At 68.2% G+C, this 57,671-nt stretch carries 46 protein-coding genes, 3 tRNA genes and 2 pseudogenes (2 of these 51 running past the window's edge); 23 read left to right on the top strand and 28 right to left on the bottom strand.

The window, feature by feature from the left end; genetic code table 11:
* Positions 1-1,250, bottom strand: the 5' end (the start) of a protein-coding gene (locus tag ACT89H_RS26835; RefSeq protein ID WP_445111442.1) for an MFS transporter. Its footprint begins 1,333 nt before the window's first position; only the first 1,250 of its 2,583 coding nucleotides appear in the window; it begins with the start codon at positions 1,248-1,250; the stop codon falls past the left edge of the window.
* Between the two features lie 9 nt (positions 1,251-1,259).
* Entirely contained in the window at positions 1,260-1,757 is a 498-nt protein-coding gene (locus ACT89H_RS26830; RefSeq protein ID WP_445111441.1) for a MarR family winged helix-turn-helix transcriptional regulator, read from the bottom strand.
* Positions 1,758-2,402: 645 nt separating this feature from the next.
* Here ACT89H_RS26830 and ACT89H_RS26825 point away from each other — a divergent pair.
* Positions 2,403-3,074, top strand: coding sequence for a DUF8176 domain-containing protein (locus ACT89H_RS26825; protein ID WP_445111440.1), 672 nt, complete (start codon positions 2,403-2,405; stop codon positions 3,072-3,074).
* Positions 3,075-3,206: 132 nt separating this feature from the next.
* Here ACT89H_RS26825 and ACT89H_RS26820 read toward each other — a convergent pair whose 3' ends face one another.
* Complete coding sequence (locus tag ACT89H_RS26820; RefSeq protein ID WP_445111439.1) at positions 3,207-4,415, bottom strand: acyl-CoA dehydrogenase family protein; 1,209 nt, start codon at positions 4,413-4,415, stop codon at positions 3,207-3,209.
* A gap of 538 nt (positions 4,416-4,953) precedes the next feature.
* Between ACT89H_RS26820 and ACT89H_RS26815 the strand changes: the two genes are divergently transcribed.
* The 3 genes from ACT89H_RS26815 to ACT89H_RS26805 all read left to right on the top strand — a co-directional run bounded on the left by ACT89H_RS26815 (position 4,954) and on the right by ACT89H_RS26805 (position 8,122).
* Complete coding sequence (locus ACT89H_RS26815; protein ID WP_445111438.1) at positions 4,954-6,528, top strand: hypothetical protein; 1,575 nt, start codon at positions 4,954-4,956, stop codon at positions 6,526-6,528.
* 303 nt (positions 6,529-6,831) lie between these two features.
* A complete protein-coding gene (locus ACT89H_RS26810; RefSeq protein ID WP_445111437.1) occupies positions 6,832-7,437 on the top strand; it encodes a ClpP family protease in 606 nt (201 codons plus the stop codon).
* A gap of 91 nt (positions 7,438-7,528) precedes the next feature.
* Positions 7,529-8,122: a ClpP family protease gene (locus ACT89H_RS26805; RefSeq protein ID WP_445111436.1), complete on the top strand. Its 594-nt coding sequence runs from the start codon at positions 7,529-7,531 to the stop codon at positions 8,120-8,122.
* Here the strand turns inward: ACT89H_RS26805 and ACT89H_RS26800 are convergent, their stop codons facing one another.
* Positions 8,123-8,509 carry a helix-turn-helix domain-containing protein gene (locus ACT89H_RS26800; RefSeq protein WP_445111435.1) on the bottom strand — a complete coding sequence of 129 codons (387 nt, stop codon included), beginning with the start codon at positions 8,507-8,509 and terminating at the stop codon, positions 8,123-8,125.
* 128 nt (positions 8,510-8,637) lie between these two features.
* Between ACT89H_RS26800 and ilvD the strand changes: the two genes are divergently transcribed.
* On the top strand, positions 8,638-10,338 hold the full coding sequence (ilvD, locus tag ACT89H_RS26795) for a dihydroxy-acid dehydratase (protein WP_445111434.1): 1,701 nt from the start codon (positions 8,638-8,640) through the stop codon (positions 10,336-10,338).
* Positions 10,339-10,536: 198 nt separating this feature from the next.
* Here the strand turns inward: ilvD and ACT89H_RS26790 are convergent, their stop codons facing one another.
* Positions 10,537-10,959: a hypothetical protein gene (locus tag ACT89H_RS26790; protein ID WP_445111433.1), complete on the bottom strand. Its 423-nt coding sequence runs from the start codon at positions 10,957-10,959 to the stop codon at positions 10,537-10,539.
* A 337-nt stretch (positions 10,960-11,296) separates the two neighbouring features.
* Here ACT89H_RS26790 and ACT89H_RS26785 point away from each other — a divergent pair.
* Positions 11,297-12,033 (top strand): annotated as a pseudogene (locus ACT89H_RS26785) (Ppx/GppA phosphatase family protein).
* A gap of 102 nt (positions 12,034-12,135) precedes the next feature.
* Here ACT89H_RS26785 and ACT89H_RS26780 read toward each other — a convergent pair.
* From ACT89H_RS26780 to ACT89H_RS26765, 4 genes are all read right to left on the bottom strand, one after another.
* Complete coding sequence (locus ACT89H_RS26780; protein ID WP_445111432.1) at positions 12,136-12,552, bottom strand: hypothetical protein; 417 nt, start codon at positions 12,550-12,552, stop codon at positions 12,136-12,138.
* Between the two features lie 440 nt (positions 12,553-12,992).
* Positions 12,993-13,613 (bottom strand): site-specific integrase, encoded by a 621-nt coding sequence (locus tag ACT89H_RS26775; RefSeq protein WP_445111431.1) that lies wholly within the window; start codon positions 13,611-13,613, stop codon positions 12,993-12,995.
* 4 nt (positions 13,614-13,617) lie between these two features.
* Positions 13,618-14,082, bottom strand: a complete 465-nt coding sequence (locus tag ACT89H_RS26770; RefSeq protein ID WP_445111430.1) for a hypothetical protein — start codon at positions 14,080-14,082, stop codon at positions 13,618-13,620.
* A gap of 182 nt (positions 14,083-14,264) precedes the next feature.
* Positions 14,265-14,346: transfer RNA gene (locus tag ACT89H_RS26765), tRNA-Leu, on the bottom strand.
* Between the two features lie 386 nt (positions 14,347-14,732).
* Here ACT89H_RS26765 and ACT89H_RS26760 point away from each other — a divergent pair.
* On the top strand, positions 14,733-24,044 hold the full coding sequence (locus ACT89H_RS26760; protein ID WP_445111429.1) for a fatty acid synthase subunit beta domain-containing protein: 9,312 nt from the start codon (positions 14,733-14,735) through the stop codon (positions 24,042-24,044).
* A gap of 76 nt (positions 24,045-24,120) precedes the next feature.
* Positions 24,121-24,558 (top strand): holo-ACP synthase AcpS, encoded by a 438-nt coding sequence (acpS, locus tag ACT89H_RS26755; protein ID WP_039796489.1) that lies wholly within the window; start codon positions 24,121-24,123, stop codon positions 24,556-24,558.
* Positions 24,559-24,594: 36 nt separating this feature from the next.
* Here the strand turns inward: acpS and ACT89H_RS26750 are convergent, their stop codons facing one another.
* Positions 24,595-25,215 carry a TetR/AcrR family transcriptional regulator gene (locus ACT89H_RS26750; protein ID WP_445111490.1) on the bottom strand — a complete coding sequence of 207 codons (621 nt, stop codon included), beginning with the start codon at positions 25,213-25,215 and terminating at the stop codon, positions 24,595-24,597.
* A 296-nt stretch (positions 25,216-25,511) separates the two neighbouring features.
* On the opposite strand from ACT89H_RS26750, the gene ACT89H_RS26745 reads away from it, so the two are divergent.
* Positions 25,512-26,735: a DUF7159 family protein gene (locus ACT89H_RS26745; RefSeq protein ID WP_445111428.1), complete on the top strand. Its 1,224-nt coding sequence runs from the start codon at positions 25,512-25,514 to the stop codon at positions 26,733-26,735.
* Between the two features lie 57 nt (positions 26,736-26,792).
* On the opposite strand, the gene bcp is transcribed toward ACT89H_RS26745, so the two are convergent.
* Entirely contained in the window at positions 26,793-27,266 is a 474-nt protein-coding gene (bcp, locus tag ACT89H_RS26740; protein ID WP_445111427.1) for a thioredoxin-dependent thiol peroxidase, read from the bottom strand.
* Positions 27,267-27,432: 166 nt separating this feature from the next.
* Between bcp and ACT89H_RS26735 the strand changes: the two genes are divergently transcribed.
* Entirely contained in the window at positions 27,433-27,654 is a 222-nt protein-coding gene (locus tag ACT89H_RS26735) for a DUF3618 domain-containing protein (protein ID WP_445111426.1), read from the top strand.
* A gap of 63 nt (positions 27,655-27,717) precedes the next feature.
* On the opposite strand, the gene ACT89H_RS26730 is transcribed toward ACT89H_RS26735, so the two are convergent.
* Together ACT89H_RS26730 and ACT89H_RS26725 are read right to left on the bottom strand one after the other, a co-directional pair.
* Positions 27,718-28,014, bottom strand: a complete 297-nt coding sequence (locus ACT89H_RS26730) for an excalibur calcium-binding domain-containing protein (RefSeq protein ID WP_445111425.1) — start codon at positions 28,012-28,014, stop codon at positions 27,718-27,720.
* Positions 28,015-28,149: 135 nt separating this feature from the next.
* Positions 28,150-29,127: a pirin family protein gene (locus tag ACT89H_RS26725; protein ID WP_445111424.1), complete on the bottom strand. Its 978-nt coding sequence runs from the start codon at positions 29,125-29,127 to the stop codon at positions 28,150-28,152.
* A 58-nt stretch (positions 29,128-29,185) separates the two neighbouring features.
* Between ACT89H_RS26725 and ACT89H_RS26720 the strand changes: the two genes are divergently transcribed.
* Positions 29,186-29,650 carry a MarR family winged helix-turn-helix transcriptional regulator gene (locus ACT89H_RS26720; RefSeq protein WP_445111423.1) on the top strand — a complete coding sequence of 155 codons (465 nt, stop codon included), beginning with the start codon at positions 29,186-29,188 and terminating at the stop codon, positions 29,648-29,650.
* A 21-nt stretch (positions 29,651-29,671) separates the two neighbouring features.
* On the opposite strand, the gene ACT89H_RS26715 is transcribed toward ACT89H_RS26720, so the two are convergent.
* The 4 genes from ACT89H_RS26715 to ACT89H_RS26700 form a co-directional block, all read right to left on the bottom strand.
* Positions 29,672-30,208 carry a DnaJ family domain-containing protein gene (locus ACT89H_RS26715; RefSeq protein ID WP_445111422.1) on the bottom strand — a complete coding sequence of 179 codons (537 nt, stop codon included), beginning with the start codon at positions 30,206-30,208 and terminating at the stop codon, positions 29,672-29,674.
* 92 nt (positions 30,209-30,300) lie between these two features.
* The gene (locus ACT89H_RS26710) at positions 30,301-30,648 is read right to left on the bottom strand and encodes a hypothetical protein (RefSeq protein WP_445111421.1); all 348 of its coding nucleotides are present in this window, start codon (positions 30,646-30,648) and stop codon (positions 30,301-30,303) included.
* Between the two features lie 143 nt (positions 30,649-30,791).
* Positions 30,792-31,442: a transglycosylase SLT domain-containing protein gene (locus tag ACT89H_RS26705; protein ID WP_445111420.1), complete on the bottom strand. Its 651-nt coding sequence runs from the start codon at positions 31,440-31,442 to the stop codon at positions 30,792-30,794.
* Positions 31,443-32,333: 891 nt separating this feature from the next.
* The gene (locus ACT89H_RS26700) at positions 32,334-33,566 is read right to left on the bottom strand and encodes a cytochrome P450 family protein (protein WP_445111489.1); all 1,233 of its coding nucleotides are present in this window, start codon (positions 33,564-33,566) and stop codon (positions 32,334-32,336) included.
* Between the two features lie 1,077 nt (positions 33,567-34,643).
* Between ACT89H_RS26700 and ACT89H_RS26695 the strand changes: the two genes are divergently transcribed.
* The 3 genes from ACT89H_RS26695 to ACT89H_RS26685 all read left to right on the top strand — a co-directional run bounded on the left by ACT89H_RS26695 (position 34,644) and on the right by ACT89H_RS26685 (position 36,854).
* Entirely contained in the window at positions 34,644-35,561 is a 918-nt protein-coding gene (locus ACT89H_RS26695) for an NADP-dependent oxidoreductase (protein WP_445111419.1), read from the top strand.
* Between the two features lie 75 nt (positions 35,562-35,636).
* Positions 35,637-36,581, top strand: coding sequence for an NADP-dependent oxidoreductase (locus tag ACT89H_RS26690; protein ID WP_445111418.1), 945 nt, complete (start codon positions 35,637-35,639; stop codon positions 36,579-36,581).
* Between the two features lie 63 nt (positions 36,582-36,644).
* Positions 36,645-36,854 (top strand): hypothetical protein, encoded by a 210-nt coding sequence (locus tag ACT89H_RS26685; RefSeq protein WP_445111417.1) that lies wholly within the window; start codon positions 36,645-36,647, stop codon positions 36,852-36,854.
* Between the two features lie 364 nt (positions 36,855-37,218).
* Here the strand turns inward: ACT89H_RS26685 and ACT89H_RS26680 are convergent, their stop codons facing one another.
* Positions 37,219-37,494 (bottom strand): hypothetical protein, encoded by a 276-nt coding sequence (locus tag ACT89H_RS26680; protein ID WP_445111416.1) that lies wholly within the window; start codon positions 37,492-37,494, stop codon positions 37,219-37,221.
* A 787-nt stretch (positions 37,495-38,281) separates the two neighbouring features.
* Here ACT89H_RS26680 and ACT89H_RS26675 point away from each other — a divergent pair.
* Together ACT89H_RS26675 and ACT89H_RS26670 are read left to right on the top strand one after the other, a co-directional pair.
* Positions 38,282-38,998 carry a HalD/BesD family halogenase gene (locus ACT89H_RS26675; RefSeq protein WP_445111415.1) on the top strand — a complete coding sequence of 239 codons (717 nt, stop codon included), beginning with the start codon at positions 38,282-38,284 and terminating at the stop codon, positions 38,996-38,998.
* A 17-nt stretch (positions 38,999-39,015) separates the two neighbouring features.
* The gene (locus ACT89H_RS26670) at positions 39,016-39,804 is read left to right on the top strand and encodes an alpha/beta hydrolase (protein ID WP_445111414.1); all 789 of its coding nucleotides are present in this window, start codon (positions 39,016-39,018) and stop codon (positions 39,802-39,804) included.
* Here ACT89H_RS26670 and ACT89H_RS26665 read toward each other — a convergent pair.
* Positions 39,747-40,190 (bottom strand): hypothetical protein, encoded by a 444-nt coding sequence (locus ACT89H_RS26665; protein WP_445111493.1) that lies wholly within the window; start codon positions 40,188-40,190, stop codon positions 39,747-39,749. The two genes, ACT89H_RS26670 and ACT89H_RS26665, sit on opposite strands and share 58 nt — an antisense overlap.
* Between ACT89H_RS26665 and ACT89H_RS26660 the strand changes: the two are divergent.
* A pseudogene (locus tag ACT89H_RS26660) lies at positions 40,173-40,301 on the top strand (acetyl/acyl transferase); the annotation flags it as partial. The gene ACT89H_RS26665 and the pseudogene ACT89H_RS26660 sit on opposite strands and share 18 nt — an antisense overlap.
* An 11-nt stretch (positions 40,302-40,312) precedes the next feature.
* On the opposite strand, the gene ACT89H_RS26655 reads toward ACT89H_RS26660, so the two are convergent.
* Together ACT89H_RS26655 and ACT89H_RS26650 are read right to left on the bottom strand one after the other, a co-directional pair.
* Positions 40,313-41,206, bottom strand: a complete 894-nt coding sequence (locus tag ACT89H_RS26655; protein WP_445111413.1) for a glycosyltransferase family 25 protein — start codon at positions 41,204-41,206, stop codon at positions 40,313-40,315.
* Positions 41,203-42,423 carry a hypothetical protein gene (locus ACT89H_RS26650; protein WP_445111412.1) on the bottom strand — a complete coding sequence of 407 codons (1,221 nt, stop codon included), beginning with the start codon at positions 42,421-42,423 and terminating at the stop codon, positions 41,203-41,205. Before ACT89H_RS26650 ends, ACT89H_RS26655 begins: the two co-directional genes overlap by 4 nt.
* Positions 42,424-42,821: 398 nt before the next feature.
* On the opposite strand from ACT89H_RS26650, the gene ACT89H_RS26645 reads away from it, so the two are divergent.
* From ACT89H_RS26645 to ACT89H_RS26630, 4 genes are all read left to right on the top strand, one after another.
* Positions 42,822-43,826: a hypothetical protein gene (locus ACT89H_RS26645; protein ID WP_445111411.1), complete on the top strand. Its 1,005-nt coding sequence runs from the start codon at positions 42,822-42,824 to the stop codon at positions 43,824-43,826.
* A 26-nt stretch (positions 43,827-43,852) separates the two neighbouring features.
* Positions 43,853-45,247 carry a radical SAM protein gene (locus tag ACT89H_RS26640; RefSeq protein ID WP_445111410.1) on the top strand — a complete coding sequence of 465 codons (1,395 nt, stop codon included), beginning with the start codon at positions 43,853-43,855 and terminating at the stop codon, positions 45,245-45,247.
* Positions 45,244-48,291, top strand: coding sequence for a glycine--tRNA ligase (locus ACT89H_RS26635; protein WP_445111409.1), 3,048 nt, complete (start codon positions 45,244-45,246; stop codon positions 48,289-48,291). The genes ACT89H_RS26640 and ACT89H_RS26635 overlap by 4 nt, the downstream gene beginning before the upstream one ends.
* 396 nt (positions 48,292-48,687) lie before the next feature.
* Positions 48,688-48,855, top strand: coding sequence for a hypothetical protein (locus ACT89H_RS26630; RefSeq protein WP_445111408.1), 168 nt, complete (start codon positions 48,688-48,690; stop codon positions 48,853-48,855).
* A gap of 364 nt (positions 48,856-49,219) precedes the next feature.
* On the opposite strand, the gene ACT89H_RS26625 is transcribed toward ACT89H_RS26630, so the two are convergent.
* Positions 49,220-49,292: transfer RNA gene (locus ACT89H_RS26625), tRNA-Lys, on the bottom strand.
* A gap of 301 nt (positions 49,293-49,593) precedes the next feature.
* On the opposite strand from ACT89H_RS26625, the gene ACT89H_RS26620 reads away from it, so the two are divergent.
* Positions 49,594-50,832, top strand: coding sequence for a L,D-transpeptidase (locus tag ACT89H_RS26620; protein WP_445111407.1), 1,239 nt, complete (start codon positions 49,594-49,596; stop codon positions 50,830-50,832).
* Between the two features lie 280 nt (positions 50,833-51,112).
* Here the strand turns inward: ACT89H_RS26620 and ACT89H_RS26615 are convergent.
* The 6 genes from ACT89H_RS26615 to ACT89H_RS26590 all read right to left on the bottom strand — a co-directional run bounded on the left by ACT89H_RS26615 (position 51,113) and on the right by ACT89H_RS26590 (position 57,111).
* Positions 51,113-51,188: transfer RNA gene (locus ACT89H_RS26615), tRNA-His, on the bottom strand.
* Between the two features lie 55 nt (positions 51,189-51,243).
* Positions 51,244-51,897: an oligoribonuclease gene (gene orn, locus ACT89H_RS26610; protein ID WP_445111406.1), complete on the bottom strand. Its 654-nt coding sequence runs from the start codon at positions 51,895-51,897 to the stop codon at positions 51,244-51,246.
* 284 nt (positions 51,898-52,181) lie between these two features.
* Positions 52,182-53,522: a diaminopimelate decarboxylase gene (gene lysA, locus ACT89H_RS26605; RefSeq protein WP_445111405.1), complete on the bottom strand. Its 1,341-nt coding sequence runs from the start codon at positions 53,520-53,522 to the stop codon at positions 52,182-52,184.
* Between the two features lie 142 nt (positions 53,523-53,664).
* Positions 53,665-54,468, bottom strand: coding sequence for a mycolate reductase (gene cmrA, locus ACT89H_RS26600; RefSeq protein ID WP_445111404.1), 804 nt, complete (start codon positions 54,466-54,468; stop codon positions 53,665-53,667).
* Positions 54,469-54,505: 37 nt separating this feature from the next.
* A complete protein-coding gene (locus ACT89H_RS26595) occupies positions 54,506-56,536 on the bottom strand; it encodes an FAD-dependent oxidoreductase (protein ID WP_445111403.1) in 2,031 nt (676 codons plus the stop codon).
* Complete coding sequence (locus tag ACT89H_RS26590; protein ID WP_445111402.1) at positions 56,533-57,111, bottom strand: PadR family transcriptional regulator; 579 nt, start codon at positions 57,109-57,111, stop codon at positions 56,533-56,535. Before ACT89H_RS26590 ends, ACT89H_RS26595 begins: the two co-directional genes overlap by 4 nt.
* A 124-nt stretch (positions 57,112-57,235) precedes the next feature.
* On the opposite strand from ACT89H_RS26590, the gene ACT89H_RS26585 reads away from it, so the two are divergent.
* Positions 57,236-57,671: the 5' end (the start) of an MFS transporter gene (locus tag ACT89H_RS26585; RefSeq protein ID WP_445111401.1), read on the top strand. Its footprint extends 929 nt past the window's final position; the window shows 436 of its 1,365 coding nt (coding positions 1-436); it begins with the start codon at positions 57,236-57,238; the stop codon falls past the right edge of the window.

Below are 57,671 nucleotides of genomic sequence, written 5' to 3'. Positions count from 1 at the left end.
GCGGTGGAAACGCCCATGTCCGAGCGCGGCCCGGCGTTCTGCGCCGCGATGATCAGCGTCTGCATACAACAGCCGAGCCCGAGCCCGATCAGTCCGCCGATGGCCAGCGGCTGCCACAGTGGGCTGTCGTAGCGCACCTGCGCGTACAGGGTCGCGCCGATCGCGACGATGAACGTGCCGGCCACCGGCAGGATCTTGTAGCGACCCGTGCGTTTGGTGATCCGTCCTGCCGCCTGTGAGCCGATCATGATGCCGAGCACCAAGGGCAGCATCAGCAAGCCTGCCTTCGTCGGCGAGTAGCCGCGCACGACTTGGAAATACTGCGGAACCATGGTGATCGCGCCGAACATCGCGACGCCGACGATGAACCCGCCCGCGATGGTGACGCTGAACGTCGAGCTCTTGAACAGCCGCAACGGGATCAGTGCGGAATCCTTCATGAAGAACTCGACCAGGACGAACAGCACCAGACCCGCCGCGCCGATGCCGTAGCAGAGCAGTGAGCGATGCGAGGCCCATCCCCAGTGCCTGCCTTGTTCGGCGACGATCAGCAGCGGCACCACGCAGATGGTCAGCGCCAGCGCGCCGAACCAGTCGATTCGGTGGTGCTGACGCTGGTGCGGCACGTTGAGCACCTTGGCGACCACGAGCAGCGCGAGCATGCCGACCGGGACGTTCACCAGGAACACCCAGCGCCAGCCCTCGATGCCGCCGAGTTCTTCGTAGTCGGAGAAGAAGCCGCCGAGTACCGGGCCCAACACGGTGGCCGTGCCGAAGACCATCATGAAATATCCCTGGTAGCGCACCCGTTCGCGCGCGGGGACGATGTCGCCGATGATGGTGAACGCCAACGACATCAGCCCGCCCGCGCCCAGGCCCTGGAACGCGCGGAACGCGGCGAGCTGGTACATCGAGGTGGCGAAGGTGCACGCCACCGAACCGATGACGAACAGGCTGATCGCCGTGAGGTAGAACGGCTTGCGGCCGTAGATGTCGGCCAATTTCCCGTACAGCGGCGTGGTGATCGTCGCGGTGATCAGGTAAGCGGTGGTCGCCCAGGCCTGTTCGTCGAAGCCGTGCAGGCTGTTGGCGATCTTGACGATCGCGACGCTGACGATGTTCTGGTCGAGCGCGGCCAGGAACATGCCGAGCAGTAGACCGGACAGAATGGTCAGGATCTGCCGGTGCGACAGGGACGTGTCCGCGCCTGCGGCCGAGTTCCGCGGAGCCCGGGTGGTGGAAGTCGTCATGAATGAGCCCTATTTCGGATCGGCTGGGTGTCGGGTGGTGGTCTCTATTCCTGCGGTGAGCCGGTCGAGCAGCGCGGTCAAGGTGTCGCGGTCCGGTGCGGGCCAGTCGGCCAGGATGTCGGCCAGCCACCGGTTGCGCTGGGCGCGATTCTCCTCGAAGACGCGAACGCCTTCCGCGGTGGCCGCCAGCACGCACGCGCGGCCGTCGACCGGGTCGGCTCGGCGCTCGACCAGGCCGTGCGCCACGAGGTGTCTGCTCTGTCTGCTGATGGTGGACGCCTCGGCGTGCAGCAATTCGGCGAGCCTGCCCGCGCGCTGCGGTCCTTCGTGCACAAGCGTGAACAGTACGGCGTAGGCGAGTCGCTCCAGCCCGTCCGGACCGGGCCGTGCGGGTTGCCATTTTGTGCGGTTGACCGCACGCATGAACCGGACGAGCCGCTGACCGAGTTCGTCGGCGGCCGCGAGTTCGGCCGCCGTGACCCGGCGTTCGCGAGCGGTTGTGGACATGACACTCCCCTCGACGTTCCCGCCGGCAATTTGATTTCCAACCACAACTAGTTGCTTTAAGCAACTATACATCCGCGTTGCCGACGGGCTGCGAGGTGGGTCGAGGTGGGTCATGCGCCGCGCGCGTTGCTGCCGTCGATGGCGTGCCCGAGTAACTTGTTCGCTTCCGTGCCGCTTCGCCGACCGATTGCCGCTGGGAGCCGGTCGGCGGCGGGGAGTCCGGCGGGACAGCTCGATCAGGCAGCGGGTCCGGGAACGTCGTTCATGGTCGAGACGAGGATGGGGAACTGCGGTCCGGGTGGCGGGGGCGGGGGATACGGCTGTGGCTGCGGCTGGTGGGCGGGATGTTGCGGGTAGGGCGGGGGCATCGGCCGGCTCATGTGCGGGATGCTACGGCCCGGAGGCGGCTGCGGTCGTCTCTGTCCGGGCCGAAGGTCGCCCATTGCCCGCAACCGCACCGGCCGCCCGGTCCGTTCGCCCGGTATCACCTGCTCCGGGACCGTCGCGGCGGAGTTCGGGCCTTGTCTGTTGAGCATTCGACCGACAGAATCCAAAGAAATATGCAATGTTGTTACTGCGCAACGGCATTGAGAGGGAACCCACGGTGGCCGAATAGGCGCCGGTAAAAGGGGGTGCGGCGAGATCATGTCGTCGAACACGTCCGAGCCCGGCGGTCGACGCGCCCGCCCGGGGCGGGTCCGGGCCGAACGCGTGCCCACGTGGCCCGGGATGATCTCCGCCCATGAGCCGCCGCGCCGGGAACGCAATCGGCATCGGGCCCGCCGCGATCGACCTCGCGCGCGGCGGGGCGCGCGCCGCGCGTGGCTGGTCGGCGCCGCCGGACTGGCCGCCTCGCTCGCCGCCGCCGCGCTGGTCCTGGTGTACACCGACGCGGCCTCCGGCCCCCGGCAATCGGCCACGGTGGCGGACCCGGTGCTGGGCGGCGGCCCCGGCTGCGAGCCGACCCGCGGTGCACAATTGGTGCGCGGCAACGGAACCGGCTCCACCGCGTCGGGACCGGACGTGATCCTGGCCTTCCAGCACGCCTACTACGTGACCAGGTCGGGAGCGGTGGCGCGATCGCTGACGGTGCCGGACGCCGTGGTGCCGCCGGTCGCGGTGATCGACGCGGGCATCGCCTCCGTCCCCACGGGGACGCAGCACTGCGTCATGGTCACCCCCATGCTCGACGGACGCTACGACGTGGTGATCACCGAGTCGCGCCCCGACGCCACGAGCCGCACCTACCGTCAGTTCGTCACGGTGGTAACCGCCGACGGCGGGGCCACCATCAGCAAGATCACCGCACCGAACTGAGTCCGGTCCCGCGTCGCACTGCTCCAGCGCCGGGCTCCTGGCGACGAAGCCACTGCCGGGGCCGGGCGTCGCCCTGGTCGGCGGCCGCCCGCAGCGATCTCGCCCGCGAGACGGCGGTGGCCTCGGGAACGCTCACCGGTCCGTGCCGTATTTGCGCAGCTCCTGGCGGGCGATCACGCCGAGGTGTACCTCGTCGGGGCCGTCGGCGAAGCGCAGCGAACGAATACCGGCGAACGCGCGCGCCAGCGGGAAGTCATCGGAAAGTCCCGCGCCGCCGTGCAATTGGATCGCCATGTCGAGCACCTCCTGGGTCATCCTCGGCACGACCGCCTTGATCTGGGAGACCTCGCTGCGCGCGCCGGCCGAGCCCCTGGTGTCCAGCAGCCAGGCGGTGTTCAGCACGAGCAGCCGCGCCTGATCGATCGCGACGCGTGCGTTGGCGATGCGTTCGCGGTTGCCGCCGAGGTTGGCCAGCGGCTTGCCGAACGCGGTGCGCGACAGGGCGCGGCGGCAGGCCAGTTCGAGTGCGCGCTCGGCCAAGCCGATGGCGCGCATGCAGTGGTGGATGCGGCCGGGACCGAGACGGCCCTGTGCGATCTCGAAGCCGCGTCCGGGCCCGGCGATCACGGCGTCCAGCGGAAGCCGCACGTCGGTGAAGGTGACTTCGCCGTGGCCGAAGGGTTCGTCCAGGTAGCCGAAGGTGGTGAGCATCCGTTCGACCCGCACACCCGGCGTGTCCAGCGGGACCAGCACCATCGAGTGCCGCTGATACGGGTGCGCCTGCGGGTCGGTGCGGCCCATGAAGATGACGAACTCGCAGTTCGGGTGGCCGATGCCGGTGCTCCACCATTTGCGGCCGTTGAGCACGATCTCCTCGCCGTCCAGCACGGCGGTCGCGGCCATGTTGGTCGCGTCCGAGGAGGCCACGTCGGGCTCGGTCATGCAGAACGCCGAGCGGATCGTGCCGTCCAGCAGGGGGCGCAGCCACTGCTGCCGTTGTTCGGCACTGCCGTAGTGCAGCAGGACCTCGGCGTTGCCGGTGTCGGGCGCGTTGCAGTTGAACACTTCCGGCGCCCAGCCGGAACTGCCCATCGCCTCCGCCACCGGGGCGTACTCGACGTTGCTCAGCCCGGCGCCCAGTTCCGGATCGGGCAGGAAGAGGTTCCACAGGCCGGCGTCCCGCGCTTTCCTTTTGAGCTCCTCGACCACCGGGGGGACCGCCCAGGGTGATTCCCGCAGGGCGGCGGCGTGCTCCTCGTCGCGCGGCTCGATCTCGTCGCGCACGAACTGCCGCACCTGGTCGGTGACGCGGACGGCACGGTCGGAATGCGTGAAATCCATAACCATCCTCGGGATCCGCTGAGCTTTGCTCAACTTCCGGTCAGGTCATTGGTAGCACATTGCCGGGATCGGTCTGGGCATGCTGATCGACCGGCCCCGGCACCAGATCACCCTCGGTCGCGCGGCAGGCGGGCATCTCGCGCGGGCTGCTCTTCCACTATTTCCCGACCGAGTATTTCCCGACCGAGCAGGACTATTACGCGCGGCTCGTCCGCGCCGCGTCACAACGATTCCTGCGCGCGACCGGCTCGGACCCCGGCGCCGCGGACCCGCTCGCGTCGATGATCGCCGATTTCGTGAGCTAGCTGCGCAAGCGCAGCGGACCGCTGGTGGGGCTGTTGCGTGCGTCGGAAGGAAGTGCCTGCGACCGCCGGGAAATCACGCCGCACAGCGTGTGTCGGCCGCGGCGCGCCGAATAGTTTTGCGAGATGGCAAATGGACAGTTTCGCCGCCAGCGGTGGATCGACTATGAATGAAACGTGCCGTTGCCATACGTGATCACTTGTCTGCCATCGCGTCTCCCGTGCGGGGAGCGCTGATGGTCATCGAACATCCCATCGAGGACGAGGTTACACAGCTGGCGAGGCGGGTCGAGAAGGCCCGTGGACGGCTCGCCTACCAGTTCGATCCCGCGCTCACCCAGGCGCTGTCGGAGGACGAACTGTATGCCGAACGTGAGCTCGCCGAACGGATTCGCACCCAGGAGCGCGGACAGCGCTGGAAAGAGGCGCAGGCTGCCGCCGCGGCATCCGACCGCGCCAGGCAGACCACCGAAGCGATCGAGAAGGCCGACATGCGAGACCTGCTGCTCGCCCGCAAGGCGATTGCCGCGCAACGACGCGAATCCAGCCCGCACGCGAAACTGGCCTCGCTGTATCGGCATCGGTCCTGGTCGTTGCGCGCGCTGGCCGGTGTCGTCGCGGCGGGCATGTTGTGGTCGGCGGTCAACGTCCAGCACAACATCGCTCCCGGTGGCGCGACCGATCCGCTGTACTGGTTCAGCTACCTGCTCGAAGGCATGATCAGCGTCTGCCTGATCATCATCATGATCGGCACCAACAAGGTCGCCGAATGGGGTGTGGCCGACAACCGCCGCCAGGTCGCGGCCGCCGAAGTCGCCCTGCTGGCCCTGACCGTCAGCCTCAACACCTATCCCTACCTGCGCATCGGCGCCTGGTACGACGCGGCCGTGCACGCCATCGCGCCGGTGATGATCGGTGTCGCGCTGCTCATCCACGACGCCGCGAGCGCCCGCTACGGCCTCGCCATCGCCCGGGCCACCGAGCAGGTCCGCGACCTGCCCGACCCGGCCGAGCAGATCCGGCTCACGCTGCCCAGATACCGGACGCCGGTCGCGCCGGAGGCGCCGAGCGTCCCGCACGACCAGCTGAATCAGGAGCCGCACACCGTAGTGGCCGCGCCCACAGTGGAGACTGTCGAGCAGCACGTGGTCGAGGTCGCCGAAACCCAGTTCCCGTCGGAGGTTTCCGACGAACAACCCGTGGCCACGGTGAAAGCCGAGAAGAAGCGGCCGCCGGTCGAGGTGCCGCCCAAGCCCGTACTACCCGAGTCGATCGAGGATCTCGACGCGATGGCGGCCTTCGATGCGCGGTCCACCTCGCCGGTGCGAGTCGAGAACGCCGACGTCATCGTGACCAATGGTGGTGCGCCCGCCACCGATGGCGACAAGCTCGCCGCGACCGAGCCCGCGGCGCCGGTTTCGGCGGCCGACTCCGAGGAACGGCCCGCCGCCCGCGTGCTCGCCGATGAGCCCGCTCCGGCGAAGGTGGTCGTCCGGCAGACGCCGCAGGCCAAGCCGCGCACGGCGGTGTCCGAGGCGGAGATTCCGACGGCCGAGCTCCCGGCCCTCATCCGGCCACCACTGGCCGACGGCAAGAATGACAGCTCGACGCCGGAGCCGAAGAACGGCAAGGACAGCCCCAAGCCCGACGGCGCGCAGCCGCCGACGGCCCGCACGCCCGACATCTACGACACCGGTTCGTTCCGCGTCGCCGACATCCTCGAGCAGGAACTCGCCGAGTTGCAGGCCGAACGCCGCCGCGCCCGCACCAGCAGGCAGCGTTCCGCCTCCACCGCGGGCCGCGAGTCCTAGCGAGCCCGTCCCGCCGATGATGCCCGCCGGCGCACCGCGCGCCCGGCGGGCATCGCCGTCTCCGGACGTGCTCACCGACCGGACGACCGTTGCCGCTGTTACGCCGCGGCCGCCACCGCTTCTCGGAGACGCCCAGCTCGGATGCGTCCCACCAGCGGGAAACCGCGCAACGGCTGGGGGACCTGCGCGAACGGCTGCGCGCTCCTTTCCCGGTACCGGTCCGGGGTCCGTCGCTGCTGGGAGCGGATCTGCCGAGGGCAGCAGGGGAGCCGTCCGGCGCCGCGGGTGCGGCACCGTGGAGCCATGGCTCACGATGACAAGACTCCGATGTTCAGTTGGCGGGCGCGCGAGCAACTGCTCAGCCGCCGCATAGTCGTGCTCGACGGCGCGCTCGACGACGACAACGGGACGCTGCTGATGACTCAGCTGCTCACCCTCGCCGCCGAGGATCCCGAGGCGGGCATCTCGCTGTGGATCCATTCGCCGGGCGGATCGGTGCCCTCGATGCTCGCCATCCGCGACGTCATGCGGCTCGTCCCGTGCGAAGTCTCCACGCTCGCGCTCGGATTGGCTTGCAGCGCAGGACAATTCCTCCTGTCCTCGGGAAGCAGGGGCAAGCGTTTCGCCTTGCCGCACGCCCGGGTGCTGATGCACCAGGGCTCGGCGGGCATCGGCGGCACCGCCGTCGACGTCGAGGTCCAGGCCGACGATCTGCGCTACACCGTGGACACGGTGCTCGGGATCATCGCCGAGGACACCGGCCAGCCGTTCGATCGAATCTACGAGGATTCGCTGCACGACCGTTGGTTCACGGCTGGGCAGGCCAAGGAATACGGCTTCATCGACCACATCGTCGACTCCTTCGGGCAGATCGTCCCGCAACGCCGGCGCGTCGGGATCTCGGCATGAGGTGCGAGCTCGCGGATCGCGGCGGTCAGGACCGGAGGCGGCAGCGCGGCGTGACCATGGCGGGTCCCGCTCATGCCGGAAAGGACACAGCATGAGTACCTACACCATCCCCAATGTGATCGCGCAGCATCCGCGGGGCGGTGAGCGGATCACCGACATCTACTCCCACCTGCTCGCCGAGCGCATCGTCTACCTCGGCACGCCGATCGACTCCGGTGTCGCCAACGCGCTCATCGCGCAGCTGCTGCACCTGGAATCGGAGAGCCCGGAGCAGGAGATCAACCTCTACATCAACTGTGAGGGCGGCGATCTGTCCTCCATGCTCGCCGTGTACGACACCATGCAGCACATTCGATCGCCCGTGCAGACCACGTGCGTCGGCCAGGCGATCGCGGTCGGCGCGGTGCTGCTGGCGGGCGGCGAGCCCGGCCGCCGCGCCATGCTGCCGCACGCCAGGGTGGTGCTGCATCAACCCGCAGCGCGCGGACAGGGCGCGATTCCCGATCTGATCCTGCAAGCCGACGAGCTGGTGCGGCTGCGCGCGGAGATCGAATCGATCCTCTCCCGGCACACCGGGCAGTCGGTGGAGCGGCTACGGCACGACACCGACCGCGACCGCGTCTTCACCGCGCCGGCCGCGATCGAGTACGGGCTCGTCGACCAGATCCTGGGGCGGCGGGACTGATCAGGCTGCCAACGCCATGAGCGTGGGTCCGGCGCCGGATCGCGAAGCAGACCGCGGCAGGAGGGCGATCCGGCGCCGCGCGCGGAGTTCGTCGGCCACCTGGCCGGTGAGTTCACCCAGCGTGATGCCGAGCGATCCGGCCAGGGCAGCGATCATCTCGCTCGACGGCTCCTTACGTCCCCGCTCGACCTCCGACAGATACTGCGGGGAGATGCCCGCCCGCCGGGCCGTCTCGACCAGGGTCTCCCGACGGTCCAGCCGCAGCGTGCGCAACTGCTCGCCGAGCATCTCGCGCCACAAGGGCTCCGGCAGTGTCCGCGAGTCCGGTTGCCGGGTCCGGTCGTCGCGTCCACCGGGGATCGAGTGCAGTCTCGGGTGCTCGCTCATGAGCCGAGCGTACGGTCCGCAGCTGCGGGCCTGCCCGGCATTACGCTCAGGGCGGACGAACGGCGGGTTTTCGCCGATTCGGCGTGGTCGCCGCCTGATCGGTCGCTGGGCGAGCATGATGGGCAACCGTGTCCGAGAAAAACTCCGATCTCAAGCCCCGCAGCCGCGACGTCACCGACGGTCTGGAGAAGACCGCGGCCCGCGGGATGTTGCGGGCGGTCGGCATGGGCGACGACGACTGGGAGAAGCCGCAGATCGGCGTGGCCTCCTCGTGGAACGAGATCACGCCGTGCAATCTGTCGCTGGAGCGGCTCGCCCGGGGGTGCAAGGACGGCGTCTTCTCCGGCGGTGGCTTCCCCATGCAGTTCGGCACCATCTCGGTGTCCGATGGCATCTCCATGGGACACGAGGGGATGCACTTCTCCCTGGTCTCGCGTGAGGTGATCGCCGACAGCGTCGAGACGGTGATGCAAGCCGAGCGGCTCGACGGTTCGGTGCTGTTGGCCGGGTGCGACAAATCGTTGCCCGGAATGCTGATGGCCGCGGCCCGGCTGAACCTGGCGAGCGTGTTCCTCTACGCGGGGTCGATCCTGCCGGGGATCGCCAAGCTCTCCGACGGCAGTGAGCGCGAAGTGACGATCATCGACGCCTTCGAAGCGGTCGGCGCCTGCGCCCGCGGGTTGATGAGCCGGGACGACGTCGCCGCGATCGAGCGGGCGATCTGCCCCGGCGAGGGCGCCTGCGGCGGCATGTACACCGCCAACACGATGGCCGGCGCGGCCGAGGCGCTGGGCATGTCGCTGCCCGGCAGTGCGGCGCCGCCCGCGACCGACCGGCGCCGCGACGGTTACGCCCGCCGCAGTGGCGAGGCCGTCGTCGAGTTGATCCGCCAGGGCATCACTCCCTCCGACATCCTCACCAAACCCGCTTTCGAGAATGCGATCGCGGTCGTCATGGCGTTCGGCGGTTCCACCAATGCCGTGTTGCACCTGCTGGCCATCGCGCACGAGGCGAACGTCGATCTGTCGCTGGACGACTTCGCCCGCATCGGTCGCCGGGTGCCGCACCTGGCGGACGTCAAACCCTTCGGCAACCACGTGATGACCGATGTGGACCGGATCGGGGGCGTGCCGGTCATGATGAAGGCTCTGCTCGAGGCCGGGTTGCTGCACGGCGACTGCCTCACCGTGACGGGACGGACGGTGGCGGAGAACCTGGCCGACATCACCCCGCCGGACCCGGACGGCAAGGTGATCCGCGCGATGGCCGCGCCGATCCATCCGACCGGCGGCATCACCATCCTGTCCGGATCTCTCGCACCGGACGGCGCCGTGGTCAAGTCGGCGGGCTTCGACTCCGAGGTGTTCACTGGCACGGCACGGGTTTTCGATCGGGAACGAGCCGCGATGGACGCGCTCGAAGACGGCACCATCGCGGCGGGCGACGTGGTCGTCATCCGGTACGAGGGGCCGAAGGGCGGTCCCGGAATGCGGGAGATGCTGGCCATCACCGCGGCGATCAAGGGCGCGGGTCTGGGCAAGGACGTGCTGCTGCTCACCGACGGCCGGTTCTCCGGCGGCACCACGGGCCTGTGTGTCGGACACCTCGCGCCGGAAGCCGTCGACGGCGGCCCGATCGCCTTCGTGCGCGACGGTGACCGCATCCGTCTCGAGGTCGCCGCGGGCACGCTCGACCTGCTGGTCGACGCCGACGAGCTCGCCCGTCGCCGCGAAGGGTGGAAACCATTGCCCTCCCGCTACACCCGCGGCGTCCTGGCCAAGTACACGAAGCTGGTGGGCTCGGCTTCGATCGGGGCCGTCTGCGGCTGACAAACGTTCGGTCCAGCCCACGATCCCCGGCCGACTACCGCGGCCGCGCCTGCTCGATCGCGGCGAGTTGCCACCGCTGCGCGGTCGGATGTCGTTCCCGGCGCCACCGCCGCCCCGACTGGCTCCTATGTCGATGACCAGGGCCGACGGCGCGACCGGCTCCACCGGAGGGTCGAGGGCTGCGCTGTCCGGCGAACCTCACAGATAAGGGAAGCAATCGATGTCGCGGTGCGTCAGGCAGAGCTGCTCGACCGGCCGCAGCCAGCGGGCCGGGACGCGCAGCGGTTCGACCTCGGGCAGGCGCACGGGCCGGTCCTCGCCGTCGAACAAGGTCCCCCGCACTCGGAACACGCCCGTCGGCAATCCGAGTCCATGGGCTTGCTCGCTGGTCAGCACCACGGCGATGCGAGAGTTCGCGGTGATCCGCAGTCCTTCGACGATCGGCGGATCGCTGGTGCGGTCGATCTCGGTAACGGTGAGCCGGAAACGGCCGCCGCGCAGCCACGACCATGCCCATGTGAGGGAGCCCGGCTGGTCGCAGTCGGGATATCGACTGCGTGGCAGACGCTGCGGGACCAGCACCATATAGGTGCAACCGACCTCGATATCGCGGGTCCGCATACCTTTCAGCGTGACCGCGGCACCGGCACATGGCAAGGAAACCGGCAAATCAAGCGCTAACCTGGGGTGGAGCCGCAGGCGTGGGCGTAACCGACCGCCGGAACCGGGCCTACGCCGGGTATGAAAGCCGCTGCGCCGGGTAGACGACGGGTATGCGACTGGGTGTGCTGGACATCGGTTCGAATTCCGCGCAGTTCCTGGTGGTGGACGCCTCTCACGGTGCGCCGCCGCTGCCGCTGCGCGCGTTGAAGGAGCCGGTGCTGCTCGGCGACGACATCGACGCGGTTTTTACGCCTTCGTCACCGCGGCGATTCGCGACGCGCCGAATCAGCGGGCGGTGCTGGACAAGATCGAAGCCGCCAGCGGCATCCGGCCCCAGTTCCCCAGCGGTGTGCAAGAGGCGCGACTGACCTACCTCGCCGTCCGCCACTGGTTCGGCTGGTGTGCGGGCACGCTGCTCATGCTCGACATCGGTGGCGGCTCGATGGAGATCGCGCTCGGCCGCGACGCCGAGCCGGGCCTCGCGCTCTCGCTGCCGCTCGGTGCGGGCAGGCTCACCCGGGTCTTCTTCGCCCAGGACCCACCACGGCGGGCGGAGTTCGAACTGATGCGCAGGCACATCCGCGACTGCCTCGGACAGTGCGCGACCGACTGCTGTGGGAAGGCCGCCCACGCCATGTGATCGGCAGCTCGAAGACGCTCGAGCAACTCGCCCGGCTCTCCGGGGCCGCACCGCAACGGCACGGTCCCTTCGTCGCGCGCACCTTGCGGCGCGGCCAAGTGCATGCCTGCGTCCGCACGCTGGCCGCCATGCCGGCCGAGAAGCGGGCGGCCCTGCGCGGCATCTCCCCAGCACGCGCGCGGCAGATCCTGGCCGGGGCCATGGTGGCGGACGCGACCATGGCCGCACTGGACGACTGCTTGGAGGTGAGCCCGTGGGCCCTGCGGGAGGGGGTCGTTCTGGAGCACATCTCCACGCGCGTCGACAGCGACTGGACGCTGCCGCTGCACGCGCTCGAGCTGCCCCGGCGCCGGCCGGAGTCCCCCGTCAGGCTGCTCCCGCGCCGGGTGTGATCGGACAGAGTCGAGGTCGAACGCCCTGCACAGCCCGTCGAGGCGTACACGTAGCTCCCGCCGGCCTGGCGTTGCCGAACACCAGGCCGACGGGCAGGTGCGTCAGAGGATGGTGACCTTCAGGGTGTAGCCCGCCGCCGAACCGTCGGCGGAGGAGACGACGATCTGGTAGTCGTTGCCGTCGGCGACGAGATCCGCGTGCGCCACCTCGTTGGCGACCTGCGGCCCGATCAGCGGGGCCACCGAGACGCGGGCGTTGCCCGCGACGTCGAAGCTGAGGCGCTGCCCCGGCGCCGTGGCGATGGAGTAGCTGTCGGCCTTGCCCTGTGCGACGCTGCCGCTGGCCTCGGTGCTGTTCTGGCCGGGAGCGATCTGCAAGCGTTGCACGAAGCCGGGAACCGAGGGAATGCCGGGCGCGGCGTGAGCGGTCGCGACCCCTCCGGCCACGGTGAAGCTGACGACGGCGAGCACCGCGGGCACGGCACCCACCAACGAACGAATCAGTCGAGATGCGGTCATGGGCACCATCTTTCCTCAGCGCGTGTGCGAGATCGCATGCGGCTGCGGTAAACCGGTGGCTGGGCCCGCGGATCGCGGCGTCCACCTCGCGGGCGAAAGCGCTCAGCGACTGGTCGAGTCGATAATGTACGGTCGGAACCGTTCGATGGGGCTTCGAACTCCAGCCGTATGACGAGCCGGTAATACAACGGGAACCCTGGGCGCATGCAGAAGCTGATCCTCGCAACCGCGGCCGTCGTTGTCGCGGCAGCAGCCGCCATAGCGCTCGCGGTGGCGGTGGTCACCGATCTGCGAAAACCCGACGACTGCCAGCCGGTCGACGGCGCCCTTGCCACCACGATCACCGAACGAGCACCCCGCGGTCCGATAAATGTTGTGGCCGCTGTCGCCGTCGAGAATCCGTTCGCCCGCGGGCGGTCGTCGGTCTCCTACGATGCCTACTACCTGATCGGCATTCGCTTCCGCACCCCGGACGGCGCAACCCTGTCCGGAGTATGGGGACTGGGAACCAACGCGGCCGACCAGGGACAGAGACGGCGTGTGGCGGTGGTCGGGCCGATCGACGGAAAAACGAGTTCCCTGGCCGCCATCACGTCGGACGCCAGAACGTGGACCGACTGGCCCAACCACGACATCCCGATCCAAGAAACCGATCCCATGGTCGGCAAGACCATGCAATGTCTTGGACGAGAACCCCGGTAGTTGTCGACAGGCCGGATCCAGCCGGTGTCTTCGGCGTAGCGGTAGACACACCGGGTGGTGCTGATGAAGTGTTCGACCGCGCTGGTCTCGCCACGGGAGGTGCGGTTGAGCCGTGTGTTGGCCTGGATGCCGGCCGCCATCTCTTCGAAGTCGGCTTTGGTCGGCTCCTCGAGGCGGCGCTGGGCCCAGTGGGCGAGCAGGTGCTCGAACTGCGTTTTGTAGGTGCGCAGCGTGCCTTCGGACAGCCGAGCCCGAACCTGGGGGATCACCTCCTCGAAAGTCGGCATCCGTGTGTCGGGAGTGACGAGATCGGCAGGGGAAATGCCCATCTGGGTCAACAGCAACTGTGCGGCGGCCACCGTCTCAGCAGTCGCGGTCGAACGTGCGAGTGCGGCCGTCACGCCCCGCTTTCAGCAGCCGCAGGCTTGCGGCGCACAACTCCTCGAGCGCGGCGGGCGGATGTATCAGCAGCGCGCGGCGGCTGCGCTGCCCGATCAGCAGGGTTCGCTGTCCGATCAACAGACCTACTCGGCGCCGCAGCCGGTACGGAACGCGGAAGTAACCGCCCTCGGTCATGGCGACGCCGCCTGCGGGAGCCGGGCGGGCCAGCAGAACCCCGGCATCCATATACCTCAGGTCCAGACGCATGCCCGGACGCCAGTCCAGCGCGGTGAAGGTCATCTTGTCGAGTATTCGGCCGCCATCTCCGACGGAGCAGATTCCATAGGCGAGATCGTCGTCGGCGGGACGGACCACACGGATCGTGACCAGCGGTCCGTGAACAAGTTCCTGCAACGGCGACTGCGGCGGGATGACTGGCGCGATCACCGCCGACCGCCGCTCCTGGTAGTGGTGCCGGCAAACTTTTCAGGGGAGTCGCAACTGTCGCGATGTGGCAGATGTGCCAGGAATCGGTGCAGGTCAGAACGTGTTTCCGCTGGTCGTCCTCCGTGTGTAAGAGTGCACTCCAACACGCGGCACGAAAAAGTGTCACATCTGACGTAAATCTGTGCGCGAGAGGGGACTCGAACCCCTACGTCCGTGGACACCAGAACCTAAATCTGGCGCGTCTGCCAATTTCGCCACTCGCGCTTGATGGTACGACCGTCCAAACTGTACCGGGCCAATCGGTCATCGCGAAGCATTGGGTTGGTGTGGCGTACTCGTCAGTAACCCGACCTGCGATTATAACGATTTGGTTAACTTCAATGTGAGGGGCGCTCATGTTTCGTACGCGTTGGTAACCGGATGGACCAGCGTGTTCAAACATGAGGCCGAGTCATGTCCATCCGCATTCTGGTACGAACGTATTGAAATACTCCGTAGTAGCCGCCGCGCCCCGCGATAAACGTGAGGAATTCCTCATGATTTTGTGTCATCCTCGCCCGTATCAGGCCGATCACCCGCGATCACTCGTGAACCGGTAGGGACCGGCGTGTCGCCGAGGCATGTCGCATGGAGAAGGAAGTCGAAGCGTCTTGACGATCAACGAGAGCACCAAGACCGAGGCCGGGCAGAGCACGAAGATGGTTGCCGCCGGAAAGGCCGCGTCGGGCGGGACGCGGTCGCCGCTGTTGGATCGTTTGCTCGACGGCGTGCCGTACGCGCTCGCCTTCGGTGGGCAGGGTGCGCAGTGGCTGAGCGAGCTGGAGGAAATCGGGCGCGACAGTGCGCTGGAGCCGGAGTTGACCGCGCTGGTCAACGAGGCGGCGACGCTGCTGGAGCCGGTCGCGGCGCAGCTGCTGGTGGTCCGCCCGGTCGGCTTCGACCCGATCGGCTGGATGCTGGAGAACGAACTCGCCGACGGTGACGAGGGCGAGAGCTCCTCGGCCCCGGCCGAATCGGTGCTGCGCTCGGCCGCGGTGTCCATGCCCGGTGTGCTGCTGACCCAGGTGGCGGCCGTGCGGGCGCTTCGGCTGCAAGGTCTCGATCCGGCCGAGCAGGCGCCGGTCGCGATCGTCGGGCATTCGCAGGGTCTGCTCGCCGCGGCGGCGGTCGAGGCCGGTGGCGCCCGCGACGCGGAGCTGCTCGCGGTGGCCCAGATGATCGGCGCCGCAGCCGGTTTGGTCGCACGGCGGCGTGGGCTGATGCCGGTGGGCGAGCGCTCGCCGATGGTAGCGGTCTCCAATGTCGATCCCGAGCAGCTCAGCGCCGTGGTGGCCGAGGTGTGCGCGGGAGCCGACCCCGCGGCGGCCGTGGTGGTCTCCATCCGTAACGGACGTCGGCGCGCGGTGCTGTCGGGCCCGCCCGCGCAGCTGGAGCGGGTGCGGCAGCGGTGTGCGCAGATCCACGACGAGCAGGCGCGCGAGCGCGACGCCAAGGTGCGCGGCGGCTCGGTGTTCGCTCCGGTCTTCGAAGACGTGGCCGTCGATGTGGCGTTCCACCACCCGGCGCTGGCCGACACCGTCGACCTGGTGAGCGGCTGGGCCACCCAGTGCGGCCTGGACGCCGAGCTGGCGGGCGACCTGGCGCGGCAGATCCTGGTCGATCCGGTCGACTGGCTGGCCGTCGTGGAAAACATGGTCGCCGCAGGCGCGCAGTGGATTCTGGACCTGGGCCCTGGCGACCTGCTGTCCCGCGTCACGGGCGGCACGCTGAAGGGCACCGGTCTCGGCATCGTCGCGGCCGCCACCCGCGCCGGACAGCGCAGTCTGCTCACCCCCGGTGCCGCGCCGGAGCCCGCGGCCCCGTGGTCGACGTTCGCGCCGCGGCCGGTGCGGCTGCCCAACGGGCGCATCGTGGTCGAGACGGCCTTCACCAAGCTGACCGGGCGCTCGCCGATCCTGCTCGCCGGCATGACCCCGACCACGGTGGACGCGAAGATCGTCGCGGCCGCGGCGAACGCGGGCCACTGGGCGGAGCTGGCCGGTGGCGGGCAGGTGACCGAGCAGATCTTCGCCGACCGGGTGGCCGAGCTGCAGAAGCTGCTGCACCCGGGACGCTCGGTGCAGTTCAATTCCCTGTTCCTCGATCCCTACCTGTGGAAGCTGCAGCTGGGCGGCAAGCGGCTGGTGCAGCGGGCCCGCACGGCGGGCGCCCCGTTCGACGGCGTCATCGTGACCGCGGGCATCCCGGAGCTGGAGGAGGCCGTCGCGCTGATCCAGGAGCTCACCGAGGTCGGGATCACCCATGTGGCGTTCAAGCCGGGCACCGTCGCCCAGATCCGGGCCGTGCTGCGGATCGCCGACGAGGTTCCGGACTACCCGGTGATCATGCACATCGAGGGCGGCAAGGCCGGTGGCCACCACTCCTGGGAAGACCTGGACGACCTGCTGCTGGACACCTACGCCGAGCTGCGCAACCGCGCCAACGTGGTGGTGTGTGTCGGCGGTGGCATCGGAACCCCCGAGCGCGCGACGGAATACCTCACCGGCCAGTGGGCGGTCCGGCACGGCTATCCCGTGATGCCGCTGGACGGTGTGCTGGTCGGTACGGCGGCCATGGCCACGCTGGAAGCCACCACCGCGCCCGAGGTCAAGCAACTGCTCGTGGACACCCCCGGCACCCCCGACTGGGTCGGTGCGGGCACCGCCTCCGGCGGCATGGCCTCGGGCCGCAGTCAGCTGGGCGCCGACATCCACGAGATCGACAACGCCGCCTCGCGCACCGGCCGACTGCTGGACGAAGTGGCGGGCGATAGCGAGGCGGTCGCGGCGCGTCGCGACGAGATCATCGCGGCGCTGAACGCCACCGCCAAGCCGTACTTCGGCGACCTCGCCACCATGACCTACCAGGACTGGCTGGAGCGCTACGTCGAGCTCGCGGTCGGGCTGGACCGTCGCAAGGACTTCGACTGCGGCAGCGACCTGGGCGACGCGATCGCGGAGGCCACCCGCTCGGTGTGGCTGGACATCACCTGGCGCGACCGGTTCGCGGAGATGGTGCGCCGCACCGAGTCCCGGTTGCACCCGGCCGACCGCGGCGAGATCCCCACCCTCTTCGCCGGTGACGACGACTTCGAGGACCCGGTCGCGGCGCTGTGCGCCCTGAAGGACGCCTACCCCGCAACGGCGCAGACACTGCTGCACCCGGCCGACATCCCGTTCTTCATCGCATTGTGCAAGACCCCGGGCAAGCCGGTCAACTTCGTGCCGGTCGTGGACGGCGACGTGCGCCGCTGGTGGCGCTCGGATTCGCTGTGGCAGGCGCACGACCCGCGCTACTCGGCCGATCAGGTGTGCGTCATTCCCGGCACGGTCTCGGTCGCGGGCATCACCCGGGTCGACGAGCCGGTCGGCGAGTTGCTCGACCGCTTCGAACAGGACACCGCGTACTCCTTGGTGCGCGCGGGCGTCGCGCCCGTCCCGGTGGACGCGCGCCGCACGGCGGGCGTCACCAGCGGTCCGGTCGATGCCGTCCTCGCCGCCCCGGACGTGCAGTGGGCCGGGCGCACCGCGATCAGCCCCCTGCACCGGCTCGGCGACCTGTCCGAATGGGTCGTCGACGGCAAGGGCGCGGTGCATCCGCCCAGCGGAGCGACCCTGGTCGAGACCACCGGTCCCGTGCCGGAGCACGCCTACCTGGAGCTGACCGTTCCGCTGCTGGCCGGCAACGCGGTGCGCATCCGGATCACGGTGCCGACCTCGGTCTACAACGGTGGCGCCCCGGTCGTGACCGAGGACGACGCCGACGAGGCCATGGCCGCGCTGCTCGCCGTCGCCGCGGGACAGGACCTGCCCGAGGTCAAGGGCAAGGTCGCGCACGTGAACCTGGCCTGGACGCCGGATCTGATCGCCGATCACGCCGGTGTCACCGGCTCCGGCCTGCCCGCCACGCTGAGCACGCTCGGCCGTACCGTGCCCGATGTGCTGGTCGGCGCCTGCTGGCCCGCTGTGTTCGCGGTGCTCGGGGCGAGCCGCACCGCGAAGGACGAGAGCGTTATCGAGGGCATGCTCGACCTGGTCCACCTGGACCACCAGGTGCATCTCGCCGGTGAGCTGCCCGCCGAGACCAGTGTGCTCGCGGTGCGCGCGGAGGCAGGGGAGACCATCGACACCGACCTGGGCCGCGTCGTCGAGGTGCACGTGCGGATCACCGCCATGCTGGACAAGCCCGAGACCGGGATGTCGATGCCGGTATTGGCCACCCTCACTGAACGATTCGCGATCCGCGGGCGCAACGGCGCGGGCGAACTCACCGATCCGCCGCGCGCGGCCGGCACGGTGTCCGACGCGGCCACCGACACCCCGCGCCGGCGTCGCCGCGACGTCACGATCGTGGCTCCGCGCACCATGCACGCCTTCGCCGCCGTCTCCGGCGACCACAACCCGATCCACACCAGCGACGCCGCCGCGAAGCTGGCCGGGCTCGGCGGCCCGATCGTGCACGGCATGTGGCTGTCGGCGGCCGCGCAGCACGTCGTGTCGGCGGTCGATCCCACGAGTTCGGTGCCCGCGCGGACGCTGACCGCGTGGACCACCCGGTTCCTCGGCATGGTCCGCCCTGGTGCGCAGATCGACGTGCGCGTCGAGCGCGTCGCGCTCGACGCGGGCAGCGAGATCGTCGAGGTCTCCTGCCGCACCGAAGGCGAACTGGTGATGACCGCGACCGGTCGCACCGCGGCGCCGAAGACCGTCTACGCCTTCCCCGGGCAGGGCATCCAGCGCAAGGGGATGGGGCTGGACGCCCGCTCCCGCTCGAAGGCGGCCAAGGAGATCTGGGACCGCGCGGACAAGCACACCCGTGCGGCGCTCGGCTTCTCGATTCTCGCCGTGGTGCGGGACAACCCCACCTATCTGAAGGCGCGCGGCGTGGAACACCGCCACCCGGACGGCGTGCTGCACCTGACGCAGTTCACCCAGGTCGCCATGGCGACCCTCGGTGTCGCCCAGATGGCGGAGCTGCGCGAGTCCGGGGCGTTCGTCGAGGGTGCGCTGCTCGCGGGCCACTCGGTGGGCGAGTACAACGCGCTCGCCGCGGTCGCCGGAGTGCTGCCGCTGGAGGCGGTGCTCGAGGTCGTGTTCCAGCGCGGTTCCGCGATGCACGAGCTGGTGCCCCGGGACGCGCAGGGACGCAGCGACTACCGGATGGCCGCGATCCGGCCCTCGCAGATCGGATTGCCCGACGCGGAGGTCGTCGGCTTCGTCAACGAAATCGGCGATCGGGTCGGGGAATTCCTCGAGGTGGTCAACCTGAACCTGCGCGGTTCGCAGTACGCGATCGCGGGCACGGTGGCCGGGCTGAACGCGCTGGAGGAGGAGATCGACCGCCGCCGTGCCGAATTCGGTGGCAAGCGCGCCTTCATCCTGGTCCCTGGCATCGACGTGCCGTTCCACTCGACGGTGCTGCGCAAGGGCGTTCCGGAGTTCCGGCAGAAGCTCGAGCAGCTCCTGCCGGTGGATCTGGATCCGGCGACCCTGATCGGCCGCTACATCCCGAACCTGGTGCCGAGGCTGTTCTCGCTGGAGCGGGCGTTCGTTCAGGAGATCGCGGACCTGGTTCCGTCCGAACCGCTCGCGGAGGTGCTGGCCGACTTCGACAGCTGGGCCGCCCGGCCGACGGAGCTGTGCCGCGTGGTGCTGATCGAGTTGCTCGCCTGGCAGTTCGCCAGCCCGGTGCGCTGGATCGAGACCCAGGACCTGCTGTTCACCGACGCCGCCCACGGCGGCCTCGGAATCGAGCGGTTCGTCGAGATCGGTCTCGGCGCGACGCCGACGGTGGCCAACCTGGCCTCCCAGACGCTGAAACTGCCGGCTTTCGGTGGCGCGAAGGTGGAGGTGCTCAACATCGAGCGCGAGGCGACGATCGTCTACGCGACCGACACCGATCCCGCCCCGGTCGACGAGCCGGTGGAGGAGCCCGCCGCCGCGGCCCCGGCAGCGGCCGTCGCGGCCGCCCCCGTGGCCGCGCCCGCCCCGAGTTCGGGCGGCCCGCGTCCGGACGACATCGCGTTCACCGCGGCCGACGCCACGCGCGTGCTCATCGCGCTGTGGACCAAACTGCGACTCGACCAGATCGGCCCGGTGGACACCATCGAGGGCCTGTGCGACGGCGTGTCCTCCCGGCGCAACCAGCTGCTGGTCGACCTCGGTTCCGAGCTCTCGCTCGGCGCGATCGACGGCGCGGCCGACGCCGATATGGGTGCGCTGTCCGCGACGGTGGAGCGGCTCGCCCGCACCTACCGTCCGTTCGGCACGGTGCTCACCGACGCTATCGGCGACCACCTGCGCAAGGTGTTCGGCCCGTCCGGCAAGCGTCCGGCCGCCATCGCCGATCGGGTCAAGAAGGTCTGGGAACTCGGTGACGGGTGGGTCAGCCACGTGACCGCCGAGGTGTCCCTCGGCACCAGGGAAGGCACCAGCGTGCGCGGTGGCGACCTGGGCGGGCTGGTCTCCGGCGCGCTGGGTGACGCCGCCTCGGTCGACGCCGCCATCGACGCCGCCGTGCAGGCCGTCGCGGCCCGTCGCGGTGTCGCGGTGTCGCTGCCCTCGGCGGGCGGCGGTGGCGGTGCGACCGTCGACGCCGCCGCGCTGGGCGAGTTCACCGAGCAGATCACCGGACGCGGCGGCGTGCTGGCCACGGCCGCGCGCGTCGTGCTCGAACAGCTCGGATTGTCCGAGCGCGTGTCCGCGCCGGAAGCGACCGAGGACTCCCTGGTCGATCTGGTGTCGGCCGAACTGGGTTCGGATTGGCCGCGTCTGGTCGCGCCCGCGTTCGACGCCCGCAAGGCCGTGCTGCTGGACGACCGGTGGGCCACGGCGCGCGAGGATCTGGCCCGGCTGTGGCTGGCCGACGACACCGACTGCGCGAACGAGCCGGTCACCGGGTTCCTCGGAGCGGGTGAAGCCGTTGCCGCGCAGGCGAACTGGTGGCGGCAGCGAGCGATGCACGAGGCGCGTTCGGTGCTGGCCGGGCGGTACGAGCGCATCGCCGAGGCGGCGCTGAGCACGGCGGAACCCGGGCTGTGGTCCTCCGACATCGCGGTGATCACCGGCGCCAGCAAGGGATCGATCGCCGCGGCGGCGACCGCCCGGCTGCTCAGCGGTGGCGCCACGGTGGTGGTCACCACCTCGTCGCTGAACGACGAACGCCTGGCCTTCTACCGCAAGCTGTACCGCGACAACGCTCGCCACGGCGCGGCCCTGTGGGTCGTGCCCGCCAACATGGCGTCCTACCAGGACGTCGACGCGTTGATCGACTGGATCGGCACCGAACAGGTCGACAGCGCGGGCGGCGCCAAGGTCAAGATCAAGGACGCGATGACGCCCACGCTGCTGCTGCCGTTCGCGGCGCCTCGGGTGGCCGGTGATCTCGCGGACGCGGGCGCGCGCGCCGAAATGGAGATGCGCGTGCTGCTCTGGTCGGTCGAACGGCTGATCGGCGGCCTGTCGAAGCTGGGGGCCGATCACGACGTGGACGCGAAACTGCACGTGGTGCTGCCGGGTTCGCCCAACCGCGGCATGTTCGGCGGCGACGGCGCCTACGGCGAGTCGAAGGCGGCACTGGACGCGGTGGTCGCCAAGTGGCGGGCCGAGAAGTCGTGGTCGACACGGGTCACCCTGGTACACGCGCTGATCGGCTGGGTGCGCGGCACCGGCTTGATGGGCCACAACGACCCGATGGTCGAGGCGGTCGAAAAGGCGGGCGTGCAGACCTGGTCCACCGCCGAGATGGCCGACGAGCTGCTCAAGTGGTGCACCTCGCGGGCCCGCCAGGTGACCGCGACCGGCCCGCAGCAGATCGACCTGACCGGTGGCCTGGCCAGGGCGAAGCTGGACCTGCCCGCGCTGGCCAAGCAGGCCGCGGAGCAGGTCGAGGCGGAGACCGGCGCGGACGCGGGTCGCACGATCGCCGCGCTGCCGGCGCCGCCGACCGTGACCTCCGCGCTGCCGGTGCCCGAGTGGGGCGAGGTGAGCGTGGATCCGGCCGACATGGTGGTCATCGTCGGCGCGGGTGAACTCGGCCCGTACGGCTCGGCGCGCACCCGCTTCGAGATGGAGGTCTCCGACGAGCTGTCGGCGGCGGGTGTGCTGGAGCTCGCCTGGACCACCGGCATGGTCACCTGGGAGAACGACCCGAAGCCGGGCTGGTACGACGCCGCGTCCGGTGATTACGTGCCCGAGCACGAGCTCGCCGAGCGCTACCACGACGCCGTTGTCGCCCGTTGCGGTGTGCGCCGCTACGAGGACGACGGCGCCATGACCGACAACTCGGCCCCGCTGATGACCTCGGTGTTCCTCGACCAGGACCTGTCGTTCACGGTGGGTGGCGAGGCCGAGGCGCGCGCCTTCCACGCCGCTGATCCGGAGCACACGGTGATCACGCCGGTCGCCGACTCCGGCGACTGGACGGTGACGCGCAAGGCGGGGACCGAGATCCGGGTGCCGCGCCGGGCCAAGCTCTCGCGCACGGTCGGCGGCCAGATCCCGACCGGCTGGGACCCCACCATCTGGGGTATCTCACCCGATATGGCCGCTTCGGTGGACCGGGTCGCGCTGTGGAACATCGTCTGCACGGTGGACGCGTTCATCGGTTCCGGGTTCAGCCCCGCCGAGCTGATGAGCTGGGTGCACCCCTCGCTGGTCGCCAACACGCAGGGCACCGGCATGGGCGGTATGTCCTCGATGCGCTCGCTGTACATCGACAACCTGCTCGGCGAGTCGCGCCCGAACGACATCCTGCAGGAGGCGCTGCCGAACGTCGCGCTGGCGCACGTGGTGCAGTCCTACGTCGGTAGCTACGGCGCGATGGTGCACCCGGTGGCGGCCTGCGCGACCGCCGCGGTGTCGGTCGAGGAGGGCGTCGACAAGATCCGGCTGGGCAAGGCCGATCTGGTCGTGGCGGGCGGTTACGACGATCTCGGCATCGAGGGCATCGTCGGCTTCGGTGACATGTCGGCCACCGCGGATTCGGCGGCCATGAGCGCCAAGGGCATCAGCGACCGGTACTTCTCCCGCGCCAACGATCGCCGCCGTGGCGGGTTCATCGAATCGCAGGGCGGTGGCACGGTTCTGCTGGCGCGCGGCAGTGTCGCGCTGGAGATGGGCCTGCCGGTGCTGGGCGTGGTGGCCTACGCGCAGTCCTTCGCCGACGGCGTGCACACCTCCATCCCGGCTCCGGGGCTGGGTGCGCTGGGCGCCGGTCGTGGCGGGCCGGAGTCCAGGCTGGCGACCGAGCTGCGCAAGCTCGGCGTGACCCCGGACGAGATCGCGGTGGTGTCCAAGCACGACACCTCGACGGCGGCCAACGATCCGAACGAGTCCGAACTGCACGAGCGGCTCGCGACGGCCATCGGGCGCTCGGACGGCGCCCCGCTGTTCGTGGTCTCGCAGAAGACCCTCACCGGGCACGCCAAGGGTGGCGCGGCGGCCTTCCAGCTCATCGGCCTGTGCCAGGTGCTGGAGCAGGGCGTCATCCCGCCGAACCGCAGTCTCGATTGCGTCGACGAGAAGATGCAGGCCTTCCCGCACCTGGTGTGGCTGCGTGAACCGCTGCGGCTGGGTGGTCGCCTCCCGCTGAAGGCGGGTCTGGTCACCTCGCTCGGCTTCGGCCACGTGAACGGTCTGCTGGCGATCGTGCACCCGGAGGCGTTCATCCAGGCCATCGAGCCGGGACGGCGCGAGGAGTACCAGCGCAAGGCGCAGGAGCGTCAGCTGGCCGGTCGGCAGCGGTTCGTGGAGGCGATGTGCGGCGGCGCGCCGCTGTACGAGCGTCCCGCCGATCGCAGGCTCGGCGGGGAGGGCACTCCGTCCCAGCGGGCACGGCAGCTGGAGGCCGACGTGCTGCTCGCGCCGGAGGCGCGCCTGGGTGCGGACGGCGCCTACCGCGCGAAGGGCATCGGATGCGCGTAAGCGGAAGCGCGGCGAGGAAACTCGTCGCGCAGGGTCCGTGTGCGGGCTCGCCGAGCAGGTCGTAGGCTGCCCGCCTATGACGATCCTCGGTATCGGCTTGGACTTGGTGACCATCTCCGAGTTCGCCGAACAGCTCGAACGAGCCGGAACGACCATGCTCCGGGAAAGTTTCACCGCGGGGGAGCGGCGCTACTGCCAGAGCAAAGGGACCGACCCGGCGCGCAGCTACGCGGCGCGGTGGGCGGCGAAAGAGGCGGTGCTCAAAGCATGGGCATCGTCGCGGTTCGCCCGCCGCCCGCAGATCGGGGACAACCCCTATCCGCTGATCGAGGTGGTCAACGACGCGTGGGGCAGGCCGAGCATCAAACTGCACGGCCTGGCCGCGGAATTCCTGCCCCGGGTGCGGGTTCACCTCTCGCTGACCCACGACGGCGACACCGCTGCCGCGATGGTGGTGCTGGAGGACCCGGGCGAACTGGCCGACCTCATCGAAGGGCGCGAGAGCGCCGGTTGAGCCACGCGGTGGTCCCGGTTCCGGCCGGGACCACCGTTATCCTTGGCCGCCGGTACGCGATTCCTTTTCCGCGACCAGCAGGTAGGCGACCATCAGCCGCTTGAGTTCGGCGACCGCGTCGGCGCTGCTCTGCTCGTCCTGCACGGAGAAGTTGAGCATCGAATAGACCACGTGCACCAGCACTTCGGCCATCATGGTGCGCCGTGCCCGCGGGGTGCGCGGCGTGAGCGGGCGCAGCATCTGCGACACGACCTCGGCGAACTGCTTCTCGTGGATCGCCCCGGTGGCCCGGGTGGACGGCGTGGACTGCATGGCCAGCCACACTTCGCGCCGGGACGGGTCGGTCATCCAGAGGTTGGCCAGGTGGTCGACGAACTGGTTCATGTGCCGTAACCAGTCCAGCGAGGGAATCTCACCGTGGAAGTCGGCCAGCTCCTGGGAAACGGCAACGAGATCTTGGCGATTGAGCTCGCAGACGATGACGTACTTGTTGGCGAAGAACTGATACAGCGTGCCGATCGGCACCTCCGCCCTGGCCGCCACTTCCTCGCAGGTGAACGACTCGAACCCGACCTCGACCAGCAGTTCCCTGGACGCCTGGAGTAAGGCGTCGAACTTTCGTTTGCTGCGTTCCTGCGTCGGCCGGCGTCGCGGCATGAGCTCCTGTGGATCGTCCTGCAGCTCCAACGCAGGGTCCAGACGGTGCTTCGCCCTGGCCTCCGCGCGTACTTCCACGCATCCAGGCTAACGGTAGGCACAAGTGTGCGATACGCGCATCCGTCGTTCGCGTCCAGCTGACTTGATATCCGCTCCCCATCCGTAACCGATGCGGCATCGAACATATACCGAGCGCGCGTGCATCGCGGCGTGTGTTCCGAGCAGGGGAATCCATGGGGCTCATGACTTTCGGCAAGCCGTGAGCTCGGTCAAGGCACAGAGGGAAGGCGTGATCAGTGGTAGCTGAATCTGTGGTGACTCTCGGCGTTTCGACCGAACGCGGTGCCGTGCACGCGGTAGCGCTCGCCGACGGCAGGAAGCTGGCCGATCGGGTGCTGCTGCGCCGGGTCGAGCGACCGGACGGTGACAGTAAGGCGGACGTGGCCGCGGCGGTCGAGACCGCGCTGGACGCCCTGGCCGCGGGGCTGGGTTCGGAGCGGGAAGTCGGTGGCGTGGCGGTCGCCTACCGGGACGCCGCCGAGCGGCGCGCCATCGTCACGCGGTTGGCGGCAGGCCCATGGCACAGCGCCTCGATGGTCTCGGTGAAATCGGCCCATCTGAGCGTGGCGAGCATGATGACGTGGCTCGACGCCTATGACAACCTGCTGGTGTGCGAGGTGGTGCCCGGCTACCACGCGTTCACCCTGGTCGACCGGGGTCGCCGCCGGGTGCTCGCCGCCGTGGGGCAGGTGGGCCGGGCAACGCCGCGGTCGCTGGGCATGGGTGTCACGGCGGCGTGGGATCAGCTGGACGCGGCCGACGCGCGGCCGGACGCGGTGGCGCTGATCGGCTCGGCGGGCGCCGGATCCGCGGTGCTGACGGCGATCGAGAAATTCGGGGCGCCGGTGATCCCTTGCACCGTAGGCGCTTTCGCCTCCGCTGCGGGCGCGGCGCTGAGCGCGCGGCTGGAGCGGGACTGTTATACGGGGCCGGTGAGCGAGTCGACTCGGGCGCGCGGCGGGGTCGCGGTGTTCGCCGCAGCCGGTGTGCTGGCCAGCGGAATGGTCGTCGGCGGGAGCTACCTGCTGCGCAGTTCCGAGCAGCCGGTGCCGACCGTCGTGGCGGACGCCCGGATCGAGGGCGCCGGTGCGGTGCATCCGGCTCCGCCGAGCCAACCCGTTGACACCGGGACGGACGAGTCGTTCGGCGGGCCGGGCGCCGATGCCGGCACGTACGGGGTCTGGCTTCCCGAGCAGCGTTCGGGGCATGTCCCGCGGCATCGTCCGTTGCCGCTGGTGGATGCCGACGAGACGATCGGACCGGAGGCCGACGTTCCGGCGCCGCTCGTGCCGGGGACCGGGATCCCGGCCGATCGCCCGGTGGGCGCGCCCGACGCCGCGCTGCTGTTCCCCGGTGAGGCTCCACCGCCCGCCGTGTTCACCCCGGAAGCCGCGCACTGGTGGGACGAGCACCTTCGTTTGATGGCGCAGTGGGCGGCCCAGCAGGTATTGCGGGCCTGAACCACCCCGACCTCGGCCCGGCGCCCCTGCGGCGCCGGGCTTTTCGTTGCCCGCGCGCTACACCGACAGGTCGCGGCGCAACTTGGCGACGTGGCCGGTGGCGCGGACGTTGTACTGCGCGACGGCGATTTTGCCCGCTTCGTCCACCAGGAAGGTCGAGCGGATGACGCCGACGACCGTCTTGCCGTACATGGTCTTCTCCCCGTACGCGCCCCACGCGGTGAGCACGGTGCGATCGGGATCCGACAGCAGCGGGAAGGTCAGCCGCTCCGCGTCGCGGAACTTGGCCAGCTTGGCGGGCTTGTCCGGTGAGATGCCCACGACGTCGATGCCCGCGCCGTCCAGGTCGGCCAGATTGTCACGGAAGTCGCAGGCTTGCTTGGTGCAGCCGGGTGTGCTCGCGGCGGGGTAGAAGTACACGATCACCTTACGACCGCGGTAATCCGACAGCGAGACGTTCTTGCCGTCGGCGTCGGGGAGCGTGAAGTCTGGGGCGGTGTCGCCCGGGGAGAGTCGTTGGTTGGTGGTCACCTCCAGCACGGTATCCGAAGGTCCGGACCGGTGATCCTCGCGTGGCCGGATAGCGCGGCGTGGCGGCGGATAGACTCGTCCGCGAGCCCCGGGTGCTCCGCGAACGGCCGAGCGTACGGCGTGATTCGTGCGCCGGGTGCGGCAATCGACAACAGGAGGGTGGAACGTGGCAAGGGATACCGAGCGGATCGAGCGGGAGATCGAGGCCGCCCGCACTCGGCTGGCGAGCACGCTCGACGAACTCGCGGTACGCGCGGACCCGCATCGGATCGCGGACGACACCAAGCAGATCGTGGTCGCGAAGCTGAACGAACCGAAGGTGAAATACAGCCTGATCGGCGCGGCCGCGGTCGTCGTAGGCCTGGTACTGCTCAAGATCTTCCGCTGAGCTGGAGAAACGACGACACCCGGTGTGGCACTGCCCACCGGGTGTCGTCGTTTCGCGGTCGGTTCAGACCGTCGGGCAGGCGAAGCCGTCGCCGTCGGGATCCAGGTGCGGGCCGTAGCCCGGTTCGCCGCGGAACAGCGGCGCGTGTCCGGCATTGCGGGCGTCGTCGCAGGTGGCGTAGGCGCCACCGGCCGAACCGGTCTGCGAGAGACCGGCCGAGCCGGTCGCGGCGGAGCCGGTGTCGACGGCCGAGGAGCCGGTTCCGGCGGATCCGGACGGAGGGGCGGCTAGGGCGGCGGGAGCCGCGAGAAAGGTCAATCCCGCGACGGCCGCGCTGACGGAGAGCCGGCGAACGTTCATGTATTCCTCTATGTGGTTGCTGCGGTGGATGGGCGCCCGACCGGACGCCGCATCCACTGTTGTGACGGGCCGCTCGCTTGTCAACCTCGCGGGGACGGAACTAGGGGATTAGGGGATCACACCCGGCGCCGTCGTTCAGGCGGTGGTCCCGGCGCCGCGGATGTGTTCCGCGGGGATGTTTCCCATGCGTCCGGCCTGGTAGTCCGCCATCGCCTGGATGATCTCCGCGCGGGTGTTCATCACGAACGGCCCGTACTGCACCATCGGTTCCCGGATCGGCTGTCCGCCGAGCAGCAGGACTTCGAGCGCTCCGGTCCGATTGTCCTGGCGCGCATCGGCTGTCACGCTGATCGAGTCTCCGCGACCGAAGACCGCGAGCTGCCCCTCGGCCGTCGGCCTGCGCTCCGCGCCCACCGTGCCGCTGCCGGAGAGCACGTACGCCATCGCCGTAAACTCTTGCGGCCATGGCGTTTCCAGGATGCCGCCGGGCGTGATCGACGCGTGGGCGTAGGCGATCGGGGTGTAGGTCGAACCGGGGCCGGTGAATCCGCCGACCTCCCCCGCGATGAGCCGGACCAGCGCGCCGCCGTCGTGCGAACTCACCAGGGTCAGTTCGCGAGCGCGCAGGTCCTGGTAGCGCGGAGTGGCGAATTTCAGCGCACGCGGCAGGTTCACCCACAGTTGGATGCCGTGGAACCAGCCGCCCGAGGCGACCATCTCCTCCGGCGGGACCTCGTCGTGCAGGATGCCGGAGCCCGCGGTCATCCATTGGGTGTCGCCTTCGCCGATGATGCCGCCGCCGCCCTGCGAGTCGTGGTGCACCATGGTGCCGTCGAGCATGTAGGTGACCGTCTCGAAGCCGCGGTGCGGATGCCAGGGCGCGCCCTTCGCCTCGTGCGGTTCATAGGCGACCGGGCCCATCTGGTCGAGCAGGATGAAGGGATCCGCTGTGCGCAGATCCATGCTGGGGAACGGCCTGCGCACCTCGAAGCCCGCGCCTTCGCGCTGCTTGTGCGCGGTGACCACGCTCCGGACCGGCCGTTCGCGCAGGCTCGCGTCGGGGCGGGGGAGGCGTGGCAGGACCATGATGTCGGGAACGGTAACGGCGGGCATCAGGACCTCCTCAGGAGTTGGTGTCCATGTCAACCAACCGTGACTACACTTCATTCCCATGGTCCGGTGGTTGAGTGACGACGAGCAGGCGACGTGGCAGGCCTACGTGCGGCTGCGCCAGCGTGTGGACGGGGCGATCACCGCCGGGCTGGCCGGCGACGGCCTGTCGCTGCCCGACTACGAGGTGATGGTGACGTTGTCGGCGGCCCCCAACGGGTGTCTGCGCGCCAAGGAGCTGGCCGCCGAGGTGTGCTGGGAGAAGAGCCGGTTGTCCAAGCACCTGGCCAGGATGGACGCTCGCGGGCTGGTCGAGCGGCGGCCTGCCGAGGAAGATGCCCGCGGCATCATCGTGCAACTCACGCCGGAAGGGCGCGTCGCGCTGGAGCGGGCGGCGCCCAACCATGTCGATCTGGTCCGCCGCGTCTTCGTGGAGCTGATGACGCCGGGTGAGGCGCGAGCGCTGCGCGCGCTGGCGGACAAGGTGGTCGCCGCGGTGGAGCAGGCGACCGAACTCGGCGCGTGACCGCCGGGTGCGGTCCCGACGCTATCCCGCTTCGGTGTCGTGCCGCCGCCATCGACGCCACCACCGGCGGCGTGGACGCGGCGCGATTCCGCCGTCCGGTGTTCGGGCGGGCACAGCGGAATCGCGGACGGGCTGCGCATGCGTCGGTCGCGCGGCCGAGCGCGCGTGCCCCCATTGCTCGACGATCTCGTCCGCGTTCACCGGAGCGATCGGGACGAACGGTCCTTGCGGCATTCGCAGCCAGTCCACGATGCGTTTGTTGAGTTCGCTTACCGCGGTCCGCACCTCCCGTTCGCTGGTCGCGTCGCGCACGGTCTCGGGCAGGTGCTCGATATCGCGTCGCAGCAACAGCGACGGGGGCAACAGCGCGTCCCCGCTGACCCCTTCCCGACGCAGGTATGCGCGCAGCCACCAGTCCTCGTCGGGCGTCGTGCCCACTCCGGGAATCGGCTTGCCGGTGCCGGGCAGGTTGTCCAATTCGCCGCGCTCGGCCGCCTCGCGGATCTGTTTGTCGACCCACGATTCGAAGGTATGCTTCGGCGGCTTGCGCTCAGTCATCGCGACGGCCGGGTCGGCGGGTGCATGACTCCCACTCTACGGAATTCGGTATTAGACGTGGAAAGCCTTGACCTTCAACGATTTTCGTGAATTCACGCCCACGGCGTGATCGGCGGCTTCACCCAGAGCAGTTTCTCGTCGGTGTGCTCTCGCCGAGCCGCGGGATGCCGCGGATGACGGGCGGCCCAGTCGTCCTTTTCGCTCAGTAGCCGTGCCACCGCGGTCCAGGTCTCGTCGGTGCTCGGCGGATTCGTTTCGGCGGCCCTGGCCAGTTTGCGCCGTACCGGCGCGGGCATCGCGAGCACCTCGGAGCCGGTGATGCCACGGTGCCAGAGATAACTCGCCAGCCGTCGCGCCTTCTCGGCGCGGCTTTTGGCCGCCGCGTCGTTGTGTGTGTAGTCGGTCACGGCACTGTCCAGGGTCGCGGGTGTGTCGACCATTATGGGCGCAGTCTGAAGTCGTCCGGTCGACCGCCCGCGTATGGCCGGAGCCGGAGTATGCCCGGCCGACGGCGCGCGGGCCGTCCGGAAAGCGCCGCAGCCTCCCCATCGGCGGATGGGGAGGCTGCGCTTCAGGGGGTGGCTCAGTACGCGCTGTTGACGTTGTCCATCGAGCCGTAGCGATGCGCCGCGTAGTTGCAGGCGGCGACGATGTTGGCGACCGGGTCCCAGATGTCGAACGGCGTGCCCGCGACGTGGTAGGCGGCGAAGGTGGGGTCGATCACCTGGAGCAGGCCCTTGGACGGGATGCCCATGGCGGCGTTGGAGTCCCACAGGTTGATGGCCTGGGGGTTACCGGTCGACTCCCGCATGATGTTGCGGTAGATGCCGTTGTAGGTGCCGGGGATGCCGTTGGCCGACATGATGTCGAGCGCCTCACGGATCCAGCCGTCCAGGTTGTCCGGGTAGACCGGCGGGGCCGGGGCGGGCATCGGGGCCGGGACCGGCTCCGGCGCGGGGGCGGGCGCAGGAGCAGGAGCGGGAACGGGGGCGGGCGCGGGAGCCGGGGCGGGCATCGGCGCGGGGATCGCCTCGGCGGCCGGTGCGGCGACCGGTGCGGCGGCGGCCTCGGGCTGCTGCTCGGCCACCATGGCGATGCGAGACGGGACGCTGTTGTCGGCAACGGACGCCGCGGAGCAGGCGGCCACGGCGACGACACCGGCGGCAGCGACGGCGACGGTGACGGTCTCGCGAAGCGAAGGGCGGCGAAGGGCGGAAAGGCGTCTGTCAGGCATTGCGAATCGGTTCCTTGATCGGGGACTTACTCGATCCGGCCGCGGGTGGGCAGCACGGATCCTGCGGCGTACGCTCGTGGGCGTTCGCCGAAACGGCCATGTGCTGTTGTGTGGTTTTGTTGTGGGGGACGCTGATGTCCCCGGAACGCGACGCTTCGTGCGTACGGCACCGGATCGCCCTCGGTGGGCTCGGCCGCGTGTCGCGCGGGACTCCGCATCCTCGATGCGGAGAGACGGGCGGAAGTCTGGGATCGCGGGTCCGTTGCCGGATTCCGCTCCGCCGATCACTGGCGGGCAGTGCCTGCCGTGTGATCGTTACCGAATCGGTGTCTAGAACACCTCGGCGGACCAAACTTCAGGTCGCTTTGTGACCTGATTGCAGAATGGTCACGCATAGTTAACAGAAGGTGAACGGATCATCAACGGCAAGCGCTGGCGATCTTGGAAAACCCGAGATGCGGTTGCCGAATCGTTATCTAAGCTGGGAGTTTGCCGTTAAACCTCTTGTGCGGTACGTCACAAACTTTTTTCGGGCGTACAACTGGATTTCCGGGCATTCTCGGACATACCGTTGTCCGAATTGAGACTTCTGATGCAGCTGGGAAAAAGCTCAGGTCACGGTGAGGTCACGGAGGTCGGGCCAGGCCGAGCCGCTACCGATCAACTCCCGGCGCGGCTCGGCCCGCTCTCGTGCTGACAGCGGAGCCCGGATAGCAGCGACTGGGCTACCGTGACGCACACCAGCTCGGAGTCGGTCAGCACCGGCTGCCTCCCGTCCATCGCGGTTCTTCCACTTCGTCGCCGATTTTCACCCAAGTGGGGTGAGTACGGTCTCGCTGTCGTTCGGCACACAACGATCCGAACTCGGTCGAGATCCAGCGGCCATCGGATTCAGTACAGGTTCAATGGCGCCGATGGGGGGAAAGTAACCGGCAGAGCCGCCAGAGCCCGCTGGAAAGGGCCGGGCCGCCAGGCCGGTGCCGCCGCCGAATCGGCCAATCGAATCTCGGGCAGCGCGTCGAGAAGTTGATCGATGGCGTCCTGAGCGATCAAATAGGCGAGGGATTGCGCGGGGCAGGTGTGCTGGCCGACGCCCCACGCGAGGTGCGAGCGATTACCTGTCTGACCGTGCGTCCCGATCGTAGGGTCGTTGTTGCAGGCGGCCATGCTGATGACGACCGGCTGATGTGCGGGCAGCCAGACGTCGTCGAGGAGGACAGGCTGCCGCGGGTAGGTGGTCAGGAGGTTGGCCACCGGGGGGTCGCTGAACAAGAGCTCGTCCAGAGCGTCGCGCGTGGATAGATTCCCGCCCAGGACACTGTCGCCGAATCGGTCGTCGCTGAGGATCAGCAGCAAGGTGTTGACGATCAGGTTCAGTTGGAATTCGATTCCGGCGCCGTAGTGGCTCGACACTTGATGCACCATCTCGTGGTCATCGAGTGCGGCCGGATGCTGCAGGAGCAGTGATGTGATGCCGTTGTCGGGTTCTTTTCGTCGGAGGGTCACCAGTTCCAGCATCGCCTCGCCGAGCATGGCGTTGCCCTTCTCGGCGTCGACGCCCTCGATAATCGCCGCCACGCCGGCCGCAACTCGCTGTCCGATCTGCGCTGGACAACCGAGGAGTGCATTGATGACCGCGAACGTCAGAGGGAATACGTATTGCTTGATCAGATCAGCCGCACCATCTTGGCAGAAGGAGTTGATCAGCGGGAGGGCGATCTCCTCCACGGTGGCGTGCAGCGCGTAGAGATCTACCTTGCTCAGGCTCGCGCTGACGGGCTCGCGATAGCGCAGGAAATCGACTCCGGTGTTTCTGCTCGCGATCGGACGCCACTGCAGGATCGGCAGGACAGGGCAGTCGGCGGGGATGTCCCGCTGCCACATGCGTGGATCGGCGGGAAAGCGCTCGGGGTCGTTGAGGATCCGCACCGCGGTGTTGTACCCGATCACCAACGTGGCGGGTATGCCCGGTGCCAGCTCCACCGGTGCCAGAGACCGGTGCTTGCTGCGCATTTCGCGGTAGAAGCGGTGCGGATCCGCGGCGAATTCCGGCGAGTACATCGGCACCCGCTGGTCGTTGGAATCGACGGGCGACCCGTGGACGACGGGGCGCGTGGCGGGCATTCGGGACTGTGGCGTACTCAAGAGGTGGACTCCGTGTTCGTGTGCAGTGCTTCGATATACGGCTGGTTCCATGCAGAGCGCTGCTGGACACTACGCCAGGCGGTACGAAGTTGCACCATTACCACGTGTATGGTTTTCGTCAACGTATAGGAGCTGGGTTGTCCTCTCCGACAGGGGAATACGCTCTCGGTGAGCCGTCATGAGCACGGGACCGGCGTCGGTATCAGATCAGCGCCGGTCGGCGCGGCGATTGTTGCGAGTAGTACTCGGCAGGAGTCGGGTAGTCCAGCCGGGAATGTAGGCGGACGTGGTTGTGCCAGTCGCCATTCCATGAGCGCGTACTCGGCATCGGCGAGCGTGCGGAACGGGCCGTGATCGAGGCGCAACGGGGCCGGTGGCGGGCCGGGGTCGGCGCTGCGGAGTGCGGGCGGGTACAGGGGGCGCTCCCGAGTATGGGCGGCAGCCAAAACGCACTCGGACCACACCCGAATCACCAGCGCTCGTACACGGCACCTGGTAGTCGTGCTGCGGCTGGTGCGGGACCGGCTGTGTGATGATGGGTGCCGGATGATTGCCGGTTCGAGCCGGGTGCGGTTCGGGTGTATTCCGGACGACACCCTGTGCGCCGAGCACGGTCGGGAGTGCCGGTCGCGGCGCTCAGGCGGTCTGGCCCCATTCGACGACGAATTGCCGCGGGCGTGATCCACCTCGTCATCCAGCCGCCCAGCGCTATCGTGCACGACATCGAGCCCACTGATTCGGTTTCGTTTCGGTCGCCCGTCAATCCGGGCGTCCCAGCAAACTTCCCGCGTACGCTGAGCGCTGGCTCGATGACGAAGGCGTGGCTGTCAGGCGGTAACCAACCCGACTCGCAAAGGAGAGGGCGTGGTCGGGCCGCGGCGGCTCCCGATGTCCGGCACCACCCACCCCACCGACCGCTCCATCGGGCGCATCATCACCGCCCGCGCCGACGCGGCAGGAGTCGGCCCCATGCGCGGGCACTCCTCACACGCGGGAGTGGCCACCCAAATGCGGTACATGCGACGCAGGCAAAGACCGGATACAGGGAGGTGCCGGATGAAGGCGATAGTGGTGACGGATCAGGCCGCGGAAACGGCCGGGATGACGCTGGTCGAGCGTCCCGAGCCGGAGGCTGCGGTGAACGATGTGCTCGTTGAAGTTCATGCCTCGGGTTTCACTCCTGGAGAGTTGACGTGGCCCTCGACCTGGACCGATCGTCTCGGCCGGGACCGGACGCCGTCGATTCCTGGGCACGAGCTGGCTGGTGTGGTCAGCGCCCTCGGCTATGGAACGACGGGGCTGTCGGTGGGACAGCGGGTGTTCGGCCTCACCGACTGGACTCGTGACGGCACACTGGCGGAGTACACGGCCGTCGAGGCGCGTAACCTCGCGCCGCTGCCGGGGGACGTCGACTTCGCGGTGGGCGCGAGCCTGCCGATCTCGGGTCTGACCGCCTGGCAGGGACTGTTCGAGCACGGTCGCCTTCAGACGGGGCAGACTGTGCTTGTGCACGGTGCGGCCGGCGGCGTCGGATCGATGGCTACCCAGCTCGCGTGTGAGGCCGGCGCTTACGTCATCGGTACCGGACGCGCCGCCGGCCGTCGGACAGCACTCGACTTCGGCGCGAAGGAGTTCGTCGACCTCGACAACGACTCACTGGAAGACGTCGGCGGAGTCGATCTGGTGTTCGACGTGATCGGCGGTGACATCGGGAAGCGGTCGGCAAGGCTGATTCGGGCCGGAGGAACGCTGGTGACGATCGCCGGCCCGCCCGAGGCGCGTCCCGCGGACGGCCTGGCGGTCGACTTCGTTGTCGTGTCCGATCGCGCGCAACTGAGTGAGGTTGTCCAGCGGGTGCGGGACGGACGTCTGCGGACGGTCATCGGCAACGTCGCGACCCTCGATGATGCGGTTGCGGCGTTCAATCCGACCGAGCGGATCAAGGGGAAGACGATCATCCGGGTTCGTCCGTAAGGACGCGGAGACAACGGAGACCCCCGTTACGTCATAACGGGGTAGGCGAGGACCGATGCTGAGAGGGGTAGTCAGATGAAAGCGATCGTCGTGACGGACCCGGCTGCGGGAACAGCGGGGATGACGCTGGCGGAGCGGCCCGAGCCGGACGCGGCGAGGCTCGCCGGTCTCGAGGGCGCCAACTACGGCGATGTCGTCGTTGAAGTTCATGCGTCGGGATTCACGGGGAACGAGCTGGAGTGGCCCTCGACCTGGATCGATCGCCTCGGCCGTGACCGAACGCCGTCGATCCCCGGACACGAGGTGGCCGGGGTAGTCACCGCGCTCAGCTATGGAGCAACGGGGCTGTCGGTGGGACAGCGGGTATTCGGCCTTACGGACTGGACTCGCGACGGCACACTGGCGGAGTATGTCGTCGTCGAGGCGCGCAACCTTGCGCCACTGCCGGGCGACGTCGACTTCACGGTGGGCGCGAGCGTCGCGATGACGGGCCTGACCGCGTGGCAGGGGCTGTTCGAGCACGGCCACCTCCGGGCGGGGTGCAGCGTCCTCGTGCACGGCGCGGCCGGCGCAGTCGGTTCGATGGCGACCCAGTTCGCACGTGAGGCCGGCGGCTACGTCATCGGTACCGGACGCGCCGCCCACCGTCAGACGGCACTCGACTTCGGCGCGCACGAGTTCGTCGACCTCCAGAACGACTCACTGGAGGACGTCGGCGGAGTCGATCTGGTGTTCGATGTCTTCGGCGGTGACATCGGAAGGCGGTCCGCGGGTCTGGTTCGAGCCGGAGGAACACTCGTGACTGTCGCCGGTCCGCCCGAGGCACGGCCGGCCGACGGCCTGGCGGTCGACTTCGTTGTCGTGTCCGATCGCGCGCAACTGGGTGAGATCGCCCGCCGGGTACGGGACGGGCGTCTGCGGACGCACATCGGCCAAATCGCGACCCTCGACGATGCTGTCGCCGCCTTCAACCCGACCGAGCGGATCAAAGGGAAAACGATCATCCGCGTTCGTCGGTGAGGAAGATCAGCAGTCACCCGAGATCGCGCCTGATCGTGGAGCGAGTCGATTTACTGACCGGTCGTGCACGAATGGGTATTCGTCACCGGCACGCTGTCCGGCGACCCCGTCCATATCGGTGACATGGTGGCCGTCGAAGACGCTGACCAGCCAACCGTCACCACCATCGAATCCATCGAAATCCACAGCCCACCAGGCAAGACGACGATCGCGCTGGACGTGGCTCTTCGGCCGCTGATCACCACGGGCACCGTGATCAGCCGTCAGGCATGAAATGGTGCGAACCGTTGCCGCTTGCGCGTCGGAGCCTGGCGGCTGCGGAAGCCTTTGACCTCGATGACGATGCAGCGTTGCTGCGTCCAGATCACCGCGTCGAGCTGACGGTGCGTTCCCTGTGGGCGACATCGACATCGAGCAGCGCCACCCCCGGCTGCGCGCGGGACTCCACTGGATCCGCTCGGCGAACCGCTGCTCCGCCGGAGAAAACTCCACATCCTCATTGACCAGCAACAGCACAACGACCTCCCCCTGACCACCCACCTGCCCTACCAGCGTACCGGCCCGATCCGGGGCGGGGCGGTGAACAAGTTGTATTGCGCGGCAAACACTTCCGTGAACAGCCCCGCGCGTCTCGCGGTCAGCAGTTGAACGGGAAGCACGACTTCGGTGGGGCAGTCGGCTGCGCGGGCGCGAGGGTCGAGGTCACCACGGTGGTGTCGGCCGGCCTGTCGGGAGATCCCATGTGGGTGAGGGTCAGCACGACGAGCACGAGTGCCGGGATGCCGAAGAGCGCCGCGAGGCCCCACCAGATCGGGGTGGGCGATGCACTGCGGTAGCCGTGGACGTAGGGGGACCGGTAGCGCCCCGGCCGCTGCGGTGCGCGTCGATCGGTGAAGCGGACCGACCCCCTCACGTAACTTCCGCCTACCCGTCCCCTGCGCGAATGTGCCCGCACGGCTTCATACCCCATGACCGCCAGTATGGCGCGAAGGCCCGACACGATCGGCGCCTTCGTCAACTGAGCACCCTCAGTCCAGTCGAGCGCGAGGGTCATACTGACGGAGGTTGCCGCGTGGCATCGGCAAGCAGAAGCCGCTCACGCGCTCTCCGCATCGCCCTCGGCCGTCTCCGCGCTCTCTTCCCCAGTAGCCGATCGCCCACCGATCAGTTGCTGCAGCACACCGGCCACCCATGACCCCGTGTAGCGGAGCACACCTTTGCCCGGAGAGTCTGGTAATCACAGACAGTCCCCGGGTCGATCGACCGATGGACGCCAGCGGGGGACGAGCCAGGTCGCTTGGGTGCGGGAGTGCGTTCGGGATCGACCCAACGGGGAGGTTTCAGCTGCGGAATGGCGTCTCGGCTGGCCTTGCGGACGGCCGCAGGGTGTTCACCCAAGCGATCCCTACCGGGGACAGCTTCGCTGACCGATACCGGATTGAGGGGGCCACCACGTCGCAGCTCCCGGCGGGGATCCCGACACCGACAGAGTGGTTCACGCTGGCGGTCGACGGATGGCGAGTCCTCGTGTTCGACGACCTCACCGGTCGGCATCCCCGTTTCGAGCAGCAGGCAGAATTGGCGGCGGTGCTTGCGGTAGGCGGGGGACCTCTCACGGATTCTGATCCCGAGCCCACTACCGCAGGTACCGACCGTGGCGGTGGAAGTGACCGTGGCGCGTTCGGCTATGGCTGGTGGGTATGACCATGGAGCATGAAGTCGGGCATGTGCAGCGGATGGCTGCCGCGCAGGACAACCTCGAGCGGTACGGTGCCGCGTTGGTGTCGTGGCTTGTACCCGCGTCGGTTCGGTGCGCGGTTGCGGCGGAGGCTATCCGTCTGGCGGAGCGGTGTGGTGTCCGTCGGGACCTGGCCTTCGCCGAGACAGGTTTCACCCCTCGCCGGATGTGGAACGTGAGACGGGCCCAGATCGCGGCGAATGGGGTTGCCATCCGGGAGGCTTATGAGTCACCCGAGCTCACCGCAGTTGTGGCTGCTGTGGCGGGCCAGTCTGTGTACTCATGCCCTTATGAGCCGGAACAGTTCGTGGTCACCCAGCTGGCTCGTCCGGGCGACACGCATGGATGGCATTGGGACGATTACAGTTTCGCGCTGGTGTGGGTGGCGGAATGCCCGAACCCCCTCGATGGCGGATTCGTCGAGTGTGTTCCCGGCACGGTGTGGGATAAGCGTCGGCCGGGTATCGAGCAGGTACTTCGTGATCGCGCGGTGCACCGGCTGGAGGCAGGTCCGGGTCAGGTGTATCTCATGCGGGCGAGTACGACGTTGCATCGGGTGCACCCGATTCGGCGGGGCCGCAGGACGATCGTGAACATGGCGTTCGCGTCGGAGGACGAATTGTGCAGGCCGGTGTCGCACGAGACGATGGACGCACTGTGGTCCGGGCCTGGGCATTGAGCGGAGGAAAAGTGCCGGTGGAGAACATCACGTTGGAGTCGGTGGACGGTGTCCGGCTCGACGCCGCAGTCCATACGGTATCCGGTCCGGCCCGGGGGGCCGTGCTGCTGGTGCACGGAATCACTGTGGACATGGACGAGGGCGGTGGGATGTTCGTCCGCTTGGCCGAGCGACTGACCGCGGTGGGATTCGACGTTGTGCGGTTCTCCTTCCGGGGGCATGGAAACAGCGGCGGAACGCAACGCGGAGTGACCGTTGCCGGAGAGTGCCTGGACCTGGAGGCAGCGGTGCGGTTTCTCGGGGATCGGTTCCCGGGCAGGTTTTCGATCGTTGCGGCCAGTTTCGGAGCCGTGTCCACGGTGCTGTCGCTGCCGTGGCTGGCTGACAGGCTCGATCGGCTGGTGCTGTGGAATCCGGTTCTCGACCTGCGGCATACGTTCCTGGAGCCGGAGTTGGCCTGGGGGGAAGAAAACTTCGGTGCGTCGCAGCGCAGGCTCTTGCATGACACCGGAGTCCTGGTCATCGATGGGGAATTCGAACTCGGTCGCGTGTTGTTCTGCGAGTTCGCCCACTACGACCCTCTGGCGGGGTTCCTCGACAGCACCGTGCCGTCGCTGATCGTGCACGGAGACCGTGACACCGCGGTCTCCTACGAGATTTCCGCTCGGGTTGCGATGTCGCGGCTGAACACGACGCTGCGTACCATCGCGGGCTCGGATCACGGCTTCGATTCGCGGGAGCGCGAAGATCAGGCGATCTCAGAGACGGTTGACTGGCTGGTCGGCCAGGTTGCGCTCGCCTCGTGACTCCCAGGGACCTGTACGGGCCGATTCGGCTCGGTGATGACGTCACAATCGGCGAGCACTGCGTTCTCGGATACCCGAAAGAAGTGCGTATCCGAGAAGCCCGAAGTGAGCGGCGTTCGGCGGGCGCTCCTGTCGTGCTCGGAGACCGGGTTCTGCTGTTCAACCAAGTTGTCGTCCACGAAGGCACTCTGCTCGGTGCCGATTGCGTGGTAGAAGACCGGGCACGGATCGGATATGGGTGTGTGATCGGCAACCGGACCCGGGTCGTCCACGGCGCCTACATCTGTGATCGCGTCACGATCGGCGCGGACGCGTGCGTCGCTGGGTTCGTTTGCGATGCGACGGTGATCGGTGACCGGGCGACCGTGATGGGCGAGCTGGTCCACGAGTACACGAGTCCGCATCTGGGCTGGTGGGGAGTGGATGAAGAACCGCCCGTGGTCGAGGCGGATTCGGTGGTCGGGTTCGGTGCACGAGTGGTCGGCGGCGTCCGGATCGGGCCTCGCAGCTACGTCGCGGCCGGGGCGGTCGTGACCAAGAACGTGCCGAGTGAGCACGTAGTCACCGGCGTCAATGTCCACACGCCGATCGGCGAGTGGCCCGGTAAACGTCTGTCGGCGCTGATCGAACACTGGACGGCACCGCGCCCGATGCGGTGATCGACGCCGCGCATCACCACTGAACGAAGTCGGAATCCTCGGTGTCGCTTCCGGCGTCGCCCTTCGGGCGTTGTGTGACCAGCGGGGAACGCAAGCGCGGTGAGTCGCGGTGCGAACCGTGCCCGCAGGTCGGGTCGTGGGTGTGGTGTGTAGAGGGCGGGCAGGAACTCGTCGACCGGCACGATGGCGTCGGTGAGTTCGGTGGATAGTGCGGCACGCAGGCCACTGCGAGTGAGCAGATAGGCGTAGCTGCAGTGGCTGTAGCCGGGGTGGACGATCCCGGGAACCGGCGTGGGGGTGTCCGGCCGGAGCGGGTCGCGCCCGAGGTACAGCATGTCGAATGCGATATCGACTTCGGTGATCAGGTTCAGGGTCTGGAGAAGGCGTGGTGCGAATTCCGGTGTGAGTGTCGCGTCGTCTTCGAGGATCAGGATGTACGGGGCTGTGCTGTGCTCCTCGGCGTGGTTCCAGCATGCGAGATGAGCGAGAGTGCAGCCTATTTCGCCGTATTTGAGCGGTCGATTCCACCACGGGTTGTCGGAGTCGGTCTGCCAGTCGAACAGCTTGATTCCGAGCGCTTGGAGGTCGCTGGTGGCCAGTTGTCGGCCGTCGATGACCACGTCGAGGTCCGAGGTGTAGGTGACCGACATGGCAGCAGGTACACGTGCGTTGATCCACGCTCGGCGGTCTTTCCGGCGTGGCAGGTTCACGATGTAGGTGGTGATGTCGTCCAGATCGGTCATGTCGTATGCCCGGGGGAGCAGCGGTGATGGCAGGTGAAGCGTTTGGTGTTGTCGATCACGACTCCCCAGTTCGCGCCGTGGGAGCGGGACATGAGCAACAGGGGCTCCACGACGGTGAGGTCGGCGACGTCGGTGATGCCACCGACGCGGCGGGCTTCGGTGACCACGACGAAGTCATCCTGCCCGACGTGGTCGGAGAGGTATTCGACATTGGTGGGTCCTCGTCGTGGATCGAGTAGTGCGCGGGCCGCCCCGAGGACCCCGAGGGCGAGGCAGCCGCCCAGCAGGAATGCGGTAGTTCCCTGCACGGTGAGCCGGGTGAGCACTGCGAGGTCTTCGATCAGCTCGCCACCGGGTGTCCACCGTGGAGCCATCGAGAGATTGTCCAGGTCCGGTACGACGAGAGGATCGTCCTCACCGAGCGGATTCGCGTCGAAGTGGAAGGGCAGCTGTGGGAGAAACTCTCGGTACTTGGCGTTCCACGGTGGGCCGCCGATCACGACGAGAACCTCGGCCTGGGTGTCGAAGTATTCCGAGGGCGCGAAGTCGCGCACAACGGTTGTCGGAGCAAGTTGTGCCAGTTGGGTACGGACGAAGATCAATGTGTCCAGATCGGCGAATTTGGCGTAGCGGAGATAGTTCCGATCCCGTGGTGACGCATAGTCGGGACGTTCGCTGGGCGGGATTTCGGAACAGACGATGTCGACGCCACCACCGGGACGTAAGCCCCAGAATCGGCGCACAGCATCGGCGGAGTCGCGTTCACCGGCCCGGCCGTGGTGGCTCGGGCCGCGGTGGGTCGAGTGCGTCTGTGCGTCGTCGGTAGGCGATGGGAGTGTGACCAGGAGATAGGCCAGTGTGTCGAGTGCTTGGTCGGAACGGCGGCGCACGGTCTTGACCGCGCATTTGAGCTGCTGGGCAAGGGATTCTTGCCTGTCGGTGAGCGTTGGGTAACCGTGGTCAGGTCGAACGTTGAAATCCACTTCGGCGTAGACCCGCTCGCTCGCGGTGAGCTGACCGATTGCCTGCCGCAGGATTGCGGCGAGATGTTCGATGTGTTCGGCCGAGCCCGGCTCGATGTCGGAGTCGCGGCAAAGATATGCCTGCACGGGTTCGTCGATGATGGTGAGCAGTGCTGTGGGCCGCGCCAATCCGAGTCCGCGGCGCACTCGTCTCAAGCTGTCCTTCACCTGGTCGATAGAGGGCGGCGCCAGCATCTGTCCACCTTATGTCCAGCGAAGGCGAATGCGACATCGGGTTTCCCGAGCGGCCGTACTACCTGTGTCCAGAAAATGTCCACTCCAGTCGAGGGTGTCCAGAAACTGGGGATGCAGCAGGGATAGCACATACAGCGCAATCGACAGACACTCGAATCGTGGCTGATCGAAATCTATTCGGAAGCAACAGGGTTCGGGCACCCCAGCCACCGTCCAGGAGACCGACGGAAGGGAAAGGTCATGTCAGAGCAAACCACCACGGCCGAGCGTGGGGAGTACGAAGCCCCCAAGGTGGAGACGAAAACGATGATCAGCCGCCAGTGCGACTGAGATGACAACCCCTGGTCGGCCGGGGTTTGGTCGGCCAGGGACCGGCGGCAACAACATGGGGTGGTCGAATGCTGACCTTGTACGTGGGTGATCTCCACTTTTCGGGATGGTCGATGCGCGCTCGAGTCGCGGTGGCCGAGAAGAGCCTTCCAGTGACCGAAAGGATCGTGGAGCTGGATTGGCCGATCCGGGAAAGTCCGGACGGGGTGCTGTTTGCCGGCGACGGCACCGACGAACGTGAGGCCGGCATCGGCTGCGCGTGCGACGCCGACGATCTCGCGGAAGCCGATGTCGACGGCATTCTGGAGGACTCCGCGATGTCGCTGCTGCCTCGGGTCCCGATTCTGGCCGACACCGAGACCGGAGCCGTCGCCGGGGATGTGGTCTCGATCGCCGAGTACCTTGACGAGATCGCACCGGAATCCGGTGTCAGCCTCATGGGCGCCACGCGACGTCAACGGGCCTTGGTCCGCTCTCTATGCGCCTGGGCGAGTCACGACCTGCCGTACTTGCGCGAGGGCGCGTCCTACGCACGCTCGCTCCGTGCCGCCCCGGGCATTCCTGGGCCCGCAGCAGTGGAACAGGCACGGTGGCTGTGCGACGTCGTGTCCGGGTTGTTGCGCCGTTCGGATGGTCCGTTCCTCGTCGGGGACTTCGGACTCGCGGATGTGATGGTGTCGACCTACTTCCAGCAGCTCCGCGGCTGGCATATCGGCATCGACGACTCTGCCGTGCGCGACTACGCGCGTCGACTGCTGGAGCGCCCGTCGGTCGCTGAACACCTCGACCAGGCTCGCGCGATCTATCGGGCCATCGACGAGGCCCCGACCGGGTCGCCGCAGTGGATCCTGCGCCACTACCGCTATCACCCGGGCAAGCAATTGCTGCACGACTGGCAACGCGACCGCTGCGAACGACTGGTCAACACCACCGCCGTGGAGGCGGTACAGCTGGCCTATCAGGGGCTCGACCTCGAGCAGATCACGCAGGCGCTCGCCCGGATCTACCAGGTGCCGCTGGAGCGCGTTGCCGACGACGTCACCACGTTGTTCGCGCGGCTCTCACCCGCCTGACCGTCCCCGATTCGAGGAGTATCGCGATGCCCGCCACCCTGTCGGGTGCCCTGACCCAGCAGCTGAAATTCCGTGCCGACCTCGGCCTGCTGTTCGACCCACACACCGGCACCTTCCATCGACTCCGTAACGCGGTCGCCGAATCGCTGGTGTCACTGATGTTCTCCGGCGCCGATGACGACACCGTCATCGGCGATATCGCGCACCGCTACAACGTTGCGCCCGCACGCGTCGCCGCCGACGCCGCCGACCTGGTCGCCACCCTGACCTCCCCGCCGCCGACAGCCGTCCAGGACGACAGCCACGGGTCGTTGCTGGGCGTCGACAAGCGGTTCGACTCGAAGCTGGACTTCCCCTTGCGGCTCGAAATCGAACTCACCGCTGTGTGTAACTGGGCGTGCGGATTCTGCTACAACGTGTGGAAGATCGACCCGGACATGAGCGACGCCGATGTCCGGCGCGCGGTAAAAGGATTGCCGGAAAAGCATATTCCGACCGGGCTGGCATGCTCGATCCTCGACGAATGCGCCGACCGTGGCTGTTTCGTCATCCGCTACAGCGGCGGGGAGACACTGCTGCACCCCGATGCAATGGAGATCTTCGAGCACGGTGGTCGCCGCGGCCTGTACCAGGTGGTGTTTACCAACGGCCACTTCCTCACCGCCGAACGGGCGAAGCGTCTGGCAGCAGCGAACGTGCGATGTGTCCTCGTCTCGATCCACGGCGACCGCAATACCCACAACGAACTGACCGGCCATCCCCGCGCATACGACCGCGCGATCGACGCAATGCGGCTGCTGATCGACGCCGGTATCACCGTGGTCGCAGAAATGACACTGGTCAAAGGCAACATCGACGGCGCGCTGGACGTCATCCGCGACGTGTACGCGCTCGGCGTACGCGAGTTCGGCGTCATGCGCTACGTCCCGACCGGCCGCCAGGACGACCGCTACGGCATCCCGGTATCGGTCACCATGCCGCTGATCACTCGCATCGACGAACTCCTTGCCACCGAATGCCCCGCGATGACGGTCGCGTGGCCCTGCGCGCAGAAGGTGTGCACCAGCGACACCGACACCCCGTTGCGGTCCGACGACCCCACCTTGGGATTGCGGCTGTCGCAGATATCCGGGCACTGCGAGTCGGGAATGGTGTGGGGCAGCGTCTCCTACGACGGCCGGTTGCGGAACTGCCCGCACTCCAACGTCTACTTCGGCTCCCTGCACACCGGCCCCCTCGCCGGAGCATGGCCCGCCTTGACCGACGCCGTGCACGCAGCGGTCGCCACCAGGTCAACCTGCGCCGGTTGCGCCGTCGCCGACGCCTGCCGCGGCGGCTGCCACCTGCCCAGTTTCTTCGCTCCGGCGGCCGGAGTAGCGCTCGGAATGCCCGCCCTCGCCACCGATAGGATTTCCGGATGACCACGGCAACTGCCCACACCGACAACCTCACCGCCCCCGTATCGATGCAGGAAGCGGTCCTTCGTCTGCAGGCGTACTGGTCGCAGCGAGGTTGCCTGCTGGGTCAGCCGTTCAACACCGAGGTCGGTGCCGGCACGATGAATCCCGCCACGCTGCTGAGCGTCCTGGGGCCGGAAACCTGGAACGTCGCCTACGTCGAGCCATCGGTCCGTCCCGACGACTCCCGGTACGGCAAGAACCCGAACCGCCTGCAAACCCACACGCAGTTCCAGGTCATCCTCAAACCCGAACCGGGTAATCCGCAGGAGCTGTACCTGGGTTCGCTGGCCGCGCTCGGTATCGACCTCAACTCCCACGATGTGCGATTCGTGGAGGACAACTGGGCGCAGCCGGCGATCGGAGCCTGGGGCCTGGGCTGGGAAGTCTGGCTCGACGGCATGGAGATCACCCAGTTCACCTACTTCCAGCAGGTCGCCGGACAGAACCTCGACCCGATCCCGGTCGAGATCACCTACGGCCTCGAGCGGATCCTGATGGCGATCCAGGGCGTCACCCACTTCAAAGACATCGCCTACGCGCCTGGGGTCAGCTACGGCGAAGTGTTCGGCCAGTCCGAATACGAGATGTCGCGGTACTACCTCGACGACGCCGACATCGACACCACCCGCGGCCTGCTCGCCGCATACTCGGCAGAAGCCGACCGGATGATCACCGCCCGGCTGCCGGTGCCCGCGCACGTGCATGTCCTGAAGTCCAGCCATGCGTTCAACATTCTGGATTCGCGCGGTGCGGTGAGCACGGCCGAGCGGGCGAAGTGGTTCGCGGTGATGCGCAAGCAATCCCGCGAGATCGCCGCCCTGTGGACCGACTTGCGCGACCAGGCCGGGCACCCGCGCGGAGTACACGTCCCGCTGCCGCTGGCCACGCCTCCCGTCGACCCCGCCACGATCACGTCCGTACCCGGATCGGTGCTGCTGTTCGAGATCGGTACCGAGGAACTTCCGCCGCATGTCGTGACCGCAAGCATCTCCAGCGTGCAAGCCATGCTCACCGAACTCCTGGACGCCACCGCACTGCCCTACGGTGAGATCACCGTGCAGGCGACCCCACGCCGGATCGGTGTGCGAGTCGAGGGCATCGCCGATCGGGAACCCGACAGCGTGAATGTGCGTCGAGGCCCGAAGGTCGCCGCCGCCTACGACACCGACGGAAACCCCACTCCGGCGCTCGCTGGTTTCCTGCGTTCGCAGGGCGTCTCGGCCGATGATCTGCGGCGCATCGAAGTCGGCGGTGCCGAGCACGTCGCGGTCGAGAGCACACGCGCCGGCCGATCGGCGGCGGTGGTGCTCACCGATGTCCTGTCCCAGCTCACCATGGCGCTGCGGGCGGACAAGAACATGCGCTGGCGCGATCCTGAATTGAGTTTCTCCCGCCCGATCCGATGGCTCACCGCGCTGCTCGGCGACCAGATCCTCCCGATCACCGCCGGCACATTGGCAGCCGGCCGCAGCACCCGAGGCCACCGCCAATCCGCCACACCGACAATCGACATCCCCGCCGCCGACCACTATCTCCCAGTACTCGAGGCCGCTGGAATCGTCGTCGACCCGGTCGACCGCCGCGCACGCGTCGTGTCCGCGGCTACCGCTCTGGCCGAGGCCGAGGATGGCCGAATCGACCTCGACGGCGACGCCGACCTGATCGATGAGATCACCAACCTCATCGAATCCCCGACCGGCATCCTCGGCCACTTCGACCCCAAATACCTTGACCTGCCAGAACAAATCCTCATCACCGTGATGCGCAAGCATCAGCGCTACCTGCCGGTCCGCTCCGGCGCCGGTGACCTGCTGCCGGTATTCGTGACAATGGCCAACGGCCACTGCGACCCCGACGTCGTCCGTAGCGGCAACGAAAGCGTGCTCCGCGCCCGCTTCGAGGATGCCGCGTTCTTCTGGAACGCCGACCTGACCACCGCCCCCGACAAGTTCCGGTCCCGGCTCGCGGCGCTGATGTTCCACGAGAAGGTCGGCACCATGGCCGACCGCGCCGACCGCATTGCCGCAGCCGCCACCAGGCTCGGCACCCGCATCGGCCTCTCCACCGCTGACGCGGCCACTCTGACCCGCGCAGGCGCCCTCGCGAAATTCGACCTCGCCACCCAGATGGTGATCGAAATGACCTCCCTCGCAGGCACTATGGCCCGCGAATACGCGACCAAGGCCGGCGAACCCGAACCGGTGGCCACGGCCCTGTGGGAAATGGAGCTGCCCCGCAGTGCCGGAGACGACCTCCCCACCACCTCACCCGGTGCGCTGCTCGCACTGGCTGACCGCTTCGACCTGCTGGTCGCGATGCTCGCCGTCGACGCCAAACTCACCGGCAGCGCCGACCCCTACGGGCTGCGCCGCGCGGCAGCCGGAATCCTGGCGATCCTGCGTAGCCACCCCGAACTCGATGACATCACCATCCCCGTCGGTCTCGCGGTCGCTGCCGACCAACTCCGCGGCCAGGGCCTCACCGTCGACCCCACAGTCCTGTCCACCGCCGAGGAACTCATTACCACCCGCTACGAGCAGCGGCTCCGCGACGAAGCAGTCGGTCCGGGACTCATCGCCGCTGTCCGTCCTTCCGCCGAGGCCCCCCGCCGGGCCGACGTGCTGATCGACCAGATCAGCGAAGCCAGCGCCGACGACCGATTCGCCGATCTCGCGGAAGGACTGCAACGGATCATGCGAATCCTGCCTCCCACCGCACCCACCACGTACGACCCTGCCAGATTGACCGGCCCCGCCGAACAGCAGCTCCTCACCACGACGGGATCGGTGCCCGCCGCCGACGGCAGGCCGCTGACCGAATGGCTCCCCCACGGCCACACCCTGATCGAACCACTCACCACATTCTTCGACGACGTCCTCGTCATGGCCGACGACCCCGCCGACCGCACCGCACGGCTGGGACTGTTGGCCACGATCCTGGCGAAAGCTCCCGCCGGAATCGACTGGCGAGAAGTCCACCAGGTGCTGCAAAAGCACGACGGGTAACGCTCGCCAGCTTTGTGCCGAGCGGTCGGGACATAGCGGATCCCGACGTCATCGTTAGACGTTTTATGAGGCGGCGCGCGACTACACGATGGAGGTGTGCTTGGCGGCGATCCTCGGCCTGGCTGCCCACGGCTCGATCGGCCCTTCAGGTTCCAGAGCTGTTCGCCACGCTGCGGGCCAGACGAACGTCGGGGTGTGGCCGCTGTGACAGCACCGACCGTGCCGGTGATTGTTCACCGTGGTGGTGAATACCGTTTCGCTGGTGACGTTTCGGTCAGATGTCGACCGACATGGTGACCACGCACGCATCGCTTGTCGTGGTGTTGACCGCGTATGCGGGTATGGCCGGCAGCGTCGGCGGACAGTGGGCAGGCGGCTACGACAGGCCGCGCACTCGTGGAACGGCTGAAACCGCTGTTCGAGGGGATCCGGCTGTGGGTGGAACCGGCGAGAACCAAGTTCCTCGGTCGCGGCCGACCCGCTGCCGTGCACTCACGGTCGGGCGCCCTGTCGAACCGGGAAGTCCTCGATGACGCCGACACGATCTCCTACCTGGACTTCTAAGGGGCTACCGCCGGAACGGACTCCCACGGTGTACAGCTCGGGTCAGCCGAGGATGCTATTCGTCGCTACCTGGCGGAGGAACACCCAATGACCGACACGGTATCGCGCCTGGTTGTGGAGCGAGTCGATTAGCTGATCGCTGAGGCGTCGGATTCGAAGACGGCCGCGGAGCAGTGGGCATTCTTGTGCGGGCATCACAGAGCGGCATTACATCGTCTCGCCGGAGCAGATACCCGACTCATCGACTGTGCTGGAGCTGAGCCTGGGCACGGCCAGCTGGGGAGCTTTGGGGTGAACTTTTGGTGCGGCCCGGTAGAGCGAAACGAGGCCGACCATAAAATAGGTCCTGACCTGCTACTTTAGGTGCGCCATCAGGGACTCGAACCCCGAACCCGCTGATTAAGAGTCAGCTGCTCTGCCAATTGAGCTAATGGCGCTTGCTCCGTGTTTCGGTGCGGGACAAACCTTAACAGGCCAGTGCCACAGAAGTGAAATCGCGTCCTGACCGGCGCGGATGTGACGCCCTCCGCCGCCGGTAACGCCGGGGTTCGCCGGGGTGATCTACAGCTGGTAACGCTGCAGTGACGGACTAGGTGTTCACATTGGTGCAGACGTGACGCACTGGCAGAATGTCCGATTGTGGTTTCGACCGCCCGCGTACCCACGTCGGGGTGTGGTGGTCGGCATCCGAAGCCATCGGTGTGTGCAGGAGCACCGAGACTTTGAAACGGGGTTGAAATGAGTGTTGGTCGAGGTCGGCACGAGCGCAAGCCGGCCACCCGGTGGTCGCTACGCACGTTCGCGGGACCGGTGATCGTCGTCGCGGTCGCCGCGCTGGCGATGACCGGATGTTCGGCATCCGATGCCAAGGACGCGGCTCAGGTGGCCATCGACCGAAACCCCATCACGGAATTGATCAAGCCCAAGCTGTTGTCGCCGGTGAAGGACGGAGAGGTCGGCGTATCGCCGGGCGTCCCGCTGGCGTTCAAGGTGGAGGACGGCAAGTTCACCAACGTGAGCTTGGTCAGCTCGCAGGGCAAGGCGGTGGAGGGCAAGCTCGCCGCCGACGGGCGGTCGTGGGAGACCACCGAGGTGCTCGGCTACGGCAAGAACTACCGATTGAAAGCGGACGCGATCGGCCTCGGCGGCGCGAACTCCGCCACACTGAGCTTCACCACGAGTTCGCCCGGTAACCAGACCAAGCCCTACCTGGTCCCCGGTGAGGCGGAGGTCGTCGGTATCGGCCAGCCGGTGGCCGTGCAGTTCGACGAGAACATTCCCGACCGGAAAGCCGCGCAGGACGCGATCAAGATCACCACGGAGCCGCCGGTCGAGGGCGCGTTCTACTGGGTGAACAACCGCGAGGTGCGCTGGCGGCCGGAGCGGTTCTGGGCTCCGGGGACGAAGATCACCGTCGATGTGAACGTCTACGGGCGCAATCTCGGCAAGGGTCTGTACGGTCAGGACAACATCCACTCGTTCTTCACCATCGGTGACGCGATGGTCTTCACCGCCGACGACAACACCAAGCAGGTGACCGTCGAGCTGAACGGGCAGGTGATCCGCACCATGCCGACTTCGATGGGCAAGGACAGCACGCCCACCGACAACGGCGTCTACATCGTGGCCGACCGGCACGAGAAGATCATCATGGACTCCTCGACCTACGGCGTGGCGGTCAACTCGCCCGATGGGTACAAGACGCCGGTGGACTTCGCGACGCGACTGTCCTACAGCGGCATCTTCTTCCACTCGGCGCCGTGGTCGGTCGGTGCGCAGGGATACAGCAACACCAGTCACGGCTGCCTGAATCTCAGCCCGGCGAATGCGCAGTGGGTCTTCCAGAACGCCAAGCGCGGCGACATCACGATCGTGAAGAACACCGTGGGCGGCACCCTGTCCGGTGTGGACGGCCTGGGTGACTGGAACATCCCGTGGCCGGTCTGGAAGGCGGGCAACGCCGAGGACAATCGCTGAGCCGACGCAGAAGCGCCGAACGGGTCACCGGAGCGAATCCGGTGACCCGTTCGGCGTTCAGGCCCTACGAAGGCCGCGACAACCGCGGAAGGCGGGACATCACGACTGGATTCGGGCGGTCCTGGCACTCGAGGCGATCATGCTCGCCGAAGTCGCACACCGCAGCGGTGGTCCAGGGACCGGCATTCCGTGTTTCAGTGGCCGATGCGCCCGATGAGGAGGAATTCGCTGGTCCGGTGTGCGAACCGGCCCTGGAGGACGGTTCGCACACCGCGACACGTGGGGTGAGCGACGGGACTCGAACCCGCGACAGCCAGGATCACAACCTGGTGCTCTACCAACTGAACTACGCTCACCATCGCCGGTGAAGAACCGGCGGGCTAGATATTAGCGTGTCAACCCGCCCACTCCCTAATCGGCGTCTGGCGAGCCGTTGACCTGCGCCGATTCGGTCCGCTGTGTGGCGGTCTCGGAAACCTCGGCGGCGACGGCGGCGATTTCGATGCTGGACGGGCCGGGCGGTGCGACGAACGCGGTACGCCGGTAGTACTCCAGTTCCCGGATGGACTCCTGGATGTCGGCCAGGGCGCGATGGCTCAGGCCCTTCTCCGGCTGGCCGAAGTAGATGCGCGGGTACCAGCGGCGGCACAGCTCCTTGATCGAGCTCACGTCGACCATCCGGTAGTGCAGGTGGGCATCCAGCAGCGGCATGTCCCTGGCGATGAAACCGCGGTCGGTGGCGATCGAGTTGCCGGCCAGCGGCACGGTGCGCGGGGTGGGAATGTACTGGCGGATGTAGTCGAGCACGCGCTGCTCGGCCTCTTCGAGGGTGACGGTGGAGCGGCGGACCTCGTCGGTCAGCCCGGAACGCGCGTGCATATCGGCGACCACCGCGGGCATCGCGGCCAGCGCGTCGTCGTCGGCGTGGATGACGATGTCCACGCCCTCGCCGAGGATGTTGAGATCGCTGTCGGTCACGAGTGCGGCCACCTCGATCAGCTTGTCGCTGTCCAAGCGCAAGCCGGTCATCTCGCAGTCCATCCACACCATGTATTTGTCGGACACCCGTGCAACATTAGCCGGGCGAGCGCCCGGGTCCTGCGATACGGCTCGGCAACCCCGGAGCCGCCGATGCGGACATGAACCCGACCGACGGCGATCCCATCTGACCAGCCCGGAGGGAAAGAAGGATCTGGCGGCCACCGCGGGGGTGATCCTGCAGGCCCTGTCCAGCTCGCCGGCCGCGAAGTACGCCCGGACCATCGACCGGGAATCGGCCGACGAACCGCTTGCCGCGAAGGACGGCCGAGGCCGCGCGGGAACCGGAGCGCGGCGGGCCGGCCCGCCGCTCATCCGACCTCGCGGGCGAGCAGGTCCGCCGCCGTCTCCCGGCGCACCAGTTCGCGGGCGCGGCCGCGGTGAACGGCGATGATCGGCGGTCGCCCGACACTGTTGTAGGACGAGGCCAGGCTGTGGTGGTAGGCGCCGGTGCACGGCATCGCGAGCACCTCACCGGGACGCAGGTCGGCGGGCAGTTGTACGTCGGCGGCGAGGATGTCGCCCGCTTCGCAGAAGCGGCCGGCGACCGTCGCGGTCATCTGCGGACCGCACGGGTGCCGGTTGGCGACCACCACCTCGTAGCGCGCGCCGTAGAGCGCGACGCGCGGGTTGTCGCTCATCCCGCCGTCCACGGTGACGTAGGTGTGGCCGCCTTCGATGTGCTTGATCGAGAGCACCCGGTACAGCGTCACCCCGGCCCGGGCGACGATGGCGCGTCCGGGCTCCACCGCGAGGACCGGGCGCGGGAAGTGGTGGCGGGCGCAGGCGGCGTCGAGAGCGTCTTCGAGGATGTCGGCGAGTTCGGCGAGGTTCATTTCGGCGTCACCGCCGCGATAGGCCACCGCGTGACCGCCGCCCAGATCCAGCTGGGTCAAGACGACGCCGTGGTCCTGCCGCACCTGCGCCATTGCGCCGACCATGCGCCGCACCGCCTCCCCGTAGTGGTCGGGGTGGTCGATCTGCGAGCCCAGGTGGCAGTGGAAGCCGACCAGGTCGAGATTCGGCCGGCGCAGCACCCGGTCGATCGCCTCGGCGGCCGAATCGCTGCCGAGCGGGAACCCGAACTTCTGGTCGTGCACGCCGGTGCGCACCGCGGGATGGCCGTGGACGTCGATGCCGGGAGACAGCCGCAGCAGTACCCGCTGTGGCTTGGTGGCCAGGGCGGACAACAGCGTGATCTCGGTGTGCGAGTCGATCACGATCCGGCCGACCCCGCAGCGTACGGCGGTGGCCAGCTCGTCGAACGACTTCCCGTTGCCGTGCAGGACGATGCGCGCGGGGTCCACACCGGCAGCCCGCGCGACGGCCAGTTCGCCCGCCGAGCACACGTCCACCGAAAGCCCTTCCCGAGTAACCCATTCCAGTACCGCCCGGATCATCAGCGCCTTGCCCGCGTAGATGATCTCGGCCTCGGGGAAAGCCTTGCGGTAGGCCCGGCAACGGGACCGCACCTCGTGCTCGTCCAGGACGTAGGTGGGCGTCCCGTACTGATCGGCGATATCGGCGAGGGCGACGCCGCCGAGGGTGATTGCGCCGTCGCCGTCGTAGTGCGTCTCCCGCGGCCAGATCGCGGCATCCAGGCGCGAAGGTGATCCCGACCGCAATGACGGGAGGATGTCGAGCAGCGTCACGATGTTCTCCTGGGTCGTCCCCGCTTTCTCTGATTGCGGGGTCGATGCCAGGACTACGCCGGGTACCGGGTGGGTGGGCGAGTCGTTTGCGGATCCTTGACCACCCGGTATCGCTTCTTGACAGGTCGCTGACGCGGTCGGCTCAGCTGCCGAGTTTCTTGTAGAACGCGCCCGCGATGGGTGCGGTGACCGCACGTGGGCCGTACTGTCCCGCCACGCTCATTCCCTTGCTGATCAGGCCGGGGACCACGCGCATCTTGTTGCGGGCGAGCGCATCGACGGACACCTTGGCGGTGGACTCCGAGGACACCCACATGAAGTCGGGCACCATCCGGTCGACGATGGAGGCGTCGGCGGGGTCCGGGGTCTCGGTGCGGACCGGGCCGGGCGCCAGCAGGGTCACGTGCACCCCGGAGCCCTTCAACTCGCCGCGCAGCGATTCGGAGAAGGTGTTGGCGAAGGCCTTGCTCGCGGCATAGGTGGCGTTGTTCGGGATCGGCATGTTGCCCGCGGCCGAGCCGCTGATCAGGATGCCGCCGCTGCCGCGGGCGAGCATGCCGGGCAGCACGGCCAGTGTCAGATCGTGCACGGCGACGGCGTTGAGCTCCATCTGCGCGCGCTCGTAGGCCGGGTCGAGTTCGGCGATCGCGCCGAAGGTCGCGATGCCCGCGTTGTTGCACAGGATGGCGATCTCGCGGGCCGCCAGTTCGTTCACCAGCACACCGCGCTGCGCGCGGTCGGCCAGGTCGACCGCGCGCACCTCGGCGGTGATGCCGTGGGCCAGGGTCAGCCGCTGCGCGAGCTCGGTGAGCAGCTCTTCGCGGCGGGCGACCAGGATCAGCGAGTAGCCGCGGGCGGCGAGTTCGGCGGCGAGCGCGGTGCCGATGCCGGAGGAGGCGCCGGTGACGACCGCGCGGTTCTCGGAGGTGGGGGAGGGCAGGCTCACTCGGTGCAGCCTAGGCGACGCGGCACGGTGGTCCGCGTCAGAGCCGTGCGGCCAGCCGGGTGCCCTGGTCGATGGCGCGTTTGGCGTCCAGTTCGGCGGCGAGTTCGGCGCCGCCGATGAGGTGCGGGTGGATCCCGGCGGCGCGCAACGGGGCTTCCAGGTCGCGCACGGATTCCTGGCCCGCGCAGACGACGACGTTGTCGACCGGGATCAGCTGGTAGCGTCGCCGTTTCGCGCCGAAGCTGATGTGCAGGCCGTTGTCGTCGATACGTTCGTAGTTGACGCCGCCGATCTGCTCGACGCCCTTCGCCCTCAGCGCGGCCCGATGCACCCATCCGGAGGTCTTGCCCAGGCCCTTGCCGAACGGGGTCGATTTCCGTTGCAGCAGGACGACTTCACGCGCCGCGGGAACGGGCCTCGGTGTGGTGAGCTGTCCGGGGACCTGCTCGTCGTCGGAGGTCACGCCCCATTCCCGCTTCCATTCGTCCAGCTGGAGGGTGGGATGCCCGTCCACGGTGAGGAATTCGCCGACGTCGTAGCCGATGCCGCCCGCGCCGATCACGGCGACGCGCTTGCCGACGGGTTTGTCCTCGCGCACCAGCTCGGCGTACGACAGCACCATGGGGTGGTCGATACCGGGGATGTCGGGGATCCGCGGCCGTACGCCGGTGGCGAGTATCACCTCGTCGTAGCCTCCCGCGATGAGTTCGTCGGCGCCGACCCGCTTGTTCAGGCGCACCGTGACGCCGGTGAGTTCGAGCATCCGGGTGTAGTACCGGATCGATTCGCTGAACTCCTCCTTGCCCGGGATGCGGCGGGCGATGTCGAATTGCCCGCCGATCTTGTCGCCGGCCTCGAACAACTCGACCCGATGGCCGCGTTCGGCGAGGTTCACCGCCGCCGAAAGCCCGGCCGGGCCCGCGCCGACCACGGCGATGCGCTTGCCGCGGCGGGTCGGCAGCAGCTTCAGCTCGGTCTCGTGCCCGGCCCGCGGGTTCAGCAGGCAGGACACGCTCTTGTGCTGGAAGGCGTGATCGAGGCACGCCTGGTTGCACGCGATGCAGGTGTTGATCTCGTCGACGCGATCCTGCGCGGTCTTGTTCACCCACTCCGGGTCGGTGAGGAATGGCCGGGCCAGCGAAACGAGCTGCGCGGCACCGCGGGTCAGGATGCCCTCGGCGACCTCGGGCATGTTGATCCGGTTGGAGGCGCACACCGGGATGGTGACCCGCGCGCTGATCTTCGCGGTGAATTCGACGAAGGCGGCGCGCGGTACCGAGGTCACGATGGTGGGCACGCGCGCCTCGTGCCAGCCGATGTCGGTGTTCAGGATGTTCACCCCGGCGGCTTCGAGTTCCTCGGCCAGCGCGAGGATTTCCTCGAAGGTCTGACCCTTTTCCACCAGTTCGGCCATGGACAGCCGGAACACGATGATGAACTCCGGGCCGACCGCGGCGCGGACGCGGCGCACGATCTCCACCGCGATCCGGCGCCGGTTCTGCGGGGAGCCGCCCCATGCGTCGGTGCGCCTGTTGGTGCGCGGCGCGAGGAACTGGTTGATGAAATATCCTTCACCGCCCATGATCTCGCAGCCGTCGTACCCGGCGAACTGGGCGAGTTTCGCGCAGCGGGCGTAATCGTCGATGGTGCGCTCGATGCCTTTCGCCGACAGCGCGCGCGGCCGGAACGGGTTGATCGGCGCTTTGATGGACGACGCCGACACACTGCCCGGCAGGTAGGAGTAGCGACCGGCGTGCAGGATCTGGATGGCGATCTTGCCGCCGTGCTCGTGCACCGCCTTGGTGATGGTGCGGTGCCGGTAGGCCTCGGTCTTGGTGGTCAGCTTGGCGCCGAAGGGCAGCAGCCGGCCCGCGCGATTCGGCGCGTAGCCGCCGGTGATGATCAGGCCCGCGCCGCCGCGTGCGCGTTCGGCGAAGTAGGCGGCCAGTTTGCCGGTGTTCCAGGCGCGGTCCTCCAGCCCGGTGTGCATCGACCCCATGACCACGCGATTGCGCAGGGTGGTGAAGCCGAGATCCAGCGGCTCGAGCAAACGGGGGAAGGAACTCATGGGTGCGGTCGCCTCTCTCCGTCCGTGCGCGGGGCTGTCGCGCGCGGATGCAGTGCGTGCAGAACTTCGTCGCACCATTCGACGAATCCCGCCTCCACGCGGATGCCCGCGCGCAGGACGAGGTACTGGTGCAGGGCTGTCCCGGCGAGCCGATCGGGAGCGGGGAAGTCGCGCTTCTCGATGTGCCGGTACAACTCGAGCCGTTGGGCGTGCTGGTCGCGGTGGCGGGCCACCTCGGCGCGCAAGGCGGTGCGGTCGCCGTACGCCGCGGCGCGGATCTTCACGGCGAGTTCGTTGCGCGGGGTGGCGGAATCGCTCGGTGCGGCGATCCAGCGCGTGAGTTCGGCGCGCCCGGTCTCGCTCACCGAGTAGACCTTCTTGTCCGGCCTGCCCTGCTGGACCACCGTCGCGCCGTCGACCCAGCCGGACTCCTCCATGCGCTTGAGGACGCGATAGATCTGCTGGTGGGTCGCGTTCCAGAAGTAGCCGATGGATTTGTCGAAGCGGCGCGCGAGTTCGTATCCCGAGCCGGCGCGCTCGGTCAGCGATACCAGCAACGCATGCTCCAGCGCCATGCGGGTGAGGATAGCCGTGACGTTCAGTAATATGCAACTAGGTGCATAGAATCCCCTGTGTTCCTCGGGGCCGGACCCGATTTCGGTCCGCCTCGACACCGTCTCGCGCATTAAGCTGCGCGACATGACCGAGGTGAACGCCCGGGCGACGATCGGACAGGCCGCCGGGCGCGGGCAAGTGGTGGCGTGGGGGCTGTGGGATTGGGGGTCCTCGGCGTTCAACGCCGTCATCCTCACCTTCGTCTTCTCGGTGTATCTCACCGACAAGGTCGGCGACGATCTGCCCGGCGGCGTCTCCGCCAGCGCGTGGCTGGGATGGGCGCTGGGCATCGCGGGCCTGATCGTGGCGTCGACCGCGCCGATCAGCGGACAGCGCTTCGACGCGTCCGCGAAACGCAAGGGCTCGCTCGGCGTGCTGACCGCGCTGACCATCGCGGCGATGACGCTGATGTTCTTCGTGCACGACAACTACCACGACCTGTGGTTCGGCCTGGCGCTGCTGGCCTTCGCGTCGGCCACCTTCGAACTGGCAGGCGTGCCGTACAACGCGATGCTGCGGC

This window comes from Nocardia aegles, assembly GCF_052545135.1.
This window is presented reverse-complemented; position numbering and strand designations above follow the sequence as displayed.

Bases quoted from the DNA above. Each gene is read 5' to 3' on its own strand.
- ACT89H_RS26830 (WP_445111441.1), bottom strand. From the start codon at position 1,757: ATGTCCACAACCGCTCGCGAACGCCGGGTCACGGCGGCCGAACTCGCG.
- ACT89H_RS26825 (WP_445111440.1), top strand. From the start codon at position 2,403: ATGTCGTCGAACACGTCCGAGCCCGGCGGTCGACGCGCCCGCCCGGGG.
- ACT89H_RS26820 (WP_445111439.1), bottom strand. From the start codon at position 4,415: ATGGATTTCACGCATTCCGACCGTGCCGTCCGCGTCACCGACCAGGTG.
- ACT89H_RS26815 (WP_445111438.1), top strand. From the start codon at position 4,954: ATGGTCATCGAACATCCCATCGAGGACGAGGTTACACAGCTGGCGAGG.
- ACT89H_RS26810 (WP_445111437.1), top strand. From the start codon at position 6,832: ATGGCTCACGATGACAAGACTCCGATGTTCAGTTGGCGGGCGCGCGAG.
- ACT89H_RS26805 (WP_445111436.1), top strand. From the start codon at position 7,529: ATGAGTACCTACACCATCCCCAATGTGATCGCGCAGCATCCGCGGGGC.
- ACT89H_RS26800 (WP_445111435.1), bottom strand. From the start codon at position 8,509: ATGAGCGAGCACCCGAGACTGCACTCGATCCCCGGTGGACGCGACGAC.
- ACT89H_RS26790 (WP_445111433.1), bottom strand. From the start codon at position 10,959: ATGCGGACCCGCGATATCGAGGTCGGTTGCACCTATATGGTGCTGGTC.
- ACT89H_RS26780 (WP_445111432.1), bottom strand. From the start codon at position 12,552: ATGACCGCATCTCGACTGATTCGTTCGTTGGTGGGTGCCGTGCCCGCG.
- acpS (WP_039796489.1), top strand. From the start codon at position 24,121: ATGACGATCCTCGGTATCGGCTTGGACTTGGTGACCATCTCCGAGTTC.
- ACT89H_RS26750 (WP_445111490.1), bottom strand. From the start codon at position 25,215: ATGCCGCGACGCCGGCCGACGCAGGAACGCAGCAAACGAAAGTTCGAC.
- ACT89H_RS26730 (WP_445111425.1), bottom strand. From the start codon at position 28,014: ATGAACGTTCGCCGGCTCTCCGTCAGCGCGGCCGTCGCGGGATTGACC.
- ACT89H_RS26725 (WP_445111424.1), bottom strand. From the start codon at position 29,127: ATGCCCGCCGTTACCGTTCCCGACATCATGGTCCTGCCACGCCTCCCC.
- ACT89H_RS26720 (WP_445111423.1), top strand. From the start codon at position 29,186: ATGGTCCGGTGGTTGAGTGACGACGAGCAGGCGACGTGGCAGGCCTAC.
- ACT89H_RS26715 (WP_445111422.1), bottom strand. From the start codon at position 30,208: ATGACTGAGCGCAAGCCGCCGAAGCATACCTTCGAATCGTGGGTCGAC.
- ACT89H_RS26710 (WP_445111421.1), bottom strand. From the start codon at position 30,648: ATGGTCGACACACCCGCGACCCTGGACAGTGCCGTGACCGACTACACA.
- ACT89H_RS26705 (WP_445111420.1), bottom strand. From the start codon at position 31,442: ATGCCTGACAGACGCCTTTCCGCCCTTCGCCGCCCTTCGCTTCGCGAG.
- ACT89H_RS26700 (WP_445111489.1), bottom strand. From the start codon at position 33,566: ATGCCCGCCACGCGCCCCGTCGTCCACGGGTCGCCCGTCGATTCCAAC.
- ACT89H_RS26695 (WP_445111419.1), top strand. From the start codon at position 34,644: ATGAAGGCGATAGTGGTGACGGATCAGGCCGCGGAAACGGCCGGGATG.
- ACT89H_RS26690 (WP_445111418.1), top strand. From the start codon at position 35,637: ATGAAAGCGATCGTCGTGACGGACCCGGCTGCGGGAACAGCGGGGATG.
- ACT89H_RS26675 (WP_445111415.1), top strand. From the start codon at position 38,282: ATGACCATGGAGCATGAAGTCGGGCATGTGCAGCGGATGGCTGCCGCG.
- ACT89H_RS26655 (WP_445111413.1), bottom strand. From the start codon at position 41,206: ATGACCGATCTGGACGACATCACCACCTACATCGTGAACCTGCCACGC.
- ACT89H_RS26650 (WP_445111412.1), bottom strand. From the start codon at position 42,423: ATGCTGGCGCCGCCCTCTATCGACCAGGTGAAGGACAGCTTGAGACGA.
- ACT89H_RS26645 (WP_445111411.1), top strand. From the start codon at position 42,822: ATGCTGACCTTGTACGTGGGTGATCTCCACTTTTCGGGATGGTCGATG.
- ACT89H_RS26640 (WP_445111410.1), top strand. From the start codon at position 43,853: ATGCCCGCCACCCTGTCGGGTGCCCTGACCCAGCAGCTGAAATTCCGT.
- ACT89H_RS26635 (WP_445111409.1), top strand. From the start codon at position 45,244: ATGACCACGGCAACTGCCCACACCGACAACCTCACCGCCCCCGTATCG.
- ACT89H_RS26620 (WP_445111407.1), top strand. From the start codon at position 49,594: ATGAGTGTTGGTCGAGGTCGGCACGAGCGCAAGCCGGCCACCCGGTGG.
- ACT89H_RS26595 (WP_445111403.1), bottom strand. From the start codon at position 56,536: ATGAGTTCCTTCCCCCGTTTGCTCGAGCCGCTGGATCTCGGCTTCACC.
- ACT89H_RS26590 (WP_445111402.1), bottom strand. From the start codon at position 57,111: ATGGCGCTGGAGCATGCGTTGCTGGTATCGCTGACCGAGCGCGCCGGC.